At 70.2% G+C, this 57102-nt stretch carries 50 protein-coding genes, 3 tRNA genes and 1 pseudogene (1 of these 54 cut by a window edge); 27 read left to right on the forward strand and 27 right to left on the reverse strand.

All coding sequences use genetic code 11. The features are described 5' to 3' along the window. Nucleotides 1-33: 33 nt before the first annotated feature. Nucleotides 34-330: a cupin domain-containing protein gene (locus IF67_RS0123835; RefSeq protein ID WP_037839772.1), complete on the reverse strand. Its 297-nt coding sequence runs from the start codon at nucleotides 328-330 to the stop codon at nucleotides 34-36. 29 nt (nucleotides 331-359) lie between these two features. Between IF67_RS0123835 and IF67_RS0123840 the strand changes: the two are divergent. Next, nucleotides 360-845 (forward strand): annotated as a pseudogene (locus IF67_RS0123840) (GlxA family transcriptional regulator); the annotation flags it as partial. Nucleotides 846-1107: 262 nt separating this feature from the next. Further along, nucleotides 1108-1800, forward strand: a complete 693-nt coding sequence (locus IF67_RS0123845) for a TetR/AcrR family transcriptional regulator (protein ID WP_078889586.1) — start codon at nucleotides 1108-1110, stop codon at nucleotides 1798-1800. A 148-nt stretch (nucleotides 1801-1948) separates the two neighbouring features. Here IF67_RS0123845 and IF67_RS0123850 read toward each other — a convergent pair whose 3' ends face one another. Continuing rightward, nucleotides 1949-3409, reverse strand: coding sequence for an aminopeptidase P family protein (locus tag IF67_RS0123850; RefSeq protein ID WP_030988876.1), 1461 nt, complete (start codon nucleotides 3407-3409; stop codon nucleotides 1949-1951). A gap of 245 nt (nucleotides 3410-3654) precedes the next feature. After that, complete coding sequence (locus IF67_RS0123855) at nucleotides 3655-5286, reverse strand: PP2C family protein-serine/threonine phosphatase (protein WP_030988878.1); 1632 nt, start codon at nucleotides 5284-5286, stop codon at nucleotides 3655-3657. A gap of 703 nt (nucleotides 5287-5989) precedes the next feature. On the opposite strand from IF67_RS0123855, the gene IF67_RS0123860 reads away from it, so the two are divergent. Continuing rightward, entirely contained in the window at nucleotides 5990-6700 is a 711-nt protein-coding gene (locus tag IF67_RS0123860; protein WP_030988880.1) for a bifunctional DNA primase/polymerase, read from the forward strand. A 382-nt stretch (nucleotides 6701-7082) separates the two neighbouring features. Next, nucleotides 7083-7706, forward strand: a complete 624-nt coding sequence (locus IF67_RS0123865; RefSeq protein WP_030988882.1) for a hypothetical protein — start codon at nucleotides 7083-7085, stop codon at nucleotides 7704-7706. Between the two features lie 246 nt (nucleotides 7707-7952). On the opposite strand, the gene IF67_RS0123870 is transcribed toward IF67_RS0123865, so the two are convergent. The 3 genes from IF67_RS0123870 to IF67_RS0123880 form a co-directional block, all read right to left on the reverse strand. After that, nucleotides 7953-8921, reverse strand: coding sequence for a DUF5926 family protein (locus IF67_RS0123870; protein ID WP_030988884.1), 969 nt, complete (start codon nucleotides 8919-8921; stop codon nucleotides 7953-7955). 145 nt (nucleotides 8922-9066) lie between these two features. Beyond that, nucleotides 9067-9744 (reverse strand): ATP-binding protein, encoded by a 678-nt coding sequence (locus tag IF67_RS0123875; protein ID WP_078889587.1) that lies wholly within the window; start codon nucleotides 9742-9744, stop codon nucleotides 9067-9069. Between the two features lie 53 nt (nucleotides 9745-9797). Further along, entirely contained in the window at nucleotides 9798-10643 is an 846-nt protein-coding gene (locus IF67_RS0123880; RefSeq protein ID WP_030988888.1) for a glycerophosphodiester phosphodiesterase, read from the reverse strand. 624 nt (nucleotides 10644-11267) lie between these two features. Here IF67_RS0123880 and IF67_RS0123885 point away from each other — a divergent pair. Continuing rightward, entirely contained in the window at nucleotides 11268-12791 is a 1524-nt protein-coding gene (locus IF67_RS0123885; protein ID WP_030988890.1) for a S1C family serine protease, read from the forward strand. 43 nt (nucleotides 12792-12834) lie between these two features. After that, nucleotides 12835-12922 (forward strand) — tRNA-Ser (locus IF67_RS0123890). Nucleotides 12923-13098: 176 nt separating this feature from the next. On the opposite strand, the gene IF67_RS45130 is transcribed toward IF67_RS0123890, so the two are convergent. After that, the gene (locus tag IF67_RS45130) at nucleotides 13099-13710 is read right to left on the reverse strand and encodes a PepSY domain-containing protein (protein WP_051818502.1); all 612 of its coding nucleotides are present in this window, start codon (nucleotides 13708-13710) and stop codon (nucleotides 13099-13101) included. A 1157-nt stretch (nucleotides 13711-14867) separates the two neighbouring features. On the opposite strand from IF67_RS45130, the gene IF67_RS0123900 reads away from it, so the two are divergent. Further along, nucleotides 14868-15374, forward strand: coding sequence for a GNAT family N-acetyltransferase (locus tag IF67_RS0123900; protein ID WP_037839777.1), 507 nt, complete (start codon nucleotides 14868-14870; stop codon nucleotides 15372-15374). 40 nt (nucleotides 15375-15414) lie between these two features. Beyond that, the gene (locus IF67_RS0123905; protein ID WP_030988895.1) at nucleotides 15415-16173 is read left to right on the forward strand and encodes a class I SAM-dependent methyltransferase; all 759 of its coding nucleotides are present in this window, start codon (nucleotides 15415-15417) and stop codon (nucleotides 16171-16173) included. A 101-nt stretch (nucleotides 16174-16274) separates the two neighbouring features. On the opposite strand, the gene IF67_RS39485 is transcribed toward IF67_RS0123905, so the two are convergent. Next, nucleotides 16275-17165, reverse strand: coding sequence for a bifunctional DNA primase/polymerase (locus IF67_RS39485; protein WP_051818521.1), 891 nt, complete (start codon nucleotides 17163-17165; stop codon nucleotides 16275-16277). Nucleotides 17166-17785: 620 nt separating this feature from the next. On the opposite strand from IF67_RS39485, the gene IF67_RS0123915 reads away from it, so the two are divergent. The 8 genes from IF67_RS0123915 to IF67_RS0123950 all read left to right on the forward strand — a co-directional run bounded on the left by IF67_RS0123915 (nucleotide 17786) and on the right by IF67_RS0123950 (nucleotide 25495). Further along, nucleotides 17786-18091 carry a hypothetical protein gene (locus IF67_RS0123915; protein WP_030988899.1) on the forward strand — a complete coding sequence of 102 codons (306 nt, stop codon included), beginning with the start codon at nucleotides 17786-17788 and terminating at the stop codon, nucleotides 18089-18091. A gap of 219 nt (nucleotides 18092-18310) precedes the next feature. Next, on the forward strand, nucleotides 18311-19528 hold the full coding sequence (locus tag IF67_RS0123920) for an acyl-CoA dehydrogenase family protein (protein ID WP_030988901.1): 1218 nt from the start codon (nucleotides 18311-18313) through the stop codon (nucleotides 19526-19528). Beyond that, a complete protein-coding gene (locus IF67_RS39490; protein WP_037839755.1) occupies nucleotides 19525-20685 on the forward strand; it encodes a bifunctional MaoC family dehydratase N-terminal/OB-fold nucleic acid binding domain-containing protein in 1161 nt (386 codons plus the stop codon). Before IF67_RS0123920 ends, IF67_RS39490 begins: the two co-directional genes overlap by 4 nt. A gap of 1 nt (nucleotide 20686) precedes the next feature. After that, a complete protein-coding gene (locus IF67_RS0123930; RefSeq protein ID WP_030988904.1) occupies nucleotides 20687-21844 on the forward strand; it encodes an acyl-CoA dehydrogenase family protein in 1158 nt (385 codons plus the stop codon). 62 nt (nucleotides 21845-21906) lie between these two features. Continuing rightward, nucleotides 21907-22299, forward strand: coding sequence for a MaoC family dehydratase (locus IF67_RS0123935; protein ID WP_030988906.1), 393 nt, complete (start codon nucleotides 21907-21909; stop codon nucleotides 22297-22299). Next, nucleotides 22296-23462: a lipid-transfer protein gene (locus IF67_RS0123940; protein WP_030988907.1), complete on the forward strand. Its 1167-nt coding sequence runs from the start codon at nucleotides 22296-22298 to the stop codon at nucleotides 23460-23462. The genes IF67_RS0123935 and IF67_RS0123940 overlap by 4 nt, the downstream gene beginning before the upstream one ends. A 263-nt stretch (nucleotides 23463-23725) precedes the next feature. Next, complete coding sequence (locus IF67_RS0123945) at nucleotides 23726-24262, forward strand: SigE family RNA polymerase sigma factor (protein WP_030088092.1); 537 nt, start codon at nucleotides 23726-23728, stop codon at nucleotides 24260-24262. Nucleotides 24263-24460: 198 nt separating this feature from the next. Continuing rightward, nucleotides 24461-25495, forward strand: coding sequence for a hypothetical protein (locus IF67_RS0123950; protein WP_234341282.1), 1035 nt, complete (start codon nucleotides 24461-24463; stop codon nucleotides 25493-25495). A gap of 89 nt (nucleotides 25496-25584) precedes the next feature. On the opposite strand, the gene IF67_RS0123955 is transcribed toward IF67_RS0123950, so the two are convergent. Next, a complete protein-coding gene (locus IF67_RS0123955; RefSeq protein ID WP_030988910.1) occupies nucleotides 25585-26454 on the reverse strand; it encodes a helix-turn-helix domain-containing protein in 870 nt (289 codons plus the stop codon). Nucleotides 26455-26503: 49 nt separating this feature from the next. Here IF67_RS0123955 and IF67_RS0123960 point away from each other — a divergent pair, with 49 nt between their 5' ends. Further along, nucleotides 26504-26872: a cupin domain-containing protein gene (locus tag IF67_RS0123960; RefSeq protein ID WP_030988911.1), complete on the forward strand. Its 369-nt coding sequence runs from the start codon at nucleotides 26504-26506 to the stop codon at nucleotides 26870-26872. A 6-nt stretch (nucleotides 26873-26878) separates the two neighbouring features. On the opposite strand, the gene IF67_RS0123965 is transcribed toward IF67_RS0123960, so the two are convergent. Both IF67_RS0123965 and IF67_RS0123970 read right to left on the reverse strand, forming a co-directional pair. Next, nucleotides 26879-27142 (reverse strand): DUF397 domain-containing protein, encoded by a 264-nt coding sequence (locus tag IF67_RS0123965; RefSeq protein ID WP_030988913.1) that lies wholly within the window; start codon nucleotides 27140-27142, stop codon nucleotides 26879-26881. Then, nucleotides 27133-27987, reverse strand: a complete 855-nt coding sequence (locus IF67_RS0123970) for a helix-turn-helix domain-containing protein (RefSeq protein WP_030988916.1) — start codon at nucleotides 27985-27987, stop codon at nucleotides 27133-27135. Before IF67_RS0123970 ends, IF67_RS0123965 begins: the two co-directional genes overlap by 10 nt. 112 nt (nucleotides 27988-28099) lie before the next feature. Between IF67_RS0123970 and IF67_RS0123975 the strand changes: the two genes are divergently transcribed. The 4 genes from IF67_RS0123975 to IF67_RS43850 all read left to right on the forward strand — a co-directional run bounded on the left by IF67_RS0123975 (nucleotide 28100) and on the right by IF67_RS43850 (nucleotide 30566). Further along, a complete protein-coding gene (locus IF67_RS0123975) occupies nucleotides 28100-28513 on the forward strand; it encodes an ATP-binding protein (RefSeq protein ID WP_030988918.1) in 414 nt (137 codons plus the stop codon). Nucleotides 28514-28888: 375 nt separating this feature from the next. Continuing rightward, nucleotides 28889-29893, forward strand: coding sequence for a hypothetical protein (locus IF67_RS0123980; protein ID WP_037839756.1), 1005 nt, complete (start codon nucleotides 28889-28891; stop codon nucleotides 29891-29893). Nucleotides 29894-30225: 332 nt separating this feature from the next. Next, entirely contained in the window at nucleotides 30226-30384 is a 159-nt protein-coding gene (locus tag IF67_RS43845) for a hypothetical protein (protein ID WP_158713149.1), read from the forward strand. Next, on the forward strand, nucleotides 30384-30566 hold the full coding sequence (locus IF67_RS43850) for a hypothetical protein (protein WP_158713150.1): 183 nt from the start codon (nucleotides 30384-30386) through the stop codon (nucleotides 30564-30566). The genes IF67_RS43845 and IF67_RS43850 overlap by 1 nt, the downstream gene beginning before the upstream one ends. An 18-nt stretch (nucleotides 30567-30584) precedes the next feature. Here IF67_RS43850 and IF67_RS0123990 read toward each other — a convergent pair whose 3' ends face one another. After that, nucleotides 30585-31412 (reverse strand): response regulator, encoded by an 828-nt coding sequence (locus IF67_RS0123990; RefSeq protein WP_030988922.1) that lies wholly within the window; start codon nucleotides 31410-31412, stop codon nucleotides 30585-30587. After that, entirely contained in the window at nucleotides 31409-35845 is a 4437-nt protein-coding gene (locus IF67_RS0123995; RefSeq protein ID WP_030988923.1) for a HAMP domain-containing protein, read from the reverse strand. Before IF67_RS0123995 ends, IF67_RS0123990 begins: the two co-directional genes overlap by 4 nt. A gap of 174 nt (nucleotides 35846-36019) precedes the next feature. Here IF67_RS0123995 and IF67_RS0124000 point away from each other — a divergent pair, with 174 nt between their 5' ends. Beyond that, entirely contained in the window at nucleotides 36020-37837 is a 1818-nt protein-coding gene (locus tag IF67_RS0124000) for a SpoIIE family protein phosphatase (protein ID WP_234341284.1), read from the forward strand. Between the two features lie 43 nt (nucleotides 37838-37880). Here IF67_RS0124000 and IF67_RS0124005 read toward each other — a convergent pair whose 3' ends face one another. Beyond that, on the reverse strand, nucleotides 37881-38120 hold the full coding sequence (locus IF67_RS0124005) for a hypothetical protein (RefSeq protein ID WP_030988926.1): 240 nt from the start codon (nucleotides 38118-38120) through the stop codon (nucleotides 37881-37883). Nucleotides 38121-38620: 500 nt separating this feature from the next. Between IF67_RS0124005 and IF67_RS0124015 the strand changes: the two genes are divergently transcribed. Then, complete coding sequence (locus tag IF67_RS0124015) at nucleotides 38621-40270, forward strand: long-chain fatty acid--CoA ligase (RefSeq protein ID WP_030988928.1); 1650 nt, start codon at nucleotides 38621-38623, stop codon at nucleotides 40268-40270. Between the two features lie 169 nt (nucleotides 40271-40439). Here the strand turns inward: IF67_RS0124015 and IF67_RS0124020 are convergent, their stop codons facing one another. Then, entirely contained in the window at nucleotides 40440-44852 is a 4413-nt protein-coding gene (locus IF67_RS0124020; RefSeq protein ID WP_078889589.1) for a PAS domain-containing protein, read from the reverse strand. A gap of 192 nt (nucleotides 44853-45044) precedes the next feature. Continuing rightward, a complete protein-coding gene (locus IF67_RS46010) occupies nucleotides 45045-45812 on the reverse strand; it encodes an SSI family serine proteinase inhibitor (protein WP_030988932.1) in 768 nt (255 codons plus the stop codon). A 242-nt stretch (nucleotides 45813-46054) separates the two neighbouring features. Here IF67_RS46010 and IF67_RS0124030 point away from each other — a divergent pair. Continuing rightward, nucleotides 46055-46145: transfer RNA gene (locus IF67_RS0124030), tRNA-Ser, on the forward strand. A 1134-nt stretch (nucleotides 46146-47279) separates the two neighbouring features. Then, nucleotides 47280-47352: transfer RNA gene (locus IF67_RS0124040), tRNA-Arg, on the forward strand. Between the two features lie 78 nt (nucleotides 47353-47430). Here IF67_RS0124040 and IF67_RS0124045 read toward each other — a convergent pair. From IF67_RS0124045 to IF67_RS0124090, 10 genes are all read right to left on the reverse strand, one after another. After that, nucleotides 47431-48666: a site-specific integrase gene (locus IF67_RS0124045; protein ID WP_030988933.1), complete on the reverse strand. Its 1236-nt coding sequence runs from the start codon at nucleotides 48664-48666 to the stop codon at nucleotides 47431-47433. Next, a complete protein-coding gene (locus tag IF67_RS0124050; RefSeq protein ID WP_030988935.1) occupies nucleotides 48654-48863 on the reverse strand; it encodes an excisionase family DNA-binding protein in 210 nt (69 codons plus the stop codon). The genes IF67_RS0124045 and IF67_RS0124050 overlap by 13 nt, the downstream gene beginning before the upstream one ends. Then, the gene (repSA, locus tag IF67_RS0124055; RefSeq protein ID WP_030988937.1) at nucleotides 48860-50278 is read right to left on the reverse strand and encodes a replication initiator protein RepSA; all 1419 of its coding nucleotides are present in this window, start codon (nucleotides 50276-50278) and stop codon (nucleotides 48860-48862) included. The genes IF67_RS0124050 and repSA overlap by 4 nt, the downstream gene beginning before the upstream one ends. Before the next feature lie 89 nt (nucleotides 50279-50367). Next, the gene (locus IF67_RS0124060) at nucleotides 50368-50676 is read right to left on the reverse strand and encodes a hypothetical protein (RefSeq protein ID WP_030988939.1); all 309 of its coding nucleotides are present in this window, start codon (nucleotides 50674-50676) and stop codon (nucleotides 50368-50370) included. A 23-nt stretch (nucleotides 50677-50699) separates the two neighbouring features. Beyond that, complete coding sequence (locus tag IF67_RS43165) at nucleotides 50700-50855, reverse strand: hypothetical protein (protein WP_107050285.1); 156 nt, start codon at nucleotides 50853-50855, stop codon at nucleotides 50700-50702. Between the two features lie 17 nt (nucleotides 50856-50872). Then, entirely contained in the window at nucleotides 50873-51064 is a 192-nt protein-coding gene (locus IF67_RS0124070) for a mobile element transfer protein (RefSeq protein ID WP_030988941.1), read from the reverse strand. A gap of 18 nt (nucleotides 51065-51082) precedes the next feature. Further along, nucleotides 51083-51757 carry a DUF2637 domain-containing protein gene (locus tag IF67_RS0124075; RefSeq protein ID WP_030988944.1) on the reverse strand — a complete coding sequence of 225 codons (675 nt, stop codon included), beginning with the start codon at nucleotides 51755-51757 and terminating at the stop codon, nucleotides 51083-51085. A gap of 81 nt (nucleotides 51758-51838) precedes the next feature. Then, entirely contained in the window at nucleotides 51839-53194 is a 1356-nt protein-coding gene (locus tag IF67_RS0124080; RefSeq protein ID WP_030988946.1) for an FtsK/SpoIIIE domain-containing protein, read from the reverse strand. Between the two features lie 2 nt (nucleotides 53195-53196). Next, entirely contained in the window at nucleotides 53197-53553 is a 357-nt protein-coding gene (locus IF67_RS0124085) for a hypothetical protein (protein WP_030988949.1), read from the reverse strand. 139 nt (nucleotides 53554-53692) lie between these two features. Next, nucleotides 53693-54472 carry a GntR family transcriptional regulator gene (locus tag IF67_RS0124090; RefSeq protein WP_030988951.1) on the reverse strand — a complete coding sequence of 260 codons (780 nt, stop codon included), beginning with the start codon at nucleotides 54470-54472 and terminating at the stop codon, nucleotides 53693-53695. Nucleotides 54473-54490: 18 nt separating this feature from the next. On the opposite strand from IF67_RS0124090, the gene IF67_RS0124095 reads away from it, so the two are divergent. Continuing rightward, on the forward strand, nucleotides 54491-54958 hold the full coding sequence (locus tag IF67_RS0124095) for an NUDIX hydrolase (protein ID WP_030988953.1): 468 nt from the start codon (nucleotides 54491-54493) through the stop codon (nucleotides 54956-54958). 456 nt (nucleotides 54959-55414) lie between these two features. Here IF67_RS0124095 and IF67_RS0124100 read toward each other — a convergent pair whose 3' ends face one another. Further along, nucleotides 55415-55684 carry a hypothetical protein gene (locus tag IF67_RS0124100; RefSeq protein ID WP_030988954.1) on the reverse strand — a complete coding sequence of 90 codons (270 nt, stop codon included), beginning with the start codon at nucleotides 55682-55684 and terminating at the stop codon, nucleotides 55415-55417. Nucleotides 55685-56373: 689 nt separating this feature from the next. Between IF67_RS0124100 and IF67_RS43855 the strand changes: the two genes are divergently transcribed. Continuing rightward, nucleotides 56374-57102: the 5' portion of a helix-turn-helix domain-containing protein gene (locus IF67_RS43855; RefSeq protein WP_158713151.1), read on the forward strand. Its footprint extends 387 nt past the window's final position; only the first 729 of its 1116 coding nucleotides appear in the window; the start codon lies at nucleotides 56374-56376; the stop codon falls past the right edge of the window.

Below are 57102 nucleotides of genomic sequence, written 5' to 3' on the forward strand. Positions count from 1 at the left end.
GAAAGACGACGAGGCTGGCCACACGCCGGACGCCTACCGGTGACGCTCGTTCAGTACCGTGATGCCGAGCATCCGCGCACCCGTCTCGCTGCGCGGCCGGTGCCGGCTGCCCGGTGCGAAGACCACGTACGCGCCGGGGCCGTGGCGCTCCCCGCCATCGATCACCTCCCCGCTCACCACGAAGTACCGCTCCTCGGCCGCATGCACATCGACCTCGGGCCATTCCGTCCCCGCGGCGAAGTCGATCAGCCATCCCCGGGCGTACGGCGTCCCCGGAAGCCTGCGGCGCACGATCCCGGGGACGACTTCCTGTGGTGCCACGTCATCGATGTGGACGACGGTCTTCCCTGTGGGCGCGCGCCGGCACGGGCGCCGGGATCGACCTCTGCCTGCACCTGGTGCGTGCCGACCACGGGGCGGCGTACGCCGCACAGGTCGCCCGGAGCATGGTGCTGCCACCACACCGCGAGGGCAGCCAGCTCCAGTACGCCGCACACCACGCCGCCTCGTCCACCCGGGCGGACGCCTCGCTGGCGCCCCTGCTGGAGTGGGCGGTGTCCCGGCTCGACGCCCGCCTGACGGTCGACCAGCTCGCAGCGCGGGCCGGCGTATCCGAGCGCACTCTCGCGCGCCGGTTCGCCGACCAGCTGGGGACCAGCCCCGGCCGGTGGCTGCTCGGACAGCGCCTCGACGCGGCCCGGATTCTGCTGGAGCGGACGGATCTGCCGGTGGACGCCATCGCCACGCGGGTCGGCCTCTCCTCGGCCGTCAATCTGCGGCGCCGGTTCCGCACCGCATTCGGCGCCACGCCCGGAACGTACCGGCGCACGTTCGGTGAACCCTGAGAGCCGAGCCGCTGCGACAGCGTCAGGCGGGGGATGTCCGCGTATGAGGTGTCAATCCGGGCTCACCTCAGCAGTCGGAAAACTGGCTGAAAATCGCCCTTTGCGGGAGGGCGCGCAACGCGGTCTCGCGGTGAGAGAACCTCCCCCGCGGCGTCCCCTGTCCCTGCGAGACCAGCGCGCACCATGATTAACGCGAAGTTGCTCGCGTTAATCTTTCCCGGACAATACTTGGCGTGAACCCGCACTGCAATACGGAGCCGTCGTGACGACAGCGCACCATGTCCCGGGCGAGTCCAGGCCCGGTGGGCGGACCGCCCGCACCCGTCAAGCCGTATTGACCGCCGTCTTCGAGGAGTTGGGCGAAGTCGGCTTCGCCGGGCTGACCATGGAGAGGGTCGCGCAGCGCTCGGGAATTCATGTGGCGACGCTCTACCGTCGCTGGCGCTGCACCGAGGGCCTGGTGTGCGACCTGCTGACCGACCTGAGCTCCGATGTGCCGCTGCCGGACTCCGGCACCCTGCCCGGGGACCTGCGGGCGCTGGCCCTCTCGATAACCGCCTTCTACGGGGAGGCACGGATGAGCCGCCTGATCGAGGCGGTGGTCTCGGCCGCGGCCCGTGACTCCCAGGCGGCGACGGTGCTGCGGACCTTCTTCGGCGAACGGCTGGCGCTGGCCGGCCGGATGGTGCAGCGGGCCGTCGACCGTGGTGAGCTGCCCGCGGACACGGACCCGGAGAAGGTGATGGCGGCGCTCGGCGCGCCCTTCTACTACCGGATCCTGATCGCCCGCCGCCCCGTCGACCGGGACCTCGCCGAGTCCGCCGCCACCGCCGTCTGGGCGGCGGTCCAGGCCGGCGCGTACGTGCGGACGGACGGCACACCGGTGGACGACACACCGGTGGACGACACACCCGTGAACGGCACGTCCGTGAACGGCACGTCCCCCGGCGGCTGATGCCACCGGGGGACGCAGGCGCGCGCCAACGGGCCCTGTTCGCCGGACAGTCCGGAGAGCCCGGTCATCCGGTCATCCGGTCTTCCGTTTCATCCGTTTCATCCGTGGCGGGCGCCGCGCCCCGGACGGTCCGCCATGTGCCACCCGGCTACTTGCCGAGCAGCCCCGCCATCCACGCCTCGACCTCGTCCGACCGCCGCGGCAGCCCGGCCGACAGGTTCCGGTTGCCGTCGTCCGTGACGACGATGTCGTCCTCGATCCGGACGCCGATGCCGCGGTACTCCTCCGGCACCGTCAGATCGTCCGCCTGGAAATACAGACCGGGCTCGACGGTCAGCACCATGCCGGGCTCCAGCGTGCCGTTGACGTAGTTCTCGGTGCGGGCCGCGGCGCAGTCGTGCACGTCGAGACCGAGCATGTGGCCGGTGCCGTGCAGGGTCCAGCGGCGCTGGAGCCCCAGCTCCAGCACCCGCTCGACGGGGCCCTCGACCAGACCCCACTCGACCAGCTTCTCGGTGAGCACCCGCTGCGCCGCGTCGTGGAAGTCGCGGTAGGCCGCGCCCGGCTTGACCGCCGCGATGCCCGCCTCCTGCGCCTCGTACACCGCGTCGTAGATCTTGCGCTGGAGGTCGGTGTAGCGGCCGTTGATGGGCAGGGTGCGGGTGACGTCGGCGGTGTAGAGGGTGGTGGTCTCCACGCCGGCGTCCAGGAGGAGCAGATCGCCGGAGCGCACCGCGCCGTTGTTGCGGACCCAGTGCAGGGTGGTGGCGTGCGGCCCCGCGGCGCAGATCGAGCCGTAGCCGACGTCGTTGCCCTCGACGCGGGCGCGCAGGAAGAACGTGCCCTCGATGTAGCGCTCGCTGGTGGCCTCGGCCTTGTCCAGGACCTTCACGACGTCCTCGAAGCCGCGCACCGTCGAGTCGACGGCCTTCTGGAGCTCGCCGATCTCGAACGCGTCCTTCACCGCGCGCGCTTCGGAGAGGTAGACCCGCAGCTCCTCATCGCGCTCGGCGGTGATCTTGTCGGTGAGCGCGGTCTCGATACCGGCGTCATGGCCGCGCACGACGCGGACCGGACCGGTGGCCTCCTTGAGCGCCTCGGCCAGCTCGCGTACGTCCTTGCAGGGGACGCCGAGCAGCGCCTCGGCCTCGTCCAGGCTGTGACGCCGGCCGACCCACAGCTCGCCCATGCCGTCGAGCCAGAACTCGCCGTTCTCGCGGTTGGAGCGGGGCAGCCGGTGGACCGTCGCCTCGTGGCCGTCCTTCGTGGGCTCCAGGACCAGGACGCTGTCGTCGGTCTGGTCGCCGGTGAGGTAGACGTACTCCGTCGAGGCGCGGAAGTCGTACTCGGTGTCGTTGGAGCGGGTCTTCAGGTTGCCCGCCGGGATCACCAGCCGCTCGCCGGGGAAGCGCGCGGACAGTGCGGCGCGGCGGCGGGCGGCGTTCGGGGCCTGCTCGATCGGCTCCAGGTCGCGCAGCTCGGTGTCGGCCCAGCCGCCCTTCATGTTCTCCGCGAGCTCATCCGATACGCCCGGGTAAAGGCCGTTCTTGCGCTGCTTGATCGGCTGCTCGTCCTCGTCCGGGGTCTCCGGCGTGAGCGCGTCGGTCACAATGCCTCCTCTTAAGACTGAACCGCCTTCCATCGTATGTGCGGATCGAAAGCGGTCCAGGGGCAGAAAGATGTGACCTCTCCGGCATTCCGGCCATAGGACGCATGGCGCCCAGCGGTCCGGACGGGGCGTACGGTCGCGGTGCCGGTGTACGCCCCGGCGGGCGGCCGCGCGCCCGCCTCGCGACGCCTGGCGCGCTCAGGGCCTCTCCTGCCGGCCCGGAGCGCGGGCCGTTCCTGTCGGCCCTACCCCTCGAAGTACGCCGCGAGCAGCACCACGTCCTCCTCCGACGACGGATCGTCCAGGCCCTGCGGCAGCATCGTGCGCACGATGTGGTCGACGACCGCCTCCGGATCATGGCGGCTCGCCGCGGGAACGCCCGCGGCGGCCGCGTGCAGCCGGGTGAAGGCACGGTCCATGGGCTCGCCGGTGCGGTGCAGCAGCCCGTCGCTGTAGAGCAGCAGGGTCTCGCCGCCGGCCGGCTCGATCTCCACGCTCGGCGCCTCCCAGCAGGCCAGCATGCCCAGCGGCGCGGACAGCGAGGTCTCCACGAACTCGGTCCGCAGCGCGCCGAGGATCAGCGGCGGGCAGTGGCCGGCTCCGGCCAGTACGAGCTTGCGGGGGAAGGGGTCGGCGATGCCGCCGGGCATCACCGTGCCGGGCGGCGGCTCGGTGAAGGCGAACAGCGCGGTGGCGCTGCGGGCCGGCTCGGTCAGCCGGAGCAGCAGTTCGAGGTCGGAGAGGACCGCGACCGGATCCTCGCCCTCCATGACGGCGTAGGCGCGCAGGGATGCCCGCAGCCGCCCCATGGCCGCCACCGCGCTCGGCCCGGAGCCGGTCACCGAACCGACGGCCAGGCCCAGTGCGCCGTCGGGCAGCGGCAGCGCGTCGTACCAGTCGCCGCCGCCGCGCGGACCGGTGCTGTGCCGCACCGCGAGGCGTACGCCGGGGATCCGCGGCAGCCGCTGGGGCAGCAGCTCCGTATGGAGGGTCCGCAGGGCCTGGCGGCTGCGGTGGAGTTCGAGGAGACGGGCGAGGTGCTCGGCGGCGTGCGCGCGGTAGAGGCCGACGAGGTGGCGCTGCCGTTCGGTCGGCTCGGCCGGTTCGTCGTAGAGCCAGACCGCGGCACCGGTCCTGCCGAGGGGTTCGGCGGAGAGCGGGACCGCGTAACTGGCGGCGTACCCGAGCCGGGCGGCGACCTCGCGCAGACGGGGGTCGAGGTTCTTCTCACCGGGGATGTCCGGTTCGGCGATCTCGGTGCAGGGTCCGGCCGGGGCGTCGTCGCGGGGGCCGGGGGCACGGCCCTCGCCGCGCGTCCCGTGACGGGTGTCGTCGAGCGGGTCGGTCCGGGCGTCGTCGCCGGGGTCCCGCTCCGGGAGGCCATCCAGTATCCGCGCGTACGACAGGGCGCGGCGCGGGATGGTCTCGATGTGGCCGATCTCGGCGTGGCCGAGGCCGAGGCCGACGGTGGTCTCCGGGCCGAGGCCGTCGGACGGTGCGAGGACGACCAGACCGCGGCGCGCCCCGACCAGGGAGGCGCCGGCGCGCAGCAGCTCGTGGAGGGCGTCCTTCAGCGTACGGGTGCGCACGAGCTGTTCGGTCAGGTCGTGCAGGGTGCTGAGGTCGGAGATCCAGCCGGCCAGCCGGTCCTGCACGGCAGCGAGTTGGTCGACGGCGGAGACGTCGGGGGCGGCGCCCGATGCGGAGTCGAGTGCGGTGCCCCGGGGGGCGTCCGCAGGGGGGCCGGACAAGCCGTCTGACGGGGTGTCGGCGGCAGGGTCCGCGGCGGTTTTTGCCACGCGCGGGTCGACAGTGTGCGCGGGGGCGGGAAGAGCTGGTTCGATTCCAGCCACTTTCGGCACGTGCGGGGCGGTCATGGCCGACAGCTATCGTCGCGCCAGGCATTACCCCAGGTCAGGCCGCTATTTGGTAGGGAGTGAGACATTTTGTTGAGTGATGTTGTGCGGTACGGGTGGCCGCTCAATTTCCTCAATAGCATCGCAAACCCCCATGTCATGCTGCTCCGCTATTAATGCCTCCACATGTACACGCACCAACGATGTGATGTCCAGCATTGTCCCCATGGGGTTTGTGGTGTCAGCGAGGTCTGTGGATTGGCCTGAAAATAGCCCCCCGAGCGTCAATTTAAGGTCGACTGGCGGCGATCAGCAGCGCGTCATCACCACAGTGGCGGGTACGTACTCGGAAAGGTGCGGGGTCAGTTGGCGCCGCACCGGAACTCTCCGGCGGGCACTGGCGTCTAACACGCCGACGGCCGCGACGCACTCCCAAGCGGCGGGGGCTGCACCACGGAAGCGCAAGCGCCATACGCACGCCACCCCTCGCCATGTTTCACGCTCGGCTTTCGGCGTGATGCGCTGCCTTGTACACGCGGTGACCAGTGATGATCCACGTGGCGTGATCGGTGCGCGATCGACCCCGGGTTCCACGGCCGGGCCGCAGGACACGCCCCACAACGGCACGAAGCGGCACGGCGCGAAACGATGGTGAACCGGACCTGTAGTGCCATGTAGTGCGATGGACAAAGCCCTCGGCGTTAACGGAAAGGAACGAGCGCTCATGCGCGAGATCCTCGGAAGGCGACGCAAGCTCCTGTTCCGGCGCGGCGGAAGGTCGGCGCAGCTCGGTGCGGCGCTCCACTACGCCACCGAGTGGCAGTGGCCGGTTCTTCCCGGTGTGGGACTCAGGTCCGCCGGCCGGCAGCCGGCCGGCGCCCGGCTCGGCCTCGGCGAGCGGGTCACCCGTCGGTGCAGCTGTCCCGACCCCGACTGTGTGGTGCCCGGCGCGCACCCCTTCGACCCCGGTCTGCTGGCGGCCACCACCGATGCCCGGATGGTGCGCTGGTGGTGGACGAACCGCCCCGATGCCCCGGTCGTGCTGGCCACCGGCGACCGCGCGCCCTGTGCGGTGAGCCTGCCCGCCGTCGCCGGAGCCCGCGCCCTGGCGGCCCTGGACCACTTCGGTGTGCGGCTCGGCCCCGTGGTGGCCACGCCCACCCGCTGGTCGCTGCTCGTATCGCCGTACGGCCTACCGGAGTTGGGCGAGCTGCTGCACTCCCAGGACTGGGTGCCCAGCTCGCTGCGGTTCCACGGCGAGGGCGGTTATGTGGTGCTCCCGCCCTCCCAGATCGGCTCCGGCCGGGTCCGCTGGGAGCGGCCGCCGGCCGTCACCCCTGCCGCGCCCTGGCTGCCGCAGGTGGCCACGATCGTGGACGCGCTGGTCATGGCGAGCACCAGCACCCCCGACGGCGGCAGCCGCCTCGCGTACTGACACCTGCGGCTGCCCGCGGATGTCCGGGGCGCCCGCTGCGGGTGCCCCGTCCTGTGCGGGCGCCCGCCGTACGTGGGCGCCCGTCGCGCCGGGGTGGCCCGTCCTCCGTGGCCGCTCCGTCCTCCGTGAGCGACGGATGGTCTGACGGGCGGGTGGATGGGCATCGGGCGGTCGGGTGCCCGGTCGGGCGATCGGGCCCATGGCGTACCCGGGTGACGGGGGCGGATGAAACACCCCGTGACGGATCACCCGTACGGGTGTGACCTGCCCCGATCTCTTGGGGAAACGGGTGTCCGGGTGCCCGGGAGCACCCTCGCCGGCGGATAGGTTCGGCCCACTGTCAAGCCGCCGTCAGCGGCATCTTCAATCGCAGGTGGGGCCCATGCAGCGTGCGCAGAAATTCCGCATGATCGGGCTTGCCGGTACGGCGCTGCTCGCCATCGCCGTACCGCTGGGCGCCGCGATGGCCGGACCGGTCGGCACCTCCGCTCCGGAAACGGGGGCCGGGGAGGCAGCCAAGGCCGAAAACAGCTCTACGGCGGAAACGGAAGACACGTCGGAAAACGTGTCCAAGCCGGGTAATCGGGCCGTCGGCGGCTCCAAAAGGCCGGCCGGCTCCCCCGCCCGCCCCGGCCTGCCGCACCTCACCGGCCGCACCTCCCGCTGCGGCCCCGAACTCACCGCTCCCCAGGGGATCGAGGCCCAGACCTGCGTGCTCGCCGAGGACGGCCTGACCTGGGGGCGTACGTACTACCGCAACCGCACCGGCGACCGGCTGCGCGCTGTACTGACGCTGCTGCGGCCGGACGGCAGGACCGTCCAGGTGAACTGCGAGGTACCGCCGGGCGGGGTGCCGGGCCTGTGCGAGACGCCTACCGCCCCGACCGTGCACCGGGGCCGACTGGCGTACGCCGCGGTCGCGGAGATCGCCGATGCGGCGGGGGAGCGGCTGCTGCTGCGCTCCGGCAGCAACTCGTCCGCGGGAGGCGGCGGTTCGGACCACTGAGGGTGCGGGCGCCGGAGTCGGGAGCCAAGCGGAATGCCTGGTTCCGGACATGGAAGCGCCCGGTCGCTGGCGACGGGGGATGCACCAGCGACCGGGCTTCTAGAACCGTAACAAGAGATCGGCGGTTCGCAAATTCGATCGTGGATTTCCGGACGCCTATTTACCGGCAGGTACGGGGAGTTGTGACAGGCGTCACGCAGGGGGTTCCCCGGAGGCGTCCGGTCCGCATGGCCGAGGGCGGCACGGTCAGCTCAGAGTGACCTGACGGTTGGTGAGACCGCCGCGTGCCCGCCGCTCCTCCGGGGTCAGCGGGGCGTTTGTCGCCAGTGCCTCGGCCAGCCGCTCGGCGAAGGCCTCGGCAGGCTTGGCGACCTCCTCGGCGCTCATCGACGAGGGCAGGTCCCAGACCGGAACGACCAGGCCGTGGGCGCGGAACGAGCCCACCAGACGGGTGCCTTCACCCAGCGAGGTGGCGTCCGCGGCGTGCAGCCGGGCGAGCGCGTCCAGCAGCTGCTCCTCGGGGTGCGCGGTGACCCAGCGCAGATGGTTCTTCTCCGGGGCCTCGCACCAGTACGCGCCCTCCAGCCCGGGGATCCGGGCGGTCGGGATGGCCGCGGCGTTGGCCCGCTCCAGGGAGGCGGCGACCTCGCCGGTGGCGTTCTCGGCGTTCTCCACCCAGAACTCGAAGCCGGTGTGGACGGTCGGCTCAAAAGCCGCGTCGGGGTCGAGCAGATCCTGGAGCCGCGGGCCGTCGGCGGTGTGCCGCTCGGCGGCCACCGGGTTGCCGGGTTCCGTGGCCAGCGCGCGCTGAAGCGTGTCCGCGAGGTCGCGGCTGAGGTCGCCGGAGGCGGTGTCGTTCTGGAGGCCGAGCAGCACCGCACCGTTGTCGCGGCGCAGCGCGGGCCAGGCCATCGGCAGCACGGTCGCCAGCGTCACGGACGGGACGCCCTCGGGCAGCCCACTCTTCAGCGTCAACTCGACGGTGGCGGCGGGCACCAGCTCCCGCATCGCCACCCAGTCGCACTCACCGGGCAGGCCCTCGAAGGGGCGCTGCACGAGCTCGGTGGCGGCATGCGCCGCCTGTCGCCCGTGACAGGCCTTGTACCGGCGGCCGGAGCCGCACGGGCAGGGCTCACGAGCACCGACGACCGGCACCTCGCCGTCCCTGATCTGCGGTGCTGCGGCCTGGTTCTGGGGACGGCGCTTCTTGGCCATGGCGACGGTGTCTCCTGGTCGATCCTGGGCGTACGGACGCGTTTCGGCGCGAGCCTAGAGGATTGCGTACGAGGCCGCGCTCGGTTGCGTACCGGGCCGTGTCCCCCGCTGGGTGCGGCGGGCACCGGCGTGTCCCGGTGTGCCGCTACGTCAGATCGTCGAAGTCCGGGAAGCCTGCGGTCAGCGGCCGCCCGGTGCTCAGGCCCGCGCCCGTGGGGAGCGAGGCCGGCAGATCCGGCATCAGGTCCACGCGCGTAGCGAACGCGCCTTGGAGCGAGAGCACCGCCCAGACCGTGACCTCGCCGGCGACGGCGTCCCGTACGCCCCAGTCCTTGGCGAGCGAGCGGATGATCGCCAGCCCGCGGCCGCCGCGCGCCGTGACCGACGGAGTGGCCGGAAGTGGTCGGGTCGGACCGCCGCCGTCCGTGACCGCGACGGTCAGTCTGCCCTGCGCATCAATACGCCAGGAAGCCCGGACGGATGCCGAAGGGGCGTCCTTTATGTCGGGCGTTACGGAACCCGGTGATCCGTTTTCGTATATCGGACGCGCATGGCGACACGAATTACTCAACAGCTCGGAAAGAACGAGCACCGCGTCATCGACGACGGTGTCCTGAACTCCACTTGCCAACAGTTCTTCTCGCATGCGTCGCCTGGCCATGCCCACACCCACTGGGCCATGAGGTACGGCCATGATCGACGACGTCGGCACCTCTTGTGCCACCACCAACGCCACCCCCGAGACCTCCTTTGCCCCACGCCACGGGATGAATGCCCCAATGGACTGGACCGGAAACCGGCCAAGCGGCACGCGGTGACGCATTGGACATAAGCGAATACGGCCCGAATGCGCCGGTGCACACCCTGTGAGGAGCTTTAGCCAAGGCCGAGTTGCATTCGTACCTGCTTGGGGCGATTTGTAATGACTGCGTCCACGCCCAATTCCTGGCACAGCTCGACATCGGCGGTGTCATTGACGGTCCAGACGTGGACCCGGTGGCCGGCCTGGTGCGCCCTGGCGACGTACTCGGGGTGCGCGCGCAGGATCCGCATTCCGGGTCCCGCGATGCCGACACCGGGCGGGAGCCGGCCGTCGCGGTGCCGCGGGGTGAGGAATTGCATCAGGTAGACGCCGGGGATGCCGGGCGCCGCGGCCCGTACGCGGTGCAGTGAGCGCGCCGAGAAACTCATGACCCGGACCTGCGGGGTCCAGTCGGCGCGCGTGGCCGGTTTGGTGTGTCCGAACCGGTCGAGCAGCTCGACCAGCCGCTCCTCCACCTGTCCGGCCCAGCGGGTGGGGTGTTTGGTCTCGATGGCCAGCTCGACCCGGCGGTCGGCGTCGGCGACCAGCTCCAGCAGCCGCTCCAGCGTCAGCACGGAGGTCCGCTCGGGATCCTCGTGCTGCCGGTCCGGCGCCTCGTTCGCTGCCCCGTCGCCCTTCCAGGAGCCGAAGTCGAGCGTGGCCAGGTCGGCGAGCTCAAGGGCGGAGACCGGGCCGCGCCCGTTCGAGGTGCGGTTCACCCGCCGGTCGTGGACGCAGACGAGATGGCCGTCCGCGGTCAGCCGGACATCGCACTCCAGGGCGTCGGCGCCGTCCTCGATCGCTCTGCGATAGGCGGCCAGCGTGTGTTCCGGAGCGTCCTCCGAGGCACCGCGGTGGGCGACGACGGAGATGGCGGGACGGCCGGGACCGGAGTCCTGGGCGGGGCGTGCATAGGTCACCGCGTTATCGTGCCATCCACCGTTGCCGGGCCGCCGGGCGCGTACCCCGAGGTGTGGAACAGGGGGTGCGCCGGTTTTGTCCGGCATAAAGGATGAGGGGACAGTCACAGCCTCGGCTTACGGCGCTCTGACGCGCGGTGGGAAAAGGTGGAGGGACACTCGCCCGTACCGGCCGGCCCGCGGTGTCCGGAGCGGCCTGCGGACCGGGACTCGCGACAGCCGGGATGCGCGGGAAGGGGCCTGCGGTCAGGGCCGCGGGCCCGGACCGGCGGACCGGGACTCGCCCGTACCGCCCGGATCCTTGATCCTGGAGTACGGGTTCCGCATCCACCGGCACGGAGGAGCTGGACGACCCGGAGGGCCCGCCAGGCCCGCCGGACCGGACGACAGGACCTGGAGGCCCTCGGGCCTCCGACCGCAACAACCGCACCATCCGGCGGGCCGCACGGCCCGCCGGCCCGTAAGAACCGCACCACCCGGACGCACCCCCAGGGTCCGGCCGAACTGCAAGCCGGAAGAAACGGCCCGTCCCCGGCACTCAGACATGGCTGAGGCACGGGACGGACAGGAGACCCTCCTGCCAGGGCCGTGGGCGCCGACAGTCGTGAAGCTGAGGAGAGAGCTGTGAGCACCGAGAACGAGGGAGCCGCCGTCCCGTCGGAGGCCAAGCCGCCGACCGGGCCGCAGCCGGACAGCGTGTCCGCCTCCGGCGCCCAGACTCCCGGCACCCCGCCCGCGCCGGGCGCTCGGCCCGCGGCGCCCCCGCCGCCGGACTTCGCACCGACCGTCGCCCCGGGCTCCGGCGGCTTCGACGAGCCGGGCCCCATGCCGCCCGCCTACGGCGCCGGACACCCCCGGCAGCCCGGCTACGGCCACCCCGGCGACGACCCCACGACCGAGCAGACCAGCCAGTTCCCCACCTACTCGGCAGCCGGCCCCGGAGCGGGTGCCGGCGGCTGGGGCCAGCAGCCTCCCTACGGTGGCGGCGGCGACCCCTGGGGCACGACCGCCGGCCCCGCCCCCAAGCGGCGCAACGGCGGCCTGATCGCCGCCGTCCTGGTGGCCGCGCTGGTCGCCGGCGGTGTCGGCGGCGGCATCGGCTTCTGGGCCGCGGGCCAGAACGACGGCGCGTCCACGACGGTCTCCGCGTCCGGCGACCCCGGGGCACTGAACCGCAAGCCCACGTCCGTCGCCGGGATAGCTCAGAAGGCGCTGCCGAGCGTCGTGACGATCGAGGCACAGGGCGCCACCGGCGACGGCGGCACGGGCACCGGCTTCATCTACGACAAGCAGGGCCACATCCTCACCAACAACCACGTCGTTGCCAGCGCGGCCAACGGCGGCAAGCTCACCGCGACGTTCTCCAACGGCAAGAAGTACGACGCCGAGGTCGTCGGCAACGCCCAGGGCTACGACGTCGCCGTGATCAAGCTGAAGAACGCCTCCGGCGCCCCGCTCAACCCGCTCCCGCTGGGCAAGTCCTCCAATGTGCAGGTCGGCGACGCCACGATCGCCATCGGCGCACCCTTCGGCCTGTCCGGCACGGTCACCACCGGCATCATCAGCGCCAAGGACCGCCCGGTGGCCTCCAGCGACGGCGGCGGCACGAGCGCCTCGTACATGAGCGCCCTCCAGACGGACGCCTCGATAAACCCCGGCAACTCCGGCGGCCCGCTGATGGACGCCGGCGGCAACGTCATCGGCATCAACTCCGCCATCCAGTCGGCCGGCAACGGCGGCGGAATGGGCGGCGAGTCCCAGCAGTCCGGCAGCATCGGCCTGGGCTTCGCGATCCCCATCGACCAGGCGCGGCGGGTGGCACAGGACCTGATCAAGACTGGTAAGCCCGTCTACCCCCAGATCGGCGTCCAGGTCGGCATGCGGGACACCGGCAACGGCGCGACCATCGCCAAGACCGGCAACAACGGCTCCGAAGCGGTCACCCCGAACGGCCCGGCCGCCAAGGCGGGTCTGAAGCCCGGCGACACCATCACCAAGCTCGACGACACGGTGGTCGACAGCGGCCCCACCCTCATCAGCGAGATCTGGCAGCACAAGCCCGGCGACGAGGTCACCCTGACCTACAAGCGAGCCGGCAAGGAGCACACCACCCAGGTCACCCTGGGCCAGCGCACAGGCGACAAGTGACGCGCTAGTCTGATCCCGCGACATCCGCACACCGGTGTCGCGGGGAGGCTTGCCCGAGCGGCCTAAGGGAACAGTCTTGAAAACTGTCGTGGGGTAACCCCTCACCGTGGGTTCAAATCCCACAGCCTCCGCCGAGGTAGATGAACATGCAGGTCGGAGCGGGTTCCGGTGATTCCGGGGCCTGCTCCGGCTGCGTTTTTGAGGTCCGGAACCGACGGAGGGGCCGCGTGCGCCGGACAGTGGCGCGCGCGGCCCCTTCGGGCTCTGGGGGGAGGCTTCAGGCAGGTGGCTGCGGCCTGTTGTCTGATCAGTCGTTGTCGCCGTCGTGGTCGTCGTTGTCGTCCTGGTCGACGTGCTGGTCCAGGACCTTGCCGCTGGCCGCGTCGAGGGTGACGCCGTGGTTCTTGTGGTCCTTGCCGAGGACGCCGACCTCCCAGATGAGGGAGCCGTTGCGGTCCGCGTTGTCGAGTTCGGCGGAGGTCGCGGTGCCGGGGACGGCCTTGAGGGCCTTGGCGGTGGCTTCGGACTGGCTGATCTTGTCGGCCTTGACCTGCGCGCGGTCCTTGGCGTTGTCGTCCAGGTGGCGCTCGTTCTGGGAGAGCTGGACCGAGGACTGCGGGGCCGGGCCGTCGTCGTGGGCGATGTGCGGGCCAGTGGCGTCCAGTTGGACTTCTCCGGGTCGATCGTCGCAGTTCAGTGCGCTAGCCGTGCCCGTAGCCGGAACGCTCTTCGCGTCGCACCCCTGGGGCCCACCGCTGATCAGCGCGGGTGGCCAGCCTGTGGCCAGGATCCGGGAGTGTGATCGGCGAGCAGGCCAAATGCAGACGACGGTGATGCAGTCCGACTTGGTAGAGGTGGCGGGCTTTTGGTGGAGACTTTTCGGTACGGGTTCAGGGGGTTGCTGCAACTGCTGTGCCACAGAGGTCTACTGACGGGTGTTTGGTTCTTCAAACGCTCTGATCACGGCCGAAAGAGCGGGGGGTTCGAGAGAGTCCGGTTCGCCGGATACCTTCGCAGGAAAGAAGGTTGACGAAGAAGTCACTGCGGTCGGCCGTGCTTGCGGGTGTCACTGCTGCCCTGACGCTTGTTTCCGTTGCTGTCACCGCTCCGACAGCCTCGGCTGTCGGCTCCTCCGCCTGTACGTGTAAAGACCGGACGTGATTCGCCCCATGTCCAGGACCACGCCCGTGCACGCCTCCCCCAGCAGTTCCTCCGAGGTCGTCTACACGGGAGTGAATAGTTTTCGACCCTGTGCAGCAAGCCGGGACACGACGGCCGCCGCTGGTGGTACGGCTATGTCTCAACCGGTACCGAGGGCTGGGTGTGGGGTGGCAACCTCGGCTAGGCCGGCCTGAGACGGTGATGCCGTGAGGCCCGCAGGCAGGAGCCGTGGGCACGGGGCTTCACGTACCGCCGACACAGCCGCGCGGCCGGAGCGCAGGCCGGCAGGTGGCATCCGGCCTCCGCGGAGGTCGGATGAGTAGCTGGTCGGAAGAGGGGTTCTGCTTCGGCGGGGCGCCCCTTTTTTTTGCATTCATGGCGCCCCGATCCCGATTCGTGGCGGAGGGGCGGTAGTTCGCCGGTATCTCTGCCGAACGGCAGGTGTCGGTGACCGGGCAGGGCCAGGACTGCGGAGGCGCCAGGCGGGGAGTGGCTGAAGCCGGCTCGCTGCCGTGGCGACCCGTACTCCTCTCCTGAGGATAGGAAAGCAGCGGCCCATGGATCTCTTCCGGTTTCTTCCTCACGGGCCTTTGGCCGATCGATCTCATGAGCCGACCTCAGGCCCGATGACGTGATTTCCGATTCCGGATGGGGTGTATCCCTGCCGCGAAAATATTTGTTGTGCGGTGGGATGTCTTTTCAGGGCAGGTATTCCTTTTCGGGGCGGTTATTTCTTTCGGAGTGAGAAGTTCTGGTCAGTGGCCGGAATAATTGTTGAGTGGCGGAGTTGTTGTTCGGTGGCGCGGTAGGGTGGTGGGAATGTGGATTTCATTCCGGGTGTGATGCGGGAAGTGGGTTGTGGTCACCGTGGGTGCGCGGAGGGTGGGGGCGGCGGGTGCGGCCCGGCGGGGGGTCGTGCTGATTCGGCGGGCCGAGGGGCGGGATGCCGGGCGGCTTACGCGGCTGGTGCGGAGTTCTCGGGCCTATGAGGGGCGGTATGCCTCGATGGTCGAGGGGTATCGGGTGGGGCCGGATTACATCGAGGCGCATCGGGTCTTTGTCGCTGTGGAGGAGATTCCTGGTGATGAGGGTCCCGGAGAGCGGGTGTTGGGGTTCTACTCGCTCATGGTCGAGCCGGCCGAGCTGGACCTGATGTTCGTGTCGGACCAGGCGCAGGGGTACGGCATCGGGCGCCGGCTGGTCGAGCACATGCGGGGCGAGGCGCGGCGCGCCGGGATCGACGGGGTGCGGGTGGTGTCGCATCCGCCCGCCGAGGGTTTCTACCGCAGCGTGGGCGCCCGGCCCGTTGGAACGGTGCCGGCGAATCCGCCGGCGGTGATGTGGGACCGCCCGGAGTTCGTATTTCCGGTAGCTCCGGTAGCTCCGGTGGTTCCGGTGGCCGACGGTGGGGCCGGGGAGTAAATCGTTGGCCAGGCGGTCCTCCCGCATTGAGTGTGGCGGTATGACGCGATCATTTGAGGAACTGGTGGCCGAGGCCGATGCCGTATCGGTCGAGGGGTGGGATTTCTCGTGGCTGGAAGGGCGGGCCACGGAGGAGCGGCCCTCGTGGGGCTACCAACGGGCGATGAGTGAGCGGTTGGCGGGGGCAGCGGCGGCGTTGGACATCCAGACGGGCGGCGGCGAGGTGCTCGCCGGGGCGGCGAAGCTGCCGCCGGTGATGGTGGCCACGGAGTCCTGGGCGCCGAATGTCGCCAAGGCCACTGCGCTGTTGCATCCGCTCGGTGCGGTCGTGGTGGCCGACGCGGACGAGCCGCCGCTGCCGTTCGGTGATGCGGCGTTCGACCTGGTCACGAGCCGTCATCCGGTGACCGTGTGGTGGGAGGAGATCGCCCGCGTGCTGCGGCCCGGGGGCACGTACTTCTCTCAGCAGGTCGGACCGGCCAGCGTGTTCGAGCTGGTCGAGTACTTTCTGGGGCCGCAGCCCGAGCACGTACGGCGCTCCCGGCACCCCGAGGATGCGCGCCGGGCGGCGGAGGCGGCAGGTCTTGAGGTGGTCGATCTGCGTGCGGAGTCGCTGCGGACCGAGTTCGTCGACATCGGGGCGGTCATCTACTTCCTGCGGAAGGTGGTGTGGATGGTCCCCGGGTTCACGGTGGAGCAATATCGGGATCGCCTGCGGGAGTTGGATGAGCTGATCCGTAGGCAGGGCGCGTTCGTGGCGCACACGACCCGGTTCCTGATCGAGGCGCGTCGGGGCTGACTCCTGGCGCCCGCCCTCACCTCCGCCTCTGGCGCCCCTGCCCCTGACACCTCTGTCCTGGCACCTCTGCCCCCGGCGCCCCTACGGGCTGCCGCTCCCCGTTATCCCTGCCGCCGGCGGGCCGCCGAGGTGATCGTCGCGTGGGCCTCCTGTGCGGACAGGCCGGTGTGGCGGGCCGCTTCCGTCAGCCTGGCGGTGAGTTCCTGGCCGAGACCGGAGTCGTAGGCGCGGCAGGCGGCCCAGAAGAGGCGGGCATTGCGCTGGCCGGGCGGGGAGGCGCGGACGAACCGTACGAGTGCCGCGGCGGGCTGGGGCGGCACGCCGGCCGGGGACTCGCGGTGGACGGACGGGGGCGGGGCCGTGAGGAGAGTGAGCAGGGCGCTCGGTACGGGGGCAGGGCGTTGCGGTGAGCCGGGTGCGAGGGCGTAGCGCCCATGGGCGGTGAGCGAGCCGGGGCCCACGAGATAGCCGCCCGCGCCGCGGATGTCGATGCCGGGGGCGAGCCTGCCGACCGAATTCGGTACGGGTGGTGAGGACGGGCCGGTGAGCCAGAGGTGGCGGCCGCCGCTGGGGGTGAGGACCGTGACCGTCGGCGGGATCGGGAAGCCGTGCTGTTCGGCGAGGAACCGGAGGGCGGTCAGGCCGTCGGCGCCGTTCTTGGTGTCGAGGTCGATGCCGATGAGGTGGTGCGGGGACAGTCCGCAGGCGAGTCCGTAGCCGATGGCCCACGGGGCGGCGGCGAACATCCGGCGGACGGTGAGCGGGTCGGTGCTCGCTTCGTGGACGCCGTGCCCGAGCCGGCCGCACTCGCCGCGGCAGGGCGGGACCTCGGGGTGCCCGCGGTGCGGGGACCGGATGGCCGGAAGCTTGCTGCGGGTCAGCGGGATGACGGGGTAGCCGCGTGCGGCGGCGAGGAGGGCGTGGCCGAGCGCGGCGGTGTGCGCATCCTCGGGCGGGGCGGAAGGGAGCCCGAGGGGCGGGGCGGGCCGGATCTCAGGGCGAGCTTCGGGGTGAGGGCCAGGGCGCGCTTCGGGCCGAGCGTCCGGGTGTGGTGCGGCCCGCGGATCCTGTCGGGCTTCGGCCCGAGGGCCGGCCGGCGGAGCGGTCGGCCGATTGGCCCGCGGATCCGGTCGAACCTCGATAAACGGCTCGGCCCGCGGTTCCGCCCGCGGCTCGGTCCGCAGGCCAGGCCATGGATCGGGCCGGTCGTCGGTCGGTGTTCCGGTATGGCGTCTATGGCGTCGGTGCATGGCCATGGCTCTATTTTCGTACGACTGTTCGAAAAAGGGAAGGGGGGGCGTGCGCGAAGCGGCCCGTGCGCCGGTTTTGTCGAGGGGGCGCGCGGAGCGCGTGGGCCTTGCGGGGGGCGGGCCGCGGCGGGGCGTCGCGGCGACGAGCGGTGCGCGGACGGGGCTGCCGTGTGGCCGCGGGGGTTTACCCGGGGTTCCTCATGCTTGCGAGGGAATCGACCCGTTGCGACGGGTCCGCCGGGGATTGATGGGCAAGCCTGAGTGCGCGACGTCGAAGCAAGCACCGCGGTGGTCGGCCAACTGCCCGGTGAACAAGCGGAGTTCCAGCGATCCAGAAGTCGTGTTCCGTAGGAGGAATAGACATGGCAAGCACCCGTACAGCCCGCGTCATCGCCGTTGCCGCCGCGCTGCCCTTCGCGGCCGCACTCTTCACCGGCGTGGCGCAGGCCGATAACGGCGGCCTTGCGAACAACGGGTCGAGTTCGGCGGCCACGAGCCAGACGGGGACCGGTGTCGGCGGCAGCAACCTCGGTAACTCGACCACCGGTCAGCAGGTCGCCAATGGCGCCGGCGCCTCCAACCAGAACAACACCGCGAGCGTGAACGGCTCCGGCCCCACGCGCATCGACCAGACCAACGCCACCGTCAACTTCACCAACCTCTGGTGAGCCGGTCCGCCGCCTGGGGAGGCGGCGACTGACCGAGGGGTGAATCGAAGGGTGATACGTCAGGTCCGGTACCGAGAGAATGGGGCTTCTCCGGAGTTCACAGCGCCGACCTTGACAGCGAGCGGGTTTCTGACGGACAGTCAGAAACCCGCTCGCCCGTTCGTATGCCCGGACTTCCTGCGGGCCGGGCGTGCGGCCACCAGAAGGGGAGCCGCCGACGTGCACCTCGCCCCGACCGCGCGCCAGGAGCAGTTGCGCACCGAACTCCGCACGTACTTCCGTGAGGTGCTGCCGGACGGGCCGGTCGCGGACCCCGCGGCGCAGCGTGCGGTGTTACGCCGGATCGGTGCCGACGGCATGCTGGGCCTGGGCTGGCCGACCGCGTACGGAGGGCAGGGCCGCGGTCCCGACGAACAGTTCGTCTTCTTCGACGAGGCGTACCGCGCGGGCGCCCCGGTCTCGATGGTCACCCTCAACACCGTCGGCCCGACCCTGATGAAGTACGGCACCCAGCAACAGAAGGACTGCTTCCTGCCGCGGATCCTCAGCGGCGAGCTCGTCTTCGCGATCGGCTATACGGAACCCGAGGCCGGCACCGACCTCGCCGCGCTCCGCACCCGCGCGGTGAAACGAACGGGCGACGGCGAGGGCGAGGACGGCGGCCCCGACGCCCACGGCGGCGCCGATGCCCCCGACACCCACTGGCTGATCAACGGTGCCAAGAGCTTCACCAGCAACGCACATCAGGCCGACTGGGTCTGGCTCGCCTGCCGCACCGACCCCGACGCCCCCAAGCACAAGGGCATCTCGATCATCCTCGTGCCCACCGACGCACCCGGCTTCTCCTGGACGCCGATCGAGACGGTCGGCGGGCTGACGACCACCGCCACCTACTACGACGGCGTACGCGTCCCGGCCGGGAACCTCGTCGGCGAGGAGAACGCCGGCTGGAAGCTGATCACCAATCAACTCAACCATGAGCGCGTGGCATTGGCCGCCATCGGTATGCAGGCCGAGGACGCCTTCGACACGGCGCTGGCCCACGCCCGTACGCCGGAACCGGAGACGGGCGAGCGGTCCGCCGACCGCCCATGGGTGCGGTCCCGGCTCGCCGAGGCGCACGCCCGGCTGGCCGCCACCCGGCTGCTGAACTGGCGGCTGGTCGGCGACGTGGGCGCCGGGGCGCTGAGCCCCGGCGATGCCAGCGGGGTCAAGTTCGCCGGAACGGAGAGCACCGTCGAGGTCTACCGGATGTGCCAGGAGGTGGTGGGCGACGCCGCCCTGATACGGGGCGGTTCACCGGGCGCCTTCGGGGACGGCGAGCTGGAACGGATGAACCGTGCGGCGCAGATCAACACCTTCGGGGGCGGAGTGAGCGAGGTCCAGCGGGAGATCGTCGCGACGATGCGGCTGGGGATGCGGAGGGGGCGGCGATGAGCGCCGTACAGCTCACAGACGAGCAGCTCAAGGCCTATGAGGGCCGGTCGGCCTCGGCCGCCGGTGTGGGCAAGGACCCGGTCAACGAGCCGATGATCAGGCACTGGTGCGAGGCCGTGGGTGACACCAACCCCGCCTACCAGGGGCCGGACGCCATCGCCCCGCCGACCATGCTCCAGGCCTGGACGATGGGCGGCCTCTGCGGCCACACCGACCGCTCGGGGGCGTACGACGAGCTGTCCGGGCTGCTGGACAGCGCCGGATACACCTCCATCGTCGCCACCGACTGCGAGCAGGAGTATCTGCGGCCGCTGCGGCCCGGTGACCGGATCACCTTCGACGCGGTGATCGAATCGGTGTCCGCGCGCAAGACGACGAAGCTGGGGACCGGGTACTTCATCACGACGCGGATGGACATCCGCGCGGACGGCGAGCCGGCCGGGACGCACCGCTTCCGGGTCCTCAAGTACGCCCCGGCGGTACGTACGCCCGAGGCGGCCGCCCGCACGCGGCCACGGACCCCCGAGATAGCCGAGCGGCCGCAGGCGTCCCAGCAGCCGCAGGCATCCCAGGGATCGCAGGCACCCGAGCAGCCCCGAGCGCGACGCCCCCGCCCCGTCATCAACCGCGACAACGCCGCCTTCTGGGAGGGCGTCCGGGGACACCGGCTGCTGATCCAGCGCTGCACGGGATGCCGGACGCTGCGCTTCCCCTGGCTGCCCGGGTGCAATGCCTGCGGGTCGGCTGAGTGGGAGACCGTCGAGGCGAGCGGTGCGGGAACGGTCTTCTCCTACGTCGTGATGCACCATCCGCCCTTCCCGGCATTCACGGCCTCCGAGCACGGCACGGCTGCGCCCCGCCCCCAGGCAAATGCGCCCCACCCCCGCGCGGGCGCACTCGCGCCCGCCCCGGACGGGCCCACCCCGGACGGGCCCGCCCCGGACGGGCCCGCCCCGGACGGGCCCGCCCCGGACGGGCCCACCCCGTACGCGGTCGGGCTCATCGAGCTGGCCGAGGGGGTACGCATCGTCAGCAATGTCATCGGCGTCCCTTACGACAAGGTGCGGATCGGGATGCCGGTACGGCTCGAATTCCTGCCTGTGGACGAGGAGTTGGAGCTGCCGGTCTTTCGCGCGGCAGAGGGCGGTGAGGGGTGAGATGGACTTCACGCCCACCCCGGAGCAGGCGGCGGCCCGTGAACTGGCGGCGCAGATATTCGGCGATCTGTCCACGCCGGAGCGCCTCGCCGCCTGCGGCAGCCGCACGGACGCCGCCCTGTGGAAGGCGCTGTGCGCGGCCGGTCTGCCGGGCGCGGTGGAGGAGACGGGTCTGCTCGGACTCGTGCTGATGCTGGAGGAGCAGGGGCGTACGACGGCGCAGGTGCCGTTCGCGGCGACCTGTGTGTACGGCCTGCTGGCGATCGGCGCGCACGGCGACCCGGAGCAGCGGGCGCGGCTGCTGCCGGCCCTGCGGGACGGCGAGGCGGTCGCCACCGGGGCCTTCCCGGCGCGGCGCGGCGGTGTACGGGCCGAGCGCGCCACGGGTGCCACGGGCGGCACGGATGGCACGGATGGCACAGGCGGCACGGGGCGGCTGACCGGCACCGTCCCCGTGGTGCCATGGCTGCGCGAGGCCACCCATGTACTGGTGCCGGACGGGACGACGCGGACGCTGTGGCTCGTACGTACCGACGACACCGGGGTACGGCGGGACCCGGTCGAGACCACCGCCCCATGGTCGGCGGGCCGGCTCACCCTGGACGACGCCCCCGCCGCCTGCCTGAGCCGGGAGACCGCTTGCCTGAGCCGGGAGACCGCCTCCGCACAACCACATACCGCCCACGCCTACGACGACGTCCTGGCCCTCGCCCGCACCGCCTTCGCCGGACTCCAGGCCGGGGTCTGCGCCGGCTCCCTGGCCCGTGCGGTCTCCCACACCACCACCCGCGAGCAGTTCGGCCGCCCGCTCGCCACGAACCAGGGCGTACAGCTGCGCGCCGCCGACGCCTACATGGACACCGAGGCCATCCGCCTCACCGCCTACGAGGCGGCCTGGCGCCGGGACGCGGGCCTGGACGCCGGGCCGCATGCGCTGACCGCGGCCTGGTGGGCGTCCGAGGCGGGCACCCGCGTGGTGCACACCGGCCAGCATCTGCACGGCGGTATCGGCGCCGACGTGGACCACCCCGTCCACCGGCATTTCCTCTGGGGCAGGCAACTGGCCGGGTACCTGGGCTCGGGAGCCGAAGTGTTGGAGGAATTGGGGGAGTTGCTGACCTCGCCCACGGACCGCGAAGGCCGGAAGGAGACCGGATGAAGGCCGGAAGGAGGCCGGAAGGAGACCGAATGCAGACCGGAAGGCGACCGGAAGGGGACCGGATGAAGGCCGGTGACGCGCTGCCGACGCTCACCATCCCCATCACCCGCACGCTGATCGTCGCCGGGGCGCTCGCCTCCCGCGACTACCAGGACGTGCACCACGACACCGAGGCGGCCCAGCAGAAGGGCTCCCCGGACATCTTCATGAACATCCTCACCACCAACGGGCTCGTCGGCCGCTACCTCACCGACCACTTCGGGCCGCGCTGCACCCTGCGCAAGGTGGCCATCCGCCTCGGCGCCCCCAACTACCCCGGAGACACGATGGTGTTGAGCGGAACCGTCACCGAGGTGACGGACGGTACGGCGGTGGTGCGGGTCGTCGGAGCGAACGGCCTCGGCCACCACGTCACCGGCACGGTGACCGTAGGCCTCCCGGAGGGCACGGCATGAGCGTCCACCGCCCCGATTCCCTCGGCGGCCGGGCCGCCATCGCCGGAATCGGCGCGACCGAGTTCTCCAAGGACTCCGGCCGCAGCGAACTGACGCTCGCCGTCGAGGCCGTACGCGCCGCCCTGGACGACGCCGGGCTGACCCCCGCGGACGTCGACGGTCTGGTCACCTTCACCATGGACACCAACCCCGAGATCACCGTCGCCCAGGCGGCCGGCATCGGCGAGCTGTCCTTCTTCTCGCGGGTCCATTACGGGGGCGGCGCGGCCTGCGCGACCGTCCAGCAGGCGGCGCTGGCGGTCGCCACCGGCATCGCCGAAGTCGTCGTCTGCTACCGCGCGTTCAACGAGCGCTCCGGCCGCCGCTTCGGCTCCGGCGTACAGCAGCGGGAGCCCACCGCCGAGGGCGCGGCGCTCGGCTGGAACCTCCCCTTCGGCCTGCTCACCCCCGCCTCCTGGGTCGCCATGGCCGCCCAGCGCTACCTGCACACCTACGGGCTGACCCCGGACGCCTTCGGCCCGGTCGCGGTCACCGACCGCCGCCACGCCGCCCGCAACCCGGCCGCGTACTTCTACAACAAGCCCATCACCCTCGCCGACCACGCCGCCTCCCGCTGGATCGTGGAGCCGCTGCGGCTGCTGGACTGCTGCCAGGAGACGGACGGCGCCCAGGCGATCGTGGTGACCTCGCCCGAGCGGGCCCGCGGGCTGCCCCACCCGCCGGCGCTGATCACGGCCGCGGCACAGGGTGCGGGCCGCGGCCAGGAGCAGATGACCAGCTTCTACCGCGACGGCCTGACCGGCCTCCCCGAAATGAACGTGGTCGCCCGCCAGCTCTGGCGCACCGCCGCCCTCACCCCCGCCGATATCGACGTCGCGATCCTCTACGACCACTTCACGCCCTTCGTGCTGATGCAGCTGGAGGAGTTCGGCTTCTGCGCCCCCGGCGAGGCCGCGGACTTCGTCGCCGCGGACACCCTCCCCCTGAACACCCACGGCGGCCAGCTCGGTGAGGCCTATCTGCACGGCATGAACGGCATCGCCGAGGCCGTCCGCCAGCTCCGCGGCACCTCCGTCAACCAGGCCGACAGCCCCGCACATGTCCTGGTCACGGCCGGGACCGGCGTCCCGACCTCGGGGCTGATCCTCGGCGCGGACCGCTGACCACCGCGGGGCGCGCCCGTACGCCGCAGCGCGGGGTACCCGCCCCCACGGGGTACTCGTCCCACGGTTACCCGTCCCACGTGATGTGTGTCCCCACCGGGCAACGGCGGCACTCGATACGGTGATCAATGCCCTAGGGGTACGACCTCCCCTGTCCCCCCAGAGGAGGTCGGGCAAGCCCTACCCGTACAACTTGAGGCGGATGGTGCTTCGGCACCTTGGGGCGATCCGCCCGCCCCACCCTCGCTTCTAGCGTGGTCCACATGACCACGCCAGTGTGCACCAGCGCTTCGACCGCCGCTGTGTTCCCGACGTTCTCGTCCTATGTACGGGCCCGGGGGCCGGTCCTGCTGCGCACCGCGCGGTCGCTGTCCGCCAACCCGAACGACGCCGAGGACCTCCTCCAGACCGCTCTGGCCAAGACCTTCGTGGCCTGGGAGCGCATCGAGGACCACCGCGCGCTGGACGGCTATGTCCGCCGCGCGCTGATCAACACCCGCACCTCCCAGTGGCGCAAGCGCAAGGTCGACGAATTCGCCGTCGACGAGCTGCCGGAGCCGGACCCGCTGCCGGCGCCCGACCCGGCCGAACTCCAGGGCCTGCGCGATGCGATGTGGCGCGCGGTGATGCGCCTGCCCGCCCGCCAGCGGGCCATGGTCGTCCTCAGGTATTACGAGGACCTGAGCGAGGCCCAGACCGCCGAGGTCATGGAGGTCTCGATCGGCACGGTCAAGAGTGCCGTCTCCCGCGCCCTGGCCAAACTCCGGGAAGACCCGGAGCTGGCGATGATCTCGGCCTGATCCGGACGCCGAGTGCGCCCCGATCGGGCGCGCCCGGCGAAAGGCACCGGCTGCGCATCTCTCCTGACGGCCTGAGGACACGCCATGAAGTGCGCCTCGCCTGACGGCCTCAGGCCGTGCCGGGCGGATCAGGCTCGGCCAGGTAGCCGGTCGTAGCGTTCTTACATCTCTCTAATAACCGCGCCGCATGGTGGGTTCATGGTGACCAAACGTATTGCCGTCGGTGTCGGAATGCTCGTGACGATAACCGTGGCGGGCGTAGCCGCGACGGCCGCCGCGGGTCCCGCTCCGAAGTCCGACAAGGCTTCTGCTGCTGCCTCGGCGCTCGGTAACAAGGCGGCGAAGAACTACTTGTACGCATCCATCGGGGATTTCGATACAGAGGTGAAACCGCTGATCGACCGCCCCGATGTCGCCGGTGTGCAGCTGGTGGTGCCGTGGAAGGCGCTTGAGCAGAAGAAGAATCAGTACGATTTCTCGGAGATCGACCGGGCGCTGAACTATCTACAGTCCCGCCACAAGAAGCTGTTCATCCAGATCCAGGACCGGTTCTTTGCGCCGCCGACCAGGCTCCCGGACTATCTGTTGCGTGATCCGGAATACAAGGGAGGCGCGGCTCCGACAACGAACGAAAGCGGCCTTGGCCCCGGTGAGGCCGGAGCGGTCGCAGCGCAGTGGAACCCGCAGGTGCGGGGCCGTTTCCAGCATCTGCTGAAGGCGCTGGCACAGCGATTCGACGGGCGTCTCGCCGGGGTGAACCTTCCGGAAACCGCTACCGGAGTGGACACCAAGAAGGACCGTACTGGATACAGTCACGATTCCTACTTCAAGGCAGAACTCGCCAACATGGCCTACGGCAAGAAGGTCTTCACCAAGACGCAGTTCATTCAGTACGTCAATTTCTGGCCGGGTGAATGGAACAACAGCCGCAACTATATGAAGCGCACCTTCGAGTTCGCCGAGGCGCACGGAATCGGTTTGGGTGGCCCTGACGTCCTGCCGAACCGCCCGGCACAGATGGAAAACTCGTACCCCTTCTTCAAGAAATACCGCGGCAAGCTCCCCATCGTGGCCATGGCTGTACAGGAACCCGACTTCGAATACAAGAACCCCACGACGAAGAAGCCGTACACCCGGGAAGAGTTCACCGATTTCGGCACGAACACCCTCGGAGCCAACGTCATGTTCTGGGCCACCAGCGCGCCCTGGCTCCACCAGCCGGCGGCACGATAGAGCCACTCATCCTGCGCGGGCGGGGAGGCGCCATGTCACGTGACGTGATGGGTGACCTGGCGCCCTCTCGGCGGGGCAGGAGGCCCTCCTCACATGGCCGCGTAGCGCGCCGGCGTCGTGCCCACATGGCGCGTGAAGTGCCGGTTCAGATGAGCTTGGTCATGGAATCCCACCGTTGCCGCGACCTCCGCCGGCCGCCTGCCGTCGAGCAGCAGCCCACGGGCCCACCCGATGCGCTTGCCGGTCAGATAGGCGTGCGGCGGCAGGCCGTAGGTCTGCTTGAAGCAGCGGATCAAGTGAGTGGGGTGGGCGTGCAGGACGGCGGCAGCCTCGTGCAGGGGCAGGCCGGTCGCCAGACGGGAGTCCAGGAGGTCCCGCAAGGCGGCGGCCAGCCGGTGCGCCTCGCGGCCGGGCGTACGCGTCGGCCGCAGCGCGTCCAGGTGGGAATGCAGCCGCTCCCGGATGAACGCCAGCCGGGATTCGGCCTCGAAGACGTCGCCCGCCTGAGCGTTGTCCGCCTGAGCGTTGTCCCTATGAGTGTCGTCGCCCGCATGCGCGTCGCCCGCGTGGCCGAGGGACGTATGCAGCTGGTGGATGCGATGGCGCAGCAGCGCATCGCCGAAGACCGGGGCGTCCACCGCCCGGCCGGTCAGGTCCTCGGGGAGCACGGTCGCGTCGAGGTAGAGCACCCGCTTACGGAATCCTGCCGCGGTGACGGTCCTGCCGTCATGGGCGACACCGGGAGGCAGCAGGACGACCGTGCCGGTCCCGGTCACGCCATGCCGGTGGCGGTCACACGCGAAGTCGACCGCCCCGTCATTGAGGATCATCAGGGCCCAGGTGTCATGGGTGTGGGACGGGTACGCGTGCTCGGTGAAGTGCGCGTGGAAGACCTCGGCGATTCCCGCAACGGGCGGCCGCCAAGCGCTGACCTTCGTACGGGGCGGGCCGTCTGCCATGCCAGGAACGTACAAGACCGCCGACGACCGAGCACGGCAGTCTCATGGCATGACTCACTCTCCCGCGCCCGTCAATATCGCCGACAAGCTCTCGCAGTTCAGTGACCTGTGGTCGCAGAAGAAGATCGCCGACGTCAACGACTACGAGGTCAAACTCGCCAAGTTGAAGGGCGAGTTCGTCTGGCACACGCACGAGGACACCGACGAACTGTTCCTGGTCATCAGCGGCCGGCTCACCATTCAGCTCAGGAACGGCGATGTGGTGCTCGGCCCCGGCGAGCTGTTCGTGGTTCCCCGAGGCGTCGAACACTGCCCGGTGGCTGACGAGGAGACCGCCATCCTGCTCCTCGAACCGACCGGCACGCTCAACACGGGCGACGCGGGAGGGCCCAGGAGCAAGACGCCAGAGGCCCTCTGACGCGTGTCAGCGCCCGGCGGCGGCGTACGCGACGAAGTCTGCCCAGGCGGCGGGCCGGAGGTGGAGCTGCGGGCCGTGGGGGTTCTTGGAGTCGCGGATGTGGATGGTGTGGGGGGTGGGGGCGACTTCGATGCAGTCGTTGTTGTCGCTGCCGCTGTAGCTGCTCTTGACCCAGGCAACCTCGACGCAGTCGTTGTTGCTGCTGCCGCTGTAGCTGCTCTTGATCCACACCAGCGCGGAACCGGAATCGCCAGAAGGCCTCAGTGCCATGTCTCTCCCCGCAGCTTCTCGACGAAGGTCAGCGACTCCCGTGGAGTGAGAGCCTGGGACCGGATGATTCCATACCGTAGTTCGAGGACCTGCACCTCTTTTGGCTGCGTCACCAGGCGGCTGGTGAGCTGCGCGTCCGAGTACCCCACGGTCGATCCATCCCTGAGCTTCAGCAGTTGAATCTCGCCGCTCATTCCGGCGTGATCCTCACGCTCCGTCGGCATCACCTGGATCTCGACGTGCCTCAACCTTCCCAACTCTAAGAGGTGTTCGAGCTGACGCCGCAGCACCATCTTGCCCCCGATGGGCCGCCTCAGTGTGACCTCTTCTTGGACGAATGTCAGTGTGGTGAGCGGCTTCCGGCCGAAGATCTCTTGCCGCGCCATGCGTGCCGCTAGATGGCGTTCAAGGTCGTCCTCGGCGAGCGTGGGGCGTCGCACGTCATACAGCGCGTGCGCGTACTCCTTGGTCTGCAACAACCCGTGGACGTTGTGGTTGGCGTACGCCCCGATCTCGACCGCCTTCGCCTCCAGCTTCTCCAGATCCCGGACCTTCTTCGGGTACCGGGCCCGCTCCAAGTCCTTCTTCATGGCAGCGATTTTGCCGCCCGCGCCCAGCACCTCATCGGCCTTGTCGAGAAGCTCGGGACGCGGGATACGCACACCGCGCTCGATCTTGTAGATCAGGTTTTCCCCGTACCCGAGGGCCTTCCCGAACTCGGCGGCTCGCAGCCCCGCGGCCTCGCGCCACACCTTGAGCTGCCGCCCGACCGCTTCGACGACACCCCGTGACTCGTCTTCCGGATCGAGGTCCCAACCTGCCTCGTCCGCGCCGTCAACACTCATCCGTTCCACCTCCTGGACCGCGCGGTACAGCCCTGGACACCCCGGGGACAGTGACCGTACGTATCGGCGCTATCACTATTCAGCGTAAGCACGCACGACCACGCTGAGTGACGTGAATCAGGAAATCGCCGAGCACAAGCTCACGTTCCACGTCCAGCTGTCCGCCACCCGCCGGGGCGCCCGTCTCGCGCGGCTTCTCGCGACTGAGCAACTCCGGTCCTGGGGGCTGCCGTTCGAAGATCCGGCTCAGGTCATTGCCGAGCTGGCCGCGAATGCCGCGTCGCACGGCCTCGTACCGGGCCGGGACTTCCGCCTCGCCGTCCTGTCCGACGCGGACACGCTCCGTATCGAGGTGACGGATGCCCGCGGTGACCGGCTCCCGGACCCACAGGATTCAGGCCTACGGGAATCGGGTCACGGCCTGACCCTGGTCGACGCGCTCGCCGACCGCTGGGGCACCCGACGGGGACCGTTCCCCTGCAAGACGGTCTGGGCGGAATTCGACCTGCCGATGTGGGGTCGATGAGACGGTCGGCCGCCCGTCAACCGGAGGCCGGAAAACCGGGCTTCGGTGTGCCGCGCGCCGGGGTTTCGGCCTGTAAAAGACCCCATAACCCCAGGTACAGAAACCGACCCCACCCAGCCCAACCGACCCTGGACTCCCCGCCGCCATCACTCACTCGGGTGATCCACGACCGGAAGACTGGCCTCCGCAGCCCCCGCCCATGCACTCTCGGTAACAACGACCCCAAAAACCCGCAGACATGCGACGGCCCCCGGCCGGGACTGGCATCCCGATCGAGGGCCTGACCACCGAGGAAGTAGAGGCTTCCTGTTGGCTGAGCAGCAGTTTAATGCGCCTGCGCGCGCCCGGTACGACGTTCACCGATCCCCGTCCGGCGTGCACAAGGTCACCGAACACCAGGACCCCGGCTACACGATCGTCGGCAATCACCTCACTCAGCACCGGTCCCTGTCCGGCCTGGCGATCGGGCTCGCCGCCTACATCCAGTCGCTGCCCGAGGGTGCGCCGGTCGACATCCGTACGCTCGCGAAGAGGTTCCCGGAGGGGCGGGGGCGGATCGCGGCCGCCTTACGGGAGTTGGAGGCGTACGGCTACCTCGAACGGGTCCGGCGGCGCACCGATGACGGACGGATGGTCACGGTCACGATCTCGTACAACAACCCAGCAGCCACCCGCGCCCGCCGCGCCCGCGAGGACGCCGCGCAGACCAAGCGCCGCACCGCCGTCGAACCACCCCCTGCCGCTCCGGCCCCGTCACCGGCCCCGGCCCCGACCCTGTCCCCGGCCCTTGAGCCTCCGCGCGGACGAACGGAGCCCACACCCCCGCCGCACCGACGTCCCACTCCCCAGCCACCCCAGCCACCCCAGCCACCCCCGGTCAGGCATCCGTCGCAGCCGTCCCCCGTACGGCAACCGCCGCAGCCCTCCCACGCACCGCAGCCCTCCCACGCACCTCAGCTTCCGCAGCTACCGGAGCCCGCCACCCGCGAGCACCACACCCCGGCCGCCGCCCTCCTGGCCGGCCTCCGCCGTGACGATCCCCGCCTCCTGCTCTCCGTACGGGATATCCACCGCCTCACCCCGCCCGTGGCCGTTTGGCTGGAGCGCGGCGCGTCCCCGGACGCCGTACGCAGCGCCCTGACCACCGGCCTCCCGCCGACCCTCCGCCACCCGGCGGCTCTACTCGCTCACCGGCTCGCGGAGCTCCTGCCGCCACCCCTCCCGGCGGCAACCCCCTCCACCCCCACGGCCCCACCACCCCCACTCCAGACCTGCGACGGCTGCGAGCGTGCCTTCCGCGCCCCCGTCCCGGGCCGCTGCCGCGACTGCCGTCAACCGGGGCAACAGAGCAGAGAGCCGCTGAGCATGAAGTCGAGCTGAGCGCTCCGGCCGGCAGGCCGGCTGTTCTTCCTTGGCCTGACGCGCCATCGGCCAACAGTCGAGTGAACTGCCCATGTTTTACCGGCAGTTGAGAGTTCCCGTACCGCACTTAGCAACGGGCCTGCGTCTACGGATAGTTGGACATCGAGTTATCAGTCAGTCGAAACGCCACCATTAACTGCCACGTGAGAGTTTCACAAAATCATCACGCTCAAGATCCGCTCAACGCGGGTTCCGGATACCGCTACCAGCTAGTACTTTCGTTGATGACCAAGAGGGCGCGGTATCTGACCCATGCCGCCCTGAATGATAGTTGAATCGGGGATAATTCGATGAAGAGTTTTGCCTCGGGGGCGATCCGTGGGGCCGGAGCGCTGACCGTCGGCCGCTACGTCAGCAAGGGCGTGGCCAAGGACATCGCGAGCAAGGCCGTCGTTGCCGGGGCGACCGGCTGCCTCTCCTGGCTCGCCTGCGGGCTTAGGGAATTCTGATGGCCAAGGTTGTATTTACTGTTCTCTGGGCCGGTGTGGTCATTGCGGTGAACAGCGTGCTGCATGACTTCATCTGGGCTGAGTATCTGTCGACATTCGCACTGGGTGGAATTTACGCCTTTACTGTCGACAAGGTGCCGGGACCTCGCGGCAAGAGCACCCAAGAAGGCCCGGGGCTGTAACTTTCCCGGCGTCACTCTTCAAGTGCCCCGGTTCACCATCAACCGCCCCACCGCCTGCTCCAATTCGGCGATGCGGTCGGCGAGACGCTTCTTGTCGGAGCCTTTTGCGTCACGCAGGAGGAGCTCCACCTCGGCGAGCTGGCCGGCGATGTCCGCGAGGCGGGAGGTGTCGGAGGCGGGCGCCGCGGGCTGCGGGGGCGGCTCGGGAGGCGGCTGGGCACCGGGGCCTTCCGGGGGAATGGGAGGGCGCTCGGCCGACACCGGGGGTGACATCGCCGGCGACCCCGCGGGCGCGGGCGACGGCGCGGGCGCCTCAGCTCCGGCAGTGGTCGCGGCCGTGGGTGTCGTCGTAGGCGTAGTCGTGGCGGGTGGTGGGCCCTCGCTCCCGGGGTGATCGTCCGATGTCAGCAGACGCTTCAACTGGTCCGCCTGGGCCGCCAATTGGCGGTTCTTGCGGTGGAGGTCGAGGAAGACGTTCACCTTCGTGCGCAACAGCCAGGGGTCGAAGGGCTTGATGAGGAAATCGGCGGCGCCGACCGTGTAGCCGCGGTAGGCGTAGTTCGGGTCGACCGAGGCGCCGGTGAGGAGAATGATCGGAACGTCCTTCGTCTGGTCCAGGCCCTTGATGTTGGCGGCGGTCTCGAAACCGTTCATGCCCGGCATCAGCACATCGATGAGGACGACCGCGAACTCCTCGCGCAGCATGGCCTTGAGGGCCTCTTCGCCGGATCGCGCGCGGACCACCTTCTGGCTGAGGGAGCCCAGCACGGCTTCCAGTGCGACGAGGTTCTCCTCCATGTCGTCGACGATGAGGATGCCGGCTGAGCTGTCCGGTGCGGTCGTCATGAGGGCTCCCCCGTCGGTCCCTGGTCGGCCTGGTCTGCACTCTCGCCGTCGTCGGCGCTCCGGGGGCTGCCGGAACTCCCGGCGGTCTCTGCGGTGTCGGAACTCTCCGGGTTCTCCGGGCTGTCGGGATCAGAGGTTGTGGCCGCGCCGCTCTCCGGGCTGTCGGGATCAGGGGGCAGGGCCACGCCGCAGTTCTCCGGGTCCAGCAGGCCGCAGATCACGGTCAGCAGCCGGTCCACGTCCACCGGTTTGGGGATGTAGTCGTTGGCCCCGCTCTCGATCGCCTTTTCGCGGTCGCCCGGCATGGCCTTGGCGGTGAGCGCAATGACCGGCAGGCCCGCGAATCTGGGCGCTTGTCGGATCGCCTTGATCATCTCGTAACCATCCATTTCGGGCATCATGATGTCCATCAGCACCAGCGATACGTCCGGCGTCCGGTCGAGGACCTCCAGGCCCTCGCGGCCGTTCTCGGCGTACTTGACACGGATCCCGACCCGGCCCAGTACATGCGTGAGCGCGAAGACATTGCGGATGTCGTCGTCGACGATGAGGATGCGGCGGTTGACCAGTACCTCGCCGGGGCGACCGCTGAGCCAGTCCTTGAGGCGGGTGGTCTCGGGCCAGGTGACATCGCTGCCGTCGGGGGAGCGGGATCCCAGGTGCTGGGTCTGCTCCTGCTCCGTCTTGGTGGGGAAGACGTCACCGGACGCTGAGCTTCGCGCGGTCGAGGTGCCCGCGGTGCTGGGCGCGGCCGTGAGCTGTTCGGCCAGGACGGGGCGCGCGGGGCCGGCCTGTGCGGTGCTGTCCGCGGGGCGGGTCGCGGCGGTGGGGCTCGGGGCGGGGAAGGGGCCGGTGTAGCGCGCGGGCACATACAGGGTGAAGGTCGAGCCGACGCCCGGCTCGCTCTCGGCGATGATCCGGCCGCCGAGCAGCGAGGCCATGTCGCGGCTGATGGAGAGGCCGAGGCCGGTGCCGCCGTATTTGCGGTTGGTGGTGCCGTCGGACTGCTGGAACGCCTCGAAGATGCCGTCGAGTTTCTCCGGTGAGATGCCGATTCCGGTGTCCTTCACGGAGAGCGCGATGACGTCGTCCGCGGTGCGCAGCGACTCCTCCTCGAATTGCGTGCCCGGTACGCGCTGGACGATGAGTTCCACGCTGCCGGAGGAGGTGAACTTCACGGCGTTGGACAGGAGGTTGCGGAGGATCTGCTGGAGGCGCTGTTCGTCGGAGAAGAGTTCCTTGGGGACGTTCTCGCCGACCTTGACGTCGAAGGTGAGGCCGCGGTCGACGGTGAGCGGCTTGAAGGTGGCGCGGACGTAGTCGAGCAGCTTGATCAGCGGCAGGGCCTTGGGGTGGACGTCCATCCGGCCGGCCTCGATCTTCGACAGATCGAGGATGTCGTTGATGAGCTGGAGGAGGTCGGAGCCCGCGCGGTGGATGGTGACGGCGAACTCCACCTCCTGGCCGGACAGCCGGCCGTCCGGGTTGTCGGCGAGGAGCCGGGAGAGCACCAGCAGAGAGTTCAGCGGGGTGCGCAGCTCATGCGACATGTTCGCCAGGAACTCCGACTTGTACTGGGAGGAGGTGGCGAGCAGGGCCGCCTTCTCCTCCAGCTCGGCATTCGTCAGCTGGAGCTCGTCGGAGCGCTGGCGGAGTTCGGCGGTCAGCCGCTGGGATTCCGAAAGCAGGGATTCCGTACGGGAGTTGGCGATGATGGTGTTGATCGAGACGCCGATGGTGTTGACGAACTGGTCGATGAAGGCGAGGTGGACGTCGCTGAACCGGCTGAACGATGCCAGCTCGATCACGCCGAGCACCTGGTCCTCGAAGAGGATCGGGAGGATGACGATGCTGGCCGGGGCCGCGGCGCCGAGTCCGGAGCTGATGGTGATGTAGTCGGGCGGGACGGCCTCGACGACGATGCGCTTCTTCTCCATGGCGGCCTGGGTGATCAGGCCCCAGCCGGGGGTGCCCAGGCGCAGCCGCGGCAGGGAGCGGCGGCCCTCGGGCTGCCCGGTGCCGTATCCGGCGATCAGCTCCAGGCCCTCGCCCGGCTCGGCGCCCGCCTCGGCCAGGAAGAACGCGCCGAACTGCGCATTCACCAGCGGGGTCAGCTCGCGCAGGATCAGGTCGGCGACCTCGACCAGGTCGCGGTGGCCCTGCATCAGGCTGGCGATACGGGCGAGGTTGGACTCCAGCCAGTCCTTGGCGCGGGTGGTCTCGCGGAGGTTGGCGACCATGAGGTTGATGTTGTTCTTCAGGGCCGCGACCTCGCCCTGGGCGTCCACGGTGATCGAGCCGGACATGTCGCCCTGGGTGACGGCGCTCGCCACCTCGGCGATCGCGCGGACCTGCGTCGTCAGGTTCAGCGCCAGCTCGTTGACGCTGGTGGTCAGCCGCTTCCAGGTGCCGTAGACGCCCTCGACCCGGGCCTGGCCGCCGAGCTGGCCCTCGCTGCCGACCTCGCGGGCCACCCGGGTCACCTCGGAGGAGAACGAGGACAGCGTGTCGACCATCGTGTTGATCGTCGTCTTCAGTTCCAGGATCTCGCCGCGGGCGTCGACATCGATCTTCTTGGACAGGTCGCCCTTCGCGACGGCGGTGGCGACCTGGGCGATGTTGCGGACCTGGGACGTCAGGTTGTCGGCCATGGAGTTGACGTTGTCGGTGAGGTTCTTCCAGACGCCGGAAACGCCATGGACCTGGGCCCGGCCGCCCAGCCGGCCTTCGGTGCCGACCTCGCGGGCGACGCGGGTGACCTCGTCCGCGAACGCCCGCAGCTGCTGGACCATCGTGTTGACCGTGTCCTTCAGCTCCAGGATCTCGCCACGGGCATCCACATCGATCTTCTTGGACAGATCGCCGTTGGCCACGGCCGTGGTGACCTGGGCGATGTTGCGGACCTGCGAGGTCAGGTTCAGCGCCATGAAGTTGACGTTGTCGGTGAGGTCTTTCCAGACCCCGGAGACGTCCCTGACCTGTGCCTGACCGCCCAGGTTTCCTTCGGTGCCGACCTCGCGGGCCACGCGGGTGACCTCGTCGGCGAAGGCGGAGAGCTGGTCGACCATCGTGTTGATCGTGGTCTTCAGCTCCAGGATCTCGCCCTTTGCCTCCACGGTGATCGTCTTGCCGAGGTCGCCCTCCGCGACGGCGGTGGCGACCAGGGCGATGTTGCGGACCTGCGACGTCAGGTTGTCCGCCATGAAGTTGACGCTCTCGGTGAGGTCCCTCCAGACCCCGGACACGCCTCTGACCTGCGCCCGGCCGCCCAGCCGCCCTTCGGTGCCGACCTCGCGGGCCACCCGGGTGACCTCGTCGGCGAAGGCGGAGAGCTGGTCGACCATGGTGTTGATCGTCGACTTCAGTTCCAGGATCTCGCCCCGTGCGTCCACGGTGATCTTCTGGCTCAGATCGCCGTTGGCCACGGCCGTGGTGACCTGAGCGATGTTGCGGACCTGCCAGGTCAGGTTGGACGCCATGAAGTTGACGTTGTCGGTGAGGTCCTTCCAGACCCCGGAGACGCCCCTGACCTGCGCACGGCCGCCGAGCTGGCCCTCCGTGCCGACCTCGCGGGCGACGCGGGTGACCTCGTCGGCGAACGCCCGCAGCTGGTCCACCATCTTGTTGACGGTGAGCTTCAGCTCCAGCAGCTCGCCGGTGGCCTCGACCGTCACCTGCTGGGTCAGGTCGCCGGTGGCCACCGCGGTCGTGACCACGGCGATGTCTCTGACCTGCGCGGTCAGCCGCGACGCCATGGTGTTGACCGCCTCGGTCACATGGAGCCAGTCGCCGGAGAGCCCCTGGACCTTGGCCCGGCCGCCCAGCCGGCCTTCGGTGCCGACCTCACGGGCGACCCGGGTGACCTCGCCGGTGAACAGCGACAGCTGGTCGACCATGCGGTTCACCCCGCTGCCCAGCCGGCGCAGATCGCCGCGGAGCTGGCGGTTGCCGTCGTGCAGATCGACCCGCTGGGTCAGGTCGCCGTCGGCCACCGCGTCCAGTACCCGGGTGGCCTTGGCGAGCGGGACCACCAGCGCTTCGAGGACGGTGTTGGCCGCCTCGATGTTCGTCGTCCAGGTCCCCTGGCCGGGGCTGGCGGTGATCCGCTCGTCCAGCCGGCCCTGCCGGATGATCTCGCTGCGTACGCGCTGGAGCTCGGAGGCCAGATGGGCGTTGCGGGCGACGACCTGGTTGAAGACGCCGGTCATGTCGGCCAGCACGCCATCCGTGGAGGATCCGTCCTGCGGGATCTCCACGCGTGCGCTGAAATCACCGTCGCGCAGCGCATTCATCGCCGCGAGCAACGGCCGTAGCTCACTGGTCCGCACCCACTGCCCGTCGTGCCGGGAGTCGCGGGGCTGCGGGGGCTCAGCGGGCTCGGGAGGCTCTGGGGGCGGAGAAGCAGGCTCGGGCCGGGACGGGTCGAGCGCCATGGCACACCATCCCCCCAGTGATCGATGTGGAGAAGCCGGTCGGGCAGAGAGATCCATTTGGGCAGATATGACATAGTATAAAGCGCTTGTAATCAGTTTTTCCCGGCACTTTCAGGGGGCGCAGTGGTACCGCTGTCCTCCCCGTCCACGACGGAAAGCGTGTCCCGGAAAGGCTTGCCCGCGAACCAGCTCGCGGCCGCCGGCGCACGTAAATTCGTGCGCGCGCTGCTCATCGAACGGGCGGGTGCCCCACCCGCCACGGCAGGGCCCGGTGCGGCCGCGATCAGCTCGGAGCTGATCAGCGACGCCGTCCTGCTCACCAGCGAGCTGGTCACCAATGCCGTGATGTACGCCGGTACCGACATCGATGTGACCTGCCGCCTGGAGCACGACCGGCCGCCCGCCGAGGGCGACGGGGAGCGCCGCCCGGCCAAGGTGGGATTGGTGCTGGAGGTCTCCGACCGCCATCCCGCCCGGCGTGTACGCGGCGGGGTGGACGCCCGCACCGGAGAGCCGGGATACGGCCTCCAGCTGGTGAGCGCGCTGGCGGAGTCCTGGGGCGTGACCTACCGCCGGGCCGTGAAGACCGTGTGGTTCCGTCTGGAGGCCACCGAGGGGGACCCCAGGCGCATCAGTGCCGTGCCCAGGGCCGAGGCGCGCACCCCCGAGCCTCCCCTTCGTCCGGCCCACCTCCACCCCGTGGCCCCGCGCGGCCGCCCGCACAAGTTCGCCGCCGAATGGGCCGACCGCGGCGGGCCGTCCTTCCTCGCCGAGACCAGCGAACTGCTGGCCGGGCAGCTCGACCAGGACATGGTCACCGCGCTCACCGCCCAGCTGCTGGTGCCCCGGCTCGCCGACTGGTGCGCCATCTGGCTGAGCACCGAGGGCGGCGGGGTGCAGCTCTCCCGGGTCTGGCATGTCGACGAGCGGCGGATCACCCCCCTGCGGGCCGAGCTGGAACGGGACCCGCCGGCCGACATCGTCAGCACCGCCGGCACCCCCTGGCCCTGGCCGGAATGCGCCGGTGCGGACCTCTCGGGCGGCTCCGCGCTCGCCTTCCCGCTGATCGCCCGGGACACCGAGCAGGGCATGCTGCTGCTCGGGCGGGCCGGGCACCTCCAGATGACCGACACCGTGGTGCGGATGGTCGAGGACGTGGCACGCCGGGTCGCGCAGGCCGTCTACACCGCCCGCCAGTACACCCGGCAGACCACGATCAGCCTGGCGCTCCAGCGAAGGCAGCTGCCCGCGACGCTCGCCAGCATCCCCAGCGTCGACACCGCGATCGTCTACGAGCCGCACGGCGAGGGGCAGACCGTCGGCGGCGACTTCTACGACGTCTTTCCGATGGGCGACCGCCGCTGGTGCTTCCTGCTCGGGGACGTACAGGGCAAGGACCCGGAGGCGATGTCGGTGACCGGCCTGGCCCGCCATCTGGTGCGGCTGCTGGCCCGGGAGGGGCATGGCGTCGAGTCGGTGCTCGGCCGGCTGAATCTGGCCATGGCCGAGGAGAGCGCGGAGGCGGTGGAGCTGGGCGGCGAACAGGCCACCTCCCGCTTCCTGAGCCTGCTGTACGGCGAGCTGGAGGTCGATCCGGGCGTACCCGGAGCCCGCTGCACGGTCGCCACCGCCGGCCATCCGCCGCCGCTGCACATGTTCGTCGACGGCGCCGTGGAGGCGGCCTCCGACCCCCAGATGCTGCTCGGCATCGACGGGGGCACCGAATTCCACGCCAGCACCTTCCGCCTCGCACCGGGCGAGACGCTGCTGTGCGTGACCGACGGTGTCACCGAACGCCGTTGCGGCAACTGGCAGTTGGACGACAACGACGGCCTGATCGAGGTGATGCGGGACGGCATGGGGCTGGGCGCCAAGGCCCTCGCCGAGCACGTACGCCGCGCCGCACACGACTTCGGCACCGGCCCGGTCGAGGACGATCTGTCGGTGCTGGTCCTCCAGGCGGTGACCCCGGCGGCCGAACGGCGCCCGTGAGCGGCCGGCCGGCCCACCGGGACGGGCGGTCAGCGCCGCGGCATCAGGACCTGCCGTCGGAGTGGGTGAACACCGGCCTCCCGCCGCCGGAGATCACCCCGCCGCCCATACCGCCGACGGGGTCGAACTGCCCGCTGAACAGCGGGCGGCCGAGCGAAAGGCCGTCGCCGGAGGACCGTTGGGCCTGTGCGGCCTGCGGCGCCGCCTGAGCGACACCGGACGCGAGGACGCTGAGACCGCCCAGGGCGGCAAGGACGAGGCAACGACCGAGGTGGGGGCGCATAGGACGCTCCTTCAGTAGAGGAACCCAGTAGCCGAGTGGCTGAGTAGCCGACTAACGGAGTGACCCGGCGCTGAGTAACCGCCTGCTGACTAACCGGGTGACCGCCGGCGTGCTGTTCCCTCCGGACACCGCACAAGCAACGTGCCGCAAGAGTCATCCCTGCGGGTGAAGGCTGCTGGGGGCCTGACGTGGATCACGGCCGTCCCGGCGGCGGCTTCACCGGGAGCTGGATGCGTGACGACACACTCGACTACGGGCTCCATCGGGTCCTCGACGGTCTGGCGGGCCGGATCGGCCGCAGGGTCGACCGCGGGGACGGGTAGGCGCGCGACGCCGCGAGGGGGCTCGTTGTTCGTTGCCGTGCGCCCGGTGTGACCCCGCGCATGGCCACATTCCGGCATGAGCGGGTAAGAACACACCCCGGAGGGCGTGACATACCGATTGGTATGCGCTGACAATCTCAGCACCACTACCCGCCCGTAACAAAGCGGAGGCACCCGGTGCTCAGCACGATGCAGGACGTACCGCTCACCGTCTCGCGAATCCTGGCCCACGGGGCGACGGTTCACGGCGAGTCGCAGGTCATCACCTGGACCGAGGGAGAACCGCACCGGCGCACCTTCGCCGAGGTGGGCCGCCGGGCCGCACAGCTGGCCCATGCGCTGCGCGAGGAGCTGTCCGTCGCCGACGAGGAACGCGTCGGCACGCTCATGTGGAACAACGCGGAGCACCTGGAGGCCTATCTCGCGATCCCCTCCATGGGGGCGGTGCTGCACACGCTCAACCTGCGGCTGCCCGCCGAGCAGCTGGTATGGATCATCAACCACGCCGAGGACCGGGTCGTGCTCGCCAACGGCACCCTGCTGCCGCTGCTCGCCCCGTTGCTGCCGCAGTTGCCCAACGTCGAACACGTCGTGGTCGTCGGCCCCGGCGACCACTCCCTGGTGGCGGGCGGCCGGGCGCGGGTGTACGACTACGAAGAGCTGATCGCCGGGCGGCCGGAGAGCTACGCGTGGCCGGAGACCGACGAGCGGGAGGCCGCGGCGCTCTGTTACACCTCGGGGACCACCGGCGACCCCAAGGGCGTGCTCTACAGCCACCGTTCGCTCTATCTGCACTCGATGCAGGTCAACACCGCCGAGGCGTTCGCGCTCACCTCGCGCGACATCACGCTCCCCGTCGTGCCGATGTTCCACGTCAACGCCTGGGGCCTGCCGCACGCCGCATTCATGGCCGGTGCCTGGCTGCTGATGCCGGACCGCTTTCTCCAGCCCGCGCCGCTCGCCGAGATGATCGAGACCGTACGTCCCACCATCGGCGCCGCCGTGCCCACCATCTGGCAGGGGCTGCTCGCCGAACTGGACGCCAAGCAGCGCGATGTCAGCTGTCTGCGGACCGTCGTCATCGGCGGCTCCGCCTGCCCGCCCGCCCTGATGCGCGGCTTCGAGGAGCGCCACGGCATCCGCGTCGTCCACGCCTGGGGCATGACCGAGACCTCCCCGCTGGGCAGCGTCGCCCACCCGCCGGCCGGAGTCAGCGGCGACGACGAGTGGGCCTACCGCGCCACCCAGGGCCGCTTCCCCGCCTCCGTCGAGGCGCGGCTGATCGGCCCCAACGGCGAACAGCTCCCGTGCGACGGCGTGGCCGCGGGCGAGCTGGAGGTCCGCGGGCCGTGGATCGCCGGTGCCTACTACGGCGGCGCACAGGGCGAACCGCTGCGCCCCGAGGACAAGTTCAGCCCCGACGGCTGGCTGCGCACCGGCGACGTCGGCACCATCACCGCGAACGGCTATCTCACGCTGACCGACCGCGCCAAGGACGTCATCAAGTCCGGTGGCGAATGGATCTCCTCGGTCGAGCTGGAGAACCACCTGATGGCCCACCCGCATGTCGCGGAGGCCGCGGTGGTCGCCGTACCCGACGACAAGTGGGGCGAGCGGCCGCTGGCGACGGTGGTGCTCACCCAGGGCGCGACCATCGGCTACGAGGAGCTGAAGGCGTTCCTCGGCGAGCGGATCGCGCGCTGGCAGCTGCCGGAGCGGTGGGCCGTGATCCCGGTGGTGCCCAAGACGAGCGTGGGGAAGTTCGACAAGAAGGTGCTGCGCCGGCAGTACGCCGAGGGCGAGTTGGACGTGACGTTGCTGGCGTGAGCCGGCGGCCGGGCGTCCGCGGGTGGGGCGCCCGGCCGGTCTGCTGTCGGTGCGTACGGGGCCGGGCGGTGGGTGTACGGATCCAGACGGTCCGTAGGGGGCGCTTCGGCAGACCCCAGCAGACCCCGGTCACTTCCCGCTGCCCGTGGTCAGGCCCTTCCGCCCGTGGTCAGTTCGTCCCGATCTTGGCGAGCAGGTCGACGATCCGGGCCTGTACCTCGGTGCTCGTGGAGCGCTCCGCGAGGAAGAGCACCGTCTCGCCGGCGGCCAGCCGCGGCAGCTGCGCCGGGTCCATGTCGGCGGAGGTGTAGACGACCAGCGGTGTGTGGTCGAGCAGACCGTTGGCGCGCAGCCAGTCGACGATCCCGGCCCGTCGGCGGCGTACCTGCATCAGGTCCATCACGACCAGATTCGGCCGCATCTGCGTCGCGAGATTGACCGCGTCGGTGTCGCCGCCGGCCCGTGCGACCTGCATCCCGCGCCGCTCCAGCGACATGGTGAGGGCGCCCGCGATGTCGTCGTTCTGCTCGATCAGCAGCACCCGCGGCGGATGGACGTCACTGTCGCGCGGGGCCAGCGCCTTGAGGAGAACGGCCGGGTCGGCGCCGTATGCGGCCTCCCGGGTGGCCTGCCCCAGACCGGCGGTCACCAGCACCGGGACCTCGGCCGCCCCTGCCGCCTGGCGCAGCGACTGGAGCGCGGTGCGGGTGATCGGCCCGGTCAGCGGGTCGACGAAGAGCGCCGCCGGGTACGCGGCGATCTGGGCGTCCACCTCCTCGCGGGAGTTGACGATCACCGGGCGGTAGCCGCGGTCGCTGAGTGCCTGCTGGGTGGCGACATCCGGCGCCGGCCAGACCAGCAGCCGACGCGGATTGTCCAGCGGCTCCGGCGGCAGCTCATCGTCCATCGGCATCGGCTGACGGTCCATCACCTCTATGGCGCCGTTCGGACCGTCCAGCGGTTCGGGGCCCTCGCTGCCCTCGTCGGGCGCGGAGATGGCAAAGGCCCGGCCCTCGCCGGCATCCATCAGACGCGGCTGCGGCTGGGACTGCGCCGGGGGCTGGGCAGGGGCCTGGTGCGGGGCCGGTGGCCTGGGCGGCTGCTGAGGCTGCTGTGCTCCGGGGTGCGGACGCGCCTCGGGCGGCAGGGAATCGGCGGCCGCCGCACGCTCGTTCTCCTGCGGTGGCGCGGCGAGCTTACGGCGGCGGCCCGAACCGGCGGACGTACCGCCGGGCGGGGTGCTGCCGGGCGGCACCGGCGGGCGCTGCTGGTCGGCGATCTGCTGGGCGAACGGCACGCCCTGCCCCAGCGTCCGCACGCTGAACGCCCGCCCGTGGGAGTGCCCCGCGGCGTGCGCGTCGTCCTCGGCCGCGGGCGGCAGCGGCTGACGGTGCGGGGCGGCGGCGGGCCCGCCGTGCGGGGGCACGGGCGCCTGGCCCCCGGCCTCCTCGGCCGGGCTGGGGCGGCCGCGCCGACGGCCGGTGGGGGCGGGAGCGTTGGGCTCCTGGGGGTCTTGGGGCGCGACAGGTGTGCGGGGTGGCTGGGGCGCGTCAGGCGCTGGAGACGCAGTGTCCGGCGCCGGGGCGATCCCGGGCGCCGTGCCGGTGGCCGTACCCGTGGACTCGGCCGGTTCGGTGGGCTGCGCCACCAGCCCCTCCGGGCCCGCCACGAACGTGCCGGACGACTCGGAATCGGCCATCGCGGCCGCCGCGCGCTCCTCGGCCGCGGCCCGTCTGGCCCGTCGCCTGCCGGTCGGCTCGCCGTCCCACTCTCCTTGCGCACCAGCGGAGTGGGCGGCTGCTTCCAGCTCGTATCCCGGCTGTCCCTCGGCCACCGCACCCTCCGGGCCGCCGGCCACCGGCCGACGCGCCCGACGGCGTCCCGTGCCGCCGCCGTCCTGCGGCCCGGCCGCCTGCGCGGGCACCTGGTCGGCGGTCGCGGGCACCGACGACTGCGGGGTCCGGTCCGCCGCGGCGGGCGGCAGCGCAAAGGCGGTACGCGCACCACCCTGCTGCTGCGCCCCGGAGGCGGCCGTGGATGCCCGGCCCCGCTCACCCTGCGCGGTCCGCTCGGGCGCCTCGGCCAGCGCCCGGCGCGCCCGCCGGCCGCCCGGCTGTACGGGGCCGAGGCCCTGGGGCCCGACCGGAGCCTGCGCCTGGCCGGGAACGTGCGGCTGTCCCGGGGCCGGGGTCTGTCCCGGAATCTGCGGACGGGCGGCAGGAACCGGAGCAGATCCGGACGCGCCTGCGGGCACGGAGACCGGCGCCGCGGCCGGCGCCGCGGCCGGCGCCTGCGCACCGCCCGGAGGCGTCGCCCCGGAACCCTGCGTCCCGGCGGCGGCCTGGCCGTGGCCCTGCGCGCCTGCCGCTGGCCCGCTACCGGGCTGCTGCCCCGACGGCTGACTCGCTTGACTCGCTCCAGGAGGGAGCGCGGGCAGCCCGCCGCCCTCCTGGGCGCCCTGCCGGGCCCGGCGCCGTCCCGACGGCGGTACGGACTCGGCCCCCGCCATGCCCGGCGGCAGCCCCGTACCGTCCGCGGCCGGCCGCCCGCCCTGCGTACCTCGCGCGGCGTCACCGTGCTGCGGATACGCCCCCCGGCCGCCCTCGGCCGCCCCGGGACCCGTTTCACCCTGCGGACCGTCGCCCACGGCACCGTGCGGAGTGCCGGACTCCGGCCCCGCGCCCGCTGCCGTGGCCGGCCCGCCCGGATGCGCGCCCTGCTCGGCGCCCGAACGCCGCGCACGCCGACGGCCGGTCGGCTGCGCCCCGCCCGCCTGGGCCGGCACCGCCGCACCGTGCTCCGCACCACCGCCACCCAGCGGCTGACCGGAACCGCCGGAACCGCCCGACCCACCGTCACCGCCGGGGTGGCCGTCGTCGCCCTCATGGCCCTCGCCATCCGGCCCCTGGTCACCGTTGCCCGTGTCCGCCGCGTCCGACGTGTCCGCAGCGTTGCCCCGGGTGCCCCGCGCATGGGCGGCCGGTACCGGCATCACCGTCGTCTCGTTGCCGGTCGGCCCGTCCATCCGGTCCGCGCCGCCGGTCGCGCCGTCCACCGTCGTGCCGTCCGCCGCCACCGGCAGCTCCAGCACATACGAACTGCCGCCCGCGCCGGGCCCGCCGCCGGGCACCTCATGCGTCTGCATCAGCCCGCCGTGCTGCCGCACGATCCCGCGGACGATCGGCTCATGGACCGGGTCGCCGCCACCGTACGGACCGCGCACCTCGATCCGTACGACATCCCCGCGCTTGGCCGCCGCCACCACGATCGTCGAATCACCCGGGATCGGCCCCGAACGCCCGCCCGCGGCAGCCTCACCGGCCGACATCCGGCCCGTCGAGTCCACCCCCGCGACATCCGCGATCAGATGGGACAGCGCCTGGGCGATCCGCTCCGCGTCGACCGTCGCCTCTATCGGCGGCGCATGCACCGCGAACTGCGCCCGGCCAGGACCGATCAGCTCGATCGCGCCCTCCACACCGGCCGCGACCACCCCGTCCAGCGAAACCTTCGTGCGGTTGAGCTTCTCCTTGCCGGAGTCCAGCCGCTGATAGCTCAGGACGTTGTCCACCAGCGTCGTCATCCGGGCGTGGCCGGCCGCGAGGTGGTGCAGGATCTGGTTCGCCTCGGGCCACAGCTGCCCGGCCGGGTCGGAGGCGAGCGTGCCCAGCTCGCCCTTCAGCTCCTCCAGCGGCCCGCGCAGTGCCTGGTCGAGCACCGCCAGCAGCTGGGTGTGCCGGGCCGCCAGCGCGTCGAAGGCACGGCGGTCGGTGAAGGTCATCACCGCGCCGACGAGCTGATCGCCGTCCCGCACCGGCGCCGTCGTCAGATCGACGGACACCGCCCGCCCGTCCTTCGCCCACAGCGCCTGCCCGCGCACCCGGTGCTTGCGCCCGGACTTGAGCGTGTCGGCCAGCGGGGTGTCCTCCCACGGCAGCGGCGAGCCGTCCGCCCGTGAGTGGTGGATCAGCGGATGCAGCTCCTTGCCGCCCAGCTCGCTCGCCCGGAACCCCAGGATCTGCGCCGCGGACGGATTGACGAGCACGACCTTGCCCTCGGCATCGACCCCGACCACACCCTCGGCCGCGGCCCGCAAAATCATCTCGGTCTGCCGCTGCTGGCGGGCCAGCTCGGTCTCGGTGTCCAGCGTCCCGGTCAGATCACGGACGACGAGCATCAGCAGCTCGTTGCCCGTATAGCCGTTGCGGTGATCGGCGTACGCGGCCTCGAAGGCGGACTCGTACGGGGTGCGGCCGTCCTCCAGGTTGGCGCTGGTGACCTCGACCAGCAGCTCGGTCCCGTCCGTACGCCGCGCGACCATACGGGTCGGCTTCGTCCGGCCGCCCTCGACGTCCTCGTCCCGGCGCCGCATGGAGCCCGGGATGCGCTTGGAGTCGAAGGAGGGCAGCAGATCGAGCAGCCCGCGCCCCACCAGGGCCGTGCCCGGCGCCTCGAAGGTCTCCAGCGCGATGGAGTTGGCGTTGACGACCGTGCCGTTGCAGTTGACGAGCAACAGCGCGTCGGGGAGGGCGTCGAGTATGGCTGCGAGGCGAGCAGCGCCTCGGGATGGCCTGCTGCTCACGACGACGCTTCCTCCCTGTTACCGCACCTTGCCGACCCACCGTGGCGGATCGCTGGAATGGAGTCTACGGGCACTTGCCCCTGGCGCGGAGGCGGATGACGAGGAGGTAATGCCACGGCTCTGTGCGACTCACCGCACGCCCGACATGTGCCCCTCGTCCTGACCTGGCGCGCTACTACGGCACGAACCGGGTCATGAACTGGTCGGGGGGAGCAGGGGTTCGAAGCGGCCCCAGCGGCTGATCTCACACCCATTGGTGCGCCGGAAATCCGCGTTGACGGGACGCCCCGCCCAGGTCCCGGTGACATGCGCGGTGGCCGGGCCGCCGTACATCATCGTGCAGTTCGTGCCCAGCGGTACGGGCGCGAACGGGTCCCTGCCCCACATCGTCATCCCGTCCAACTTCTTGCAGGCGCGCTTGACGTGAGGGTGGTTGCCGCGGCCGGGGTGGCAGTACAGCTCGAAGGTGCCGTCGGTGGCCGCCGAGCCGGAGTCGTGGACGGTGACGGTCAGGTGGTCGATGGCGGCGTGGTCGCGCCCCGGTGCGCCCTGACCGGCGCCAGGCCCGTGACCGGTGAGGGCGGGGGCGGCAGTGAGGGGGTGGGTGCCAGTGAGGGCGTGGGGGGCGGTGGGGGCGCCGAGGCCGGCGAGGGCGGGGTGACCGACGACGGCTGGGGGGTCGGCGAGGGTGGAGTGACCCGCGATGGCTGGGTGACCGGCGAGGGCGTGATGGCCCGCACCGGTGATGCCGTTCCCGGACCGGTGGTGCCGCAGCGGGATCGGAGCGGCCGAGGCGACGGGCGCCGCCAGGGCCAGCGCAGCGGTGACGGAGACGACGGACACGGCGGTGGTGGTGGAGAGGCGGCCCGCGGCGGCAGTGGTGGCGGAGAGACGGGTCACAGCCGTGGTGGCGGCGCTGGCGGCCGCGGCGAAGAGGGATGACGTCCGGCGGTGCGGCATCACAGGCTCCTGAGAGGCGAGTGCGAGGCGGTACGCGGTACGTACACGCCGGGGGCGCACGACAACGCGAGTTGCCACGGCCCCGACACCTCTAACGCGCTGCCGCCCCCGACGTTGCGCCGCAGGAACGTCTTTGCCGGGTGGCCCGCGCGCCTAGTACCGTAGGGGGCGATTGGTGACAGCCCTGGGAGCTGTGCCATCATCTGGACACGCCACAACGTGCATGCGCGTGTGGGGTGTGTGGAGGCGTCGCCTAGTCCGGTCTATGGCGCCGCACTGCTAATGCGGTTTGGGGCTTACCCCCCATCGAGGGTTCAAATCCCTCCGCCTCCGCTCCTCTTCGTTCAGGCCCCGGTCATCTCCGACCGGGGCCTGAACGCTTTTTTGTGCGGCACGGGACGATCTTCCCCGCCGGCCGCGAAGCGATCTTCGCCGTACGGCGCGAGGCGATTTTCTCTGCCCGGGGCCGGCGCCGGGGTCAGGACCGGTGTCGGTGTCAGGGCCGGGGCCGGGGCCGGGGTCGGTGTCGGCGCCTGGGCTGGGCACGGGATCTAGGCGTACGGGAACCGTCTGCGCGCAGGAACGGGAACGGTCTCAGCTCCCGGAAACGATCTCGGCTCCTCTCCGCCCCCCAGCTCAGCTCAGCTCCGCCCCGCCCAGCTTCACCCTCGCGTCCGGCCCGCGCCGCGCCCAAGGTCCGACGACCGCCGCGCCCAAGGTCCGGGGCGATGCGCTGTCCACACCTGTGGGCAACCCGCCCCCGCCCTGCCCCCCCCACACACACCGGGCGCCACCCACCGGTCTACCTCTTCGGCGCCCACACGGCCGTCGGCACGGCCGTCGGCATGGCTTGGACTTCGACCCGGAGCTTCTCTACGTGGGAGCCCTCTTCCACAGCCTCGGTCTCACCGAGAAGCTCCGCACCTCCCAGCAGCGCTCGAGCTCGACGGCGCCGATGAGGCCCGCGCCTTCCTGACCGCCCGCGGCATCCCGCCGACCGGGCCCATCTGATCCGGGAGGGCATCTCCCTGCACACCACCCCGGAATTTCCCCACCACATGGCCCGAAGTGGCGCTCGTCACAGCCGGCGTCGACCTCGACGTCATCGGCATCGGCTACGAAACGCTCCCCCGGAAACCCGCGAGGCCGTCGTCGCCGCCCACCCGCGCCCCGACTTCAAGCGCCGCATCCTCCACGCCTTCCACGCCGGCCCGGCCCACCGCCCCCGGACCACCTTCGGCAATGTGAAGGCCGACGTCCTGGACCGCTTCGAAGAGGACTGCACCCGCCCGAACTTCGTCCGGATCATCGAGGACTCCCCCTGGCCCCACTAACCTCCCGAAGTCCCCCAGGGGAGCGTTTTCGCAGGTCAGAGGTGCTGCGGGCAATGGATTTCGCCTCACGGCACAGGTCATGTAATGTTGTTCCCGCAACGCCGACCGGCAAGAAAAACCGCCGGAAAGCCAAGCGCTCGTAGCTTAACGGATAGAGCATCTGACTACGGATCAGAAGGTTGCAGGTTCGAATCCTGCCGAGCGCACAGCAGGTCAAAGCCCCCGCCGGGTAACCCGGACGGGGGCTTTGTCGTGCCGTACAGCAGCGAAGTACAGCAACCGGGCTAACCGGTGCCGCCCATCGCTTCCGAGAGCTTGCCGAGAGCCGAGCGCACCTCTTCCTCACTCGCCTCGGCGTAGACCTCCATCGTCATCGCGATCTGTGAGTGCCGCAGGATCCGCTGAGCGACCTTCGGATGGACGCCGAGGGCGACCAGGAGCGAGCTGCAGGTGTGCCGGGTGTTCCGCAACGGGATGACACGGAGGCCGGCGCGACGGGTGCGGAGAGCGAACATACGAGTGAGGTTCCCCGGCTCGATCGGGGTGCCGTACTTCGTCGTGAAGACCAGCCCGCGACTGTCCTGCCAGAGATCAGCGGACGCCTTCCGGTCCCCGATCTGCTGAGCACGGCGTATACGGAGAGCCTTGAGGCAGAGCGCGGGCAGCGGCAGGAAGTCGTCTGAGTCCTCCGTCTTGGTCTCCCGGTGGAGAATCTGACGCCCTGCCCGCTGGATCTGGTGGTCCACGTACAGCTCACCTGCCTCGAAGTCGATGGACTTCCAGGTGAGGCCCAGCACCTCCCCGCGGCGGAGCCCGAGGCACAGTACGAGCACCCAGGCCGCCAGCAGGGGGTCTTCACGGGTCACGCCGTCCGCGAGGAACTGACCGGCCTCAACGGCGGACCATGGCTTGATACGGCGGCGCCGAGGCTTGGGCACCTTCACCAGGGCGGCGACGTTCTTCCCGATCTCTTCCTCGGTGACCGCATGCGTCAGGGCGGCCCGCAGCGCGTCGCGAGCGGCTTGGATCACCCGGCGGGATGCATACGCCTCACAGCACTCTCCGGCAGCGCAGCAGCGCCGGCGGCTGGGAGCTCTCTTGGCGTCCTTCCCCTGGGCACAGCACTGGCAAGTGATCGTCAGCTTGGTCAGCCATTCGCGCACGTCCCGAACAGTGAGCTTATCCAGCCGTTTCGTGCCGAGGTGGGGAGCGATGTAGAGCCGAACGCAGCCCTCGTACGAGACGTACGACAGGGGTGCGAGGTTGGGCTTCACGATGGACTCAAGCCAGTACGCCAGGAAGGCGGAGACCGTGCGGTGTCGAGTAGCAACCGGACCGTTCTTCGCTTCCGCGTGAAGCTTGATCCACTTGTCGTGGACCTCTTCGCGGGTCTTGCCGTAGACGTACTTGCGCTTCTTCTTGCCGTCCGGGGTGGTCACCCAGGCGTAGGCGGCGAAGCCGTTCTTGTACGGGTAGATGGAGCCTTCGCCGTTGCCGCGCTTGCCACTCATGCCGACCACTCCGCTTCAGCCTCACGGGCCAGGCGCTCTACGTACTCATCCACCCAGCGCGGCAGGATGCGGCGGTTGCGGCCGTCCTTGACCGAATGGATCTCGCCGGTGAGCACGAGCATCTTGGTCTTGGACAGGCCGTAGCCGAGCATCTGCGCGACTTCGGCGGTGGTGTGCCACTTCCTCTCGATCACGGCGGTGGTCATGACCAGTCGTCTCCTTCGTCGGTTTGGAGGTCAGCGCGTGCTCCGCGTGCGGTCTCGCGGTTGGTCTGGATGTCGCGGGCGATGGTGGTGGCAAGGGCGGATTCGCCGGGGGTGTGGCCGTGGCCGGCGTACTGCCAGTCAGTCAGGACGAGGACGCTTTTCGGCTCCGGGGGTTCGAGGCCGAGGGCTTCGCGTTCCTGGGCGGCGCGGAAGTCGGCGCGGGCCGCACGGAGCTCGCCGAGGGTGATCGAGTAGCGGCGGGACTTAGAGGAGAAGTGGCCGCGGAAGCCGAGCATGTGAGCCCAGGCCCAGAGGCGACGGTCCGGGTAGAGCGGGTTCAGGGTTTTGCACGCGGTGATCAGACGGCGGGTGTGGTCGGGGACCTGGTGGCCGTCCAGGTCGGCGAGGTCGCCGATGCGCCGGTCCAGAGTGCCGGTGGTCTCGGCGGCCTTGGTCGCGTACTTCGCCACGTAGGAGGCCACCGCCTGCTCGGTGATGTCGGAGCCGTCGCCGAACGCCTTGACCGGCTGCACGTCCAGTTGCGTGCCCCAGCGGAAGGTCCGGGTGGGCTGGTCCCCGGCGGCCGGGGCCGTGACCGAGGTGTAGGAGTGCGCGGCGGCGGCGCGGATCGCATCGGTCAGCAGGTCGACGCTCGCCCAGGACGGCGGCGGTGTTCCGGGCCCGTCCGGTCCGTCGATGCGGATCACCCCGTGGAAGTGGAGGGCGCCGCGCTTCTGGAACTCGGCGACCTTGCCGTACGAGAGACGGGCGGATTCCTTGAGGCCACGTTGGGTGAGGCCGGCGCGGGCGGCCAGTTCGCGGCGGAGGCGGGTGGTGAAGCGTTGCCAGAGGTCGCCCGCGTGGTTGTTGAACAGGACGGCGGCGGCGTAGTCGTACGTCTCGGAGTCCAGGGCGGTGCCGAGCGCCGGATCGTCCGTGCGGTGCTGTGTGCCGCAGCGGCAGACACCTCGGTCGGGGCGATTGTGCACGGGGCCGAAGGATGGCGCGGTGAGGGTGGTGAAGACGCGGGGGTGGTCTCGGACGGCGGCTGGGATGGCGCGGCGGTCGTCTCCGGCCAGGCCGGCGCGGATGAGGTGGTAGGTGTCCCCGGCGTAGGTCCAGGCGCAGGCGGGGCAGCGGGAGGCACGGCGGTTGCCACAGGCGAGGCGGAGGCGTCCGCCGGGTTCGGAGGCGGTCGAGTAGTGGTGCAGGGTCTCGCCCGACATGCGGTCCTTGGTGAGGGTCCAGCCGGTGAGGTGGATCGGGTCGGAGCAGCCGCCGGTGCGGTGAATCTGGTCCGCCCAACGGTCGTAGTCGGGGGCCGAGGCCACCCTCAGCAGGTCGCCGAGGGTGGTCGGCTCGAGAAGCGCGTCCGACACGGGCGACCTCCCGCGTAGGCGGGTGCGGTCGGTCATGATGGGGGTTCCTTCCGGATCTGTGGTTCGGACAGGAGCACGGCTCCCGGGCGGCGGAGACTTGGCGGTTGAGGCCGCCCGGGGGCCGGTCAGCGGTGCGTGCGCCCGTGAGCGAGCAGGGAGCGGAGGACGACCGCGCAGACGGCGAGGGACGCCCCGATGAGGGCGACCGCCAGGAGCATCGAGACCAGGACGGCGCCGACGACCAGGACCACGGCTGTGCCACCGCCGACGAGGGCGAGCGCGGTGCCGGGCGTGAGCTGCACCGCGGGGCGAGTCGAGGGCTGAGCGACCGTGGGCGGCGGCGGGGTGTGCTGCACGGTGGCGATCGGTTCGACGGCGGACGGGGCGACGAGCCCAGTGGGCGTCGGGTTGGTCGGGATCTTGGGGCGGAACATGGTGGATCTCCCTTCTGTGGGCGTTACTTGACGACCGTGTTGATGGCGGGGGCCAGGAGGCTGTCCGCGAGGAGGTAGCCGCCGAGGAGGAACACAGCCACGAGCCACCAGGGCGGGCGGATGAGCTTGATGCCGAGGTAGCCGACGGCGATCAGGGCGAGCCAGAGCGGGACGTCCATGGGGTCTCCTCAGTCGGTCAGCGGACGATGCAGCGGTGGGTGCGGGCAGCGAGCTGGGCGGCCGAGCGGCTGGAGAAGTCGGCGGACCAGCCGCAGCTGTCGGCAGTGCAGACGGCGGCGTGCTTAGTGCGGCCGTGGCGGTCGCGGTAGGTGCCGATCTGTACGGGGCCGATTCGCATGACGGAGTGGAAGTGGTCGCGGGCAGGCATGGTGGTTCTCCTTGCTGGTCAGGTGAGTTGGGCGGCGATGGAGTCGGCGAGCTGGGGCGGGACGCCGAGGCGGGCCCGCAGGGTGTCGGTGTCGATCTGGTCTCCGGTCCGGGCGTGGTGCTCGTCGGCGACCTTGCGGGCGTGGGCGAGGAGTGCGGCCGGGATGGGTGCAGGCGCCGGCAAGGGCGGTTCGCTGGGTGGTTCAGCCGCGGGGAGATTGGCAGCGTCCAACTCGTGCGGGCTGACCGCAGGTTCAGCGGCCGCGACCGGATCCGGTACGGGAGTGGGTGCCGGAGTCACGTCGGCTGGCGGGCTGGGATCGGCGGCTTCCACCGCGCTCCGGGTGTGGGCCAGGAGGGTCCCGCCGAGGAAGGCCAGCGCCGGCCACCCGGCGATGCCGAAGCGGAGCCAGGCGGGCGGGTGCCGGAGGTCGAGGAATCCGGCGGTCGCGACGTTGGCACCGAGCGAGGCCACCAGGGCGATCACGAACCAGCTCCAGGCGAGCCGGGACGGGCCGTCGTTGCGGAGTCGTCGCCAGGCCGCGACCAGCAGGAGGTCGACGCTGATCGGGTAGGCCCATGCCTTCCAGCCGTCCTGTCCGGCAGCGGCGGCCAGGTCGTGGAGGTGGGCGAAGGAGAGCGCTCCGGCGATGACGGCTTGTACGAGGACGGCGTCCGGGCGGATGCGTCCCATGACGGTTCTCCTTCCGGGATCTGGCATGGAGGGCGTAGGGACCCGGCACATCGAGGTAGCGCCGACCTTGGAGCGGGAGGGTCAGGCAGTCGCGGTGGACGCCTTGGTGAGCGATACGGCACCGGAAGCCGACGGGGCGACGACGGGCCGGAAGGGCGCGAGCGCGGGCAGGTCCGGCGTGCGGTCGGCGTGCTTGTTGCAGAGGTTGACCGCTTCGCGGAGCGAGGTGTGCGGGGCGCGGATGCGTGACCAGCCACCGGTCGAGTCACCGGCGACCGCGATGCCGGGGGCGTCTGCGGGTATCTGGATGGCAGCCAGTACGGCGTCCGGGGAGACGTCGCCGAAGGCCATGTTGGCGCTGGTCTCGTCATTGACGCGGTGCACAGTACGGCCGGTGAGCTGGGCTCGAAGCATGGTGATGCCCTTGCCGAGTTCGGAGCCGAAGCGCTGGCCGCAGATCTCCAGGTAGATGCCGGCAGCGCGGCCGAGCTGAGCCAGGCGGACGAGCGCGGTGATGATCCGGTCCCGGCGCCTCTCCTCCTCCTTAGAGGCGAAGAGCGCGAGTTCGGCCACCTCGTCCACCAGGACCACGACGGGCGTGGGACGCAGGTCCTCCGCCAGATCCCAGATGTCGGCCGCGATCTCCGCGTCGGGGACGTTCACGCTGATGCGCTGTTCCTCGCGGACGAGTTGATAGACGGACTCCATATGCGAGACCAGGGCTTCGAGCAGATCGAGGGCGGTGTCCTGGTTGTCGGCGAGGGCGGAGAAGCGGCAGGCCAGCGGGAACAGCTCGACGCCTTGCTTGCAGTCGATGCCGACGAGCGCGACGTCCTGGGCGGCGAGGCCGGCCACCAGGTTGCGCTGGTAGACGGACTTGCCCGACTCGGTGGCCCCGATCGTGAGTCCGTGCGGGACGGTCCGGTAGTCCCGGTAGTGGACCGACCCGTCCTCGCGCAGTGCGACGGGCACACGCATCGGAGCGCGGTCGAGCTTGGCGGGCATCTGCACGCGCTTGAGCACGTCGTAGCCCGTCATCCGCAGTTCGACGACCCCGGAGCGGATCTCCCGGGCGGTGACGCCGTACATCCCGAAGGAGTGCCGCAGCCGATCGGTGGCGGCGGAGACATCGAAAGCGTCCTGGCCGGGACGGAGTTTGAGCCGCAGGGCCAGCCCGGTACGGGTCGGTCGAAGACGGAGGATGCGCGGGGCGCGTGGCTCGGGGGCCGGGCGGTCGGTCATGCGAGAGAGTGCGAGCCGCCAGCGCGCGGGCGGGACCGTCAGACCGCAGGCGTCCATGACCGACGCGTACCGGACTAAGACCCGCAGCGCGGCGAGGGCGACCCCGAAGCTTATCCAGTACCAGGCGGGACGCCGCCACCGCAGAACGAGAGCGGTGGCGACGACCAGCAGCAGTACGACCGAGAGGCGGGCCATGATCAGGCCGCCTCAGCCTGCGAGCCACCGGCGGCGAGCGAGGTGACCGCCACGGCGCGGAACGCGATTCCGTGCCGCTTCTGCCCGTTGAACTCGTTCTCCCAGGGACGGGCGATCAGGCCGGTCAGCGCCACCGGCGTGCCCATGCCCAGCTCACCGGAGACCCCGCTCTCGGGGACGGTGACGGACAGGATCTCCACCGCATCGTTGGCGGCGAACATCACGTCCACGGTCATCAGCTTCGCCCCGGTCTCGACGTCGAGGGCGACCTCACCGGTACGGCGGTCCTTGACCTTGATCTGCGGCTGCTTCGCAACCATCACGGTCGCGGCGGAGGTGTCGACGGGGATCTGACGCACTACGGATCACTCCTCTATAGGTCCTGAACTCTGTCACTCATGTACATGAGTGACATGAAGAAGAGTGCCCGACTCCTGTACATGAGTCAACCCGCCTCGACGAAGAAGTCGGGGCGGGCTGAGGAGAGTTGAGCGGGTGTCAGTCCGTCGCGGGGATGCGGTAGCTGAAAACGAACTGGTCAGCGGCCATGAGGGTGTCGCAGACCTCCACCACGCGGCCTTCGGTCGTCAGCGCCTCACGGACGAGATGCACGACGGGGGAACCGGGGCTGAGCGCCAGCTCGGACGCTTCGGCCTTGGTGGCGGACCGGGCCTGCAAGGTCTCCACGAACTCGGCGAACTCATGCCCGTGGTCTTCGAGTCGGGCGTAGATACCGCCACCGCCGGGATTCTCGGCGAAGAGCTCGGGGATGTCCTTCACGACATCCCACGGCAGGTACGAGCTGGCCGTCTCGACCGGGGTGCCGTTACGGAAGTACAGCCGCCGGCGGGCGAGAACCTGCGTGCCGGGCTCGACCCCGAGCCGCTCGGCCACGTCCTCGGGGACCTCCATGGGCCCGATGTAGAGAACGCTGACCTTGGCCGTAGCCCCCGACTGCGCGGACTCCGCCAGATACGCAGCCTTGCCGCCCTGCCGGTGCGAGCGACGGAAGCGGTCGGAGGAACGGTGCCGCACCGGCGGCCGGTCCTTCACGATCGAGCCCTTGCCGTGGCGGGTCTCCACCAGGCCGCTCGCCCGGACCTCCACCATCGCCTTGCGGATCGTGCCGCCCGAGACGCCGTAGCGCTCGACCAGCTCGGATTCACTCGGGACCATCTCGCCGGGCTTGAGGACCCCAGCCCTGATCTGCTGGAGGACATCGTCGGCGATCTGCACGTATCGAGGTACGGCCTTGCCCCCTCCTACCGCGGTTCCCATCGTTCTTCCCATCCTCCTATGCTCCTGTACATGAGTAACAGCGTCTCGGAAGCCCAGTCAACGCCACTGCATTCCGTGTCCGTGGCCGGAGTGGTGGTCCGCGAGGACGGCAAGCTCCTGACCATCCGGCGGGCCGACAATGGCGCTTGGGAACTCCCGGGCGGAGTGCTCGAACTCGAAGAGACCCCGGAGGCCGGCGTACGGCGCGAGGTCTGGGAAGAGACGGGCATCCACGTCGAGGTCGACGAGCTCACCGGGGTCTACAAGAACACGACACGCGGCATCGTCGCCCTGGTCTTCCGCTGCAAGCCGGTGGGAGGCGAGGAGCGGACCTCTGGCGAGTCGACGGCGGTCACCTGGTTCACGCCCGAGGAGGTGGCGGAGTCCATGGCCGAGGTCTACTCGATCCGGCTCCTGGACGCCCTGGACGGGGCGGGCCCTCACGTACGAAGCCACGACGGCAAGCGGCTGGCCCCAGTGCGATAGAACTTTCCCTACTTCATCAAGGCTCGCTGCGCTCGCTACCCGGCCCCGCGGTAGGGGCAGTTCAGGAGCACACCACGCGTCAGCGCAGGAGCGCTGACGTTCCCGGCCTCCTGGAACTGCAAGCAGTCAGATCAGAGATCAGAGGTGCCGCGCACAGCGCGGCGGCGTCGGCCGTCGCCGCCGCACGGCTCCCTCCTCGTCTCCGCCGCCGGGGCCGCGCGCCGTCGACGCCCGCGCCCACAAGGGGCGAAAGACCAGGCCGGGGGTGGGGGCGGTCGGCTCCACGGCTTTACCCACCTCCCCGGTTCGGGTCCCGCGTCGAGCAAGACCAGGGGGCCACTCGTTCAAATTCCGGGCAGCTCACAAGCCTGCCCGAGTTGCCGGCCAGCGTACGGCCCCCTGCTCATGCTCGACCCCAAACCGGGCAGGACACCGGCCAAAGCCGCAGAGCCGACCTTACGCGCGCTCAACCCTCGGGTCTTGATCACGAATCTGGGGGGTGGACTCCTTGACCAGACCTGGCAAGGCGATGATGGCAATCAACGTCGCTGGTGCAGTCAGCCACCACCACGCGCCCCTGCTGATGACCGCTGCCACGAACAAGCCTGCTGCGATGAGAAGCATCACCAACGCCAGTGCAATTCCGAATGGATCACGACTACGGCCGTCCTCGGCAATCATCTTCTTGATCGTTTCATCGATGTGTCGCGTCAGTTCTTCTTTCATTGCACTTCCGTCTGGAAGCGAAGTGAGGAGCTCTACATCGTGCTTCGCTCGTTCACGACTCCGCAGTTCCCTCCGGCGCGCTTGCCACAACCCTCCGCAAACCGTGAGAGCCGCGATTACGAGCGAAACGATCAACTGTGCGGACACATAACCCCCTTCGCGCCTATCGGCGCCAGAGAAGCGACCTTGCTCAACTCGCCTACGACTGAGGCAACCAAGCCAAGACAAGCCACACTACTGGCTGATATCAACGCTGACATCAAGGGCAACGCGCACGAGCAGAGTTGGGTAGGTTCAAGCATCGACATGATCGATCTTGCATAGCGAAGGCTGTCGATTCAAACCCAGCAGGACTTGAGCGGTGACCAGGCAAAACGCCCGTATGAGCTCTGATCATGGGTACGACCGCCGGGCGGGGAGCGATGAGGACCGACCACTCAAGCGGCCCAAGTGCGGGAAGTGTCGTCAACACCCATCCTTCCTCCGCACCCCCTGAGCATAAACGTACGTTTTGCCTGTTTCGGTCACGCCTTCACCGCAGTCGCGTTGTAGCGACCTGGCTCCAGCTCCACCCGCTCAACACCCACGCGCCTCTCCCTGGCATGCGGCCACTCAAAACCGTGCCATCGGCTCAAATTCGGCTGTAGCGTGACAGCAGAGTCAGGAGTCGTCGCGGAGGCCACTAAGCAATGAGGCTCATCAAATCAACCAAGTTCGCCCCCAATTCCGATAGTAGAGTGACTTTTGAGTTTCATGACGGAATGCACCTTGAAGTCACCCTGTATGTAGACGATGTCGGCTACTGGGAAGCACTTGGTAACTACGACGAACTGCTCGACTTTCCGATAGTTGCCGGGCTTCGCGAGATTGGGTATCACGTTGGTAGGCTTATCTCGCTTCCCGAAGGGAAGCAGGTAGACCACTCGGAATCATCCCTTTTCTTTCTAGATGACGCCAGAGAGGAGCCGAGCGCAATTTTAAGGATGGGGAAGGATGGAAATCCTTTAGCGATCCTTTCCGTGCAGTCGCATCCGCGCATCCCCTTCGATCGGTTCTATGCGGAGTCGGCTAAGGTACTCGCGTCGATCGATGCCCATGTGGTGAAGACGGAATATTTCGATTCTCCACAGGAGCAAACCCACGAGATCACGGTCAGCTGGGTAGTCGGCGATCGCACAGTTTGGCAGCTGCTCAACTGTGCTCGAATAATCGAAATGATCGGCTGGCCCGCCAGCGATATGGGGCGCGTGACCGCACAACACGCGACCAAGATGATCGTGAGTGGTGAAATAGATTCCCTGCTGGGATGGCGGGAAGATGGGCAGCTAGAAGCCAAGTCCGCCCTCTATGATATTGAAAAGACTGCCGGAAGGATTGAACTAGCGAAAGACGTGACTCAATTCGCCAACTCGCCTAGC

It is taken from the genome of Streptomyces sp. NRRL S-1813 (assembly GCF_000719605.1).
Classification (GTDB): domain Bacteria; phylum Actinomycetota; class Actinomycetes; order Streptomycetales; family Streptomycetaceae; genus Streptomyces; species Streptomyces decoyicus.

Excerpts from the sequence above, each read along its gene's own strand:
- IF67_RS0123855 (WP_030988878.1), bottom strand. The coding sequence starts at position 5,286 with ATGACCGCCCCGCACGTGCCGAAAGTGGCTGGAATCGAACCAGCTCTT.
- IF67_RS0123860 (WP_030988880.1), top strand. The coding sequence starts at position 5,990 with ATGCGCGAGATCCTCGGAAGGCGACGCAAGCTCCTGTTCCGGCGCGGC.
- IF67_RS0123865 (WP_030988882.1), top strand. The coding sequence starts at position 7,083 with ATGCAGCGTGCGCAGAAATTCCGCATGATCGGGCTTGCCGGTACGGCG.
- IF67_RS0123870 (WP_030988884.1), bottom strand. The coding sequence starts at position 8,921 with ATGGCCAAGAAGCGCCGTCCCCAGAACCAGGCCGCAGCACCGCAGATC.
- IF67_RS0123875 (WP_078889587.1), bottom strand. The coding sequence starts at position 9,744 with ATGCGTCACCGCGTGCCGCTTGGCCGGTTTCCGGTCCAGTCCATTGGG.
- IF67_RS0123905 (WP_030988895.1), top strand. The coding sequence starts at position 15,415 with ATGACGCGATCATTTGAGGAACTGGTGGCCGAGGCCGATGCCGTATCG.
- IF67_RS0123915 (WP_030988899.1), top strand. The coding sequence starts at position 17,786 with ATGGCAAGCACCCGTACAGCCCGCGTCATCGCCGTTGCCGCCGCGCTG.
- IF67_RS39490 (WP_037839755.1), top strand. The coding sequence starts at position 19,525 with ATGAGCGCCGTACAGCTCACAGACGAGCAGCTCAAGGCCTATGAGGGC.
- IF67_RS0123930 (WP_030988904.1), top strand. The coding sequence starts at position 20,687 with ATGGACTTCACGCCCACCCCGGAGCAGGCGGCGGCCCGTGAACTGGCG.
- IF67_RS0123935 (WP_030988906.1), top strand. The coding sequence starts at position 21,907 with ATGAAGGCCGGTGACGCGCTGCCGACGCTCACCATCCCCATCACCCGC.
- IF67_RS0123940 (WP_030988907.1), top strand. The coding sequence starts at position 22,296 with ATGAGCGTCCACCGCCCCGATTCCCTCGGCGGCCGGGCCGCCATCGCC.
- IF67_RS0123945 (WP_030088092.1), top strand. The coding sequence starts at position 23,726 with ATGACCACGCCAGTGTGCACCAGCGCTTCGACCGCCGCTGTGTTCCCG.
- IF67_RS0123950 (WP_234341282.1), top strand. The coding sequence starts at position 24,461 with ATGGTGACCAAACGTATTGCCGTCGGTGTCGGAATGCTCGTGACGATA.
- IF67_RS0123955 (WP_030988910.1), bottom strand. The coding sequence starts at position 26,454 with ATGGCAGACGGCCCGCCCCGTACGAAGGTCAGCGCTTGGCGGCCGCCC.
- IF67_RS0123960 (WP_030988911.1), top strand. The coding sequence starts at position 26,504 with ATGACTCACTCTCCCGCGCCCGTCAATATCGCCGACAAGCTCTCGCAG.
- IF67_RS0123965 (WP_030988913.1), bottom strand. The coding sequence starts at position 27,142 with ATGGCACTGAGGCCTTCTGGCGATTCCGGTTCCGCGCTGGTGTGGATC.
- IF67_RS0123970 (WP_030988916.1), bottom strand. The coding sequence starts at position 27,987 with ATGAGTGTTGACGGCGCGGACGAGGCAGGTTGGGACCTCGATCCGGAA.
- IF67_RS43845 (WP_158713149.1), top strand. The coding sequence starts at position 30,226 with ATGAAGAGTTTTGCCTCGGGGGCGATCCGTGGGGCCGGAGCGCTGACC.
- IF67_RS43850 (WP_158713150.1), top strand. The coding sequence starts at position 30,384 with ATGGCCAAGGTTGTATTTACTGTTCTCTGGGCCGGTGTGGTCATTGCG.
- IF67_RS0123990 (WP_030988922.1), bottom strand. The coding sequence starts at position 31,412 with ATGACGACCGCACCGGACAGCTCAGCCGGCATCCTCATCGTCGACGAC.
- IF67_RS0123995 (WP_030988923.1), bottom strand. The coding sequence starts at position 35,845 with ATGGCGCTCGACCCGTCCCGGCCCGAGCCTGCTTCTCCGCCCCCAGAG.
- IF67_RS0124005 (WP_030988926.1), bottom strand. The coding sequence starts at position 38,120 with ATGCGCCCCCACCTCGGTCGTTGCCTCGTCCTTGCCGCCCTGGGCGGT.
- IF67_RS46010 (WP_030988932.1), bottom strand. The coding sequence starts at position 45,812 with ATGCCGCACCGCCGGACGTCATCCCTCTTCGCCGCGGCCGCCAGCGCC.
- IF67_RS0124050 (WP_030988935.1), bottom strand. The coding sequence starts at position 48,863 with ATGACCACCGCCGTGATCGAGAGGAAGTGGCACACCACCGCCGAAGTC.
- repSA (WP_030988937.1), bottom strand. The coding sequence starts at position 50,278 with ATGACCGACCGCACCCGCCTACGCGGGAGGTCGCCCGTGTCGGACGCG.
- IF67_RS0124060 (WP_030988939.1), bottom strand. The coding sequence starts at position 50,676 with ATGTTCCGCCCCAAGATCCCGACCAACCCGACGCCCACTGGGCTCGTC.
- IF67_RS43165 (WP_107050285.1), bottom strand. The coding sequence starts at position 50,855 with ATGGACGTCCCGCTCTGGCTCGCCCTGATCGCCGTCGGCTACCTCGGC.
- IF67_RS0124070 (WP_030988941.1), bottom strand. The coding sequence starts at position 51,064 with ATGCCTGCCCGCGACCACTTCCACTCCGTCATGCGAATCGGCCCCGTA.
- IF67_RS0124075 (WP_030988944.1), bottom strand. The coding sequence starts at position 51,757 with ATGGGACGCATCCGCCCGGACGCCGTCCTCGTACAAGCCGTCATCGCC.
- IF67_RS0124080 (WP_030988946.1), bottom strand. The coding sequence starts at position 53,194 with ATGGCCCGCCTCTCGGTCGTACTGCTGCTGGTCGTCGCCACCGCTCTC.
- IF67_RS0124090 (WP_030988951.1), bottom strand. The coding sequence starts at position 54,472 with ATGGGAACCGCGGTAGGAGGGGGCAAGGCCGTACCTCGATACGTGCAG.
- IF67_RS0124095 (WP_030988953.1), top strand. The coding sequence starts at position 54,491 with ATGCTCCTGTACATGAGTAACAGCGTCTCGGAAGCCCAGTCAACGCCA.
- IF67_RS0124100 (WP_030988954.1), bottom strand. The coding sequence starts at position 55,684 with ATGAAAGAAGAACTGACGCGACACATCGATGAAACGATCAAGAAGATG.